Source organism: Nocardia sp. NPDC050413 (assembly GCF_040655475.1).
Taxonomy (GTDB): Bacteria; Actinomycetota; Actinomycetes; order Mycobacteriales; family Mycobacteriaceae; genus Nocardia; species Nocardia coubleae.
On sequence record NZ_JBFAJZ010000021.1, the window covers coordinates 1 to 41,306 of the forward strand.

At 67.6% G+C, this 41,306-nt stretch carries 44 protein-coding genes and 1 pseudogene; 29 read left to right on the forward strand and 16 right to left on the reverse strand.

The window, feature by feature from the left end:
• Window positions 1-118: 118 nt before the first annotated feature.
• Together AB0I19_RS28175 and AB0I19_RS28180 are read right to left on the reverse strand one after the other, a co-directional pair.
• Window positions 119-1,408, reverse strand: a complete 1,290-nt coding sequence (locus AB0I19_RS28175; RefSeq protein ID WP_357152883.1) for an acetyl-CoA C-acyltransferase — start codon at window positions 1,406-1,408, stop codon at window positions 119-121.
• A 62-nt stretch (window positions 1,409-1,470) separates the two neighbouring features.
• Window positions 1,471-1,851: a PPOX class F420-dependent oxidoreductase gene (locus AB0I19_RS28180; RefSeq protein ID WP_067492176.1), complete on the reverse strand. Its 381-nt coding sequence runs from the start codon at window positions 1,849-1,851 to the stop codon at window positions 1,471-1,473.
• Window positions 1,852-1,918: 67 nt separating this feature from the next.
• Between AB0I19_RS28180 and AB0I19_RS28185 the strand changes: the two genes are divergently transcribed.
• The 3 genes from AB0I19_RS28185 to AB0I19_RS28195 all read left to right on the forward strand — a co-directional run bounded on the left by AB0I19_RS28185 (window position 1,919) and on the right by AB0I19_RS28195 (window position 4,762).
• Window positions 1,919-2,638 (forward strand): VOC family protein, encoded by a 720-nt coding sequence (locus tag AB0I19_RS28185; protein WP_357152886.1) that lies wholly within the window; start codon window positions 1,919-1,921, stop codon window positions 2,636-2,638.
• Between the two features lie 316 nt (window positions 2,639-2,954).
• Window positions 2,955-3,854: a hypothetical protein gene (locus tag AB0I19_RS28190; RefSeq protein WP_357152889.1), complete on the forward strand. Its 900-nt coding sequence runs from the start codon at window positions 2,955-2,957 to the stop codon at window positions 3,852-3,854.
• Window positions 3,855-3,997: 143 nt separating this feature from the next.
• Entirely contained in the window at window positions 3,998-4,762 is a 765-nt protein-coding gene (locus AB0I19_RS28195) for a 2-phosphosulfolactate phosphatase (protein WP_357152891.1), read from the forward strand.
• Window positions 4,763-4,822: 60 nt separating this feature from the next.
• Here AB0I19_RS28195 and AB0I19_RS28200 read toward each other — a convergent pair whose 3' ends face one another.
• The 4 genes from AB0I19_RS28200 to AB0I19_RS28215 all read right to left on the reverse strand — a co-directional run bounded on the left by AB0I19_RS28200 (window position 4,823) and on the right by AB0I19_RS28215 (window position 7,791).
• Window positions 4,823-5,347: a hypothetical protein gene (locus AB0I19_RS28200; protein WP_357152893.1), complete on the reverse strand. Its 525-nt coding sequence runs from the start codon at window positions 5,345-5,347 to the stop codon at window positions 4,823-4,825.
• A gap of 106 nt (window positions 5,348-5,453) precedes the next feature.
• On the reverse strand, window positions 5,454-6,221 hold the full coding sequence (gene map, locus AB0I19_RS28205; protein WP_357152896.1) for a type I methionyl aminopeptidase: 768 nt from the start codon (window positions 6,219-6,221) through the stop codon (window positions 5,454-5,456).
• Between the two features lie 60 nt (window positions 6,222-6,281).
• Entirely contained in the window at window positions 6,282-7,091 is an 810-nt protein-coding gene (locus AB0I19_RS28210) for a mycofactocin-coupled SDR family oxidoreductase (protein WP_357152898.1), read from the reverse strand.
• 94 nt (window positions 7,092-7,185) lie between these two features.
• Entirely contained in the window at window positions 7,186-7,791 is a 606-nt protein-coding gene (locus AB0I19_RS28215) for a hypothetical protein (protein WP_357152901.1), read from the reverse strand.
• A gap of 187 nt (window positions 7,792-7,978) precedes the next feature.
• Here AB0I19_RS28215 and AB0I19_RS28220 point away from each other — a divergent pair, with 187 nt between their 5' ends.
• From AB0I19_RS28220 to AB0I19_RS28235, 4 genes are all read left to right on the forward strand, one after another.
• Window positions 7,979-9,166, forward strand: coding sequence for a Rieske 2Fe-2S domain-containing protein (locus tag AB0I19_RS28220; RefSeq protein ID WP_067492168.1), 1,188 nt, complete (start codon window positions 7,979-7,981; stop codon window positions 9,164-9,166).
• Window positions 9,167-9,198: 32 nt separating this feature from the next.
• Window positions 9,199-10,377, forward strand: coding sequence for an acyl-CoA dehydrogenase family protein (locus AB0I19_RS28225; RefSeq protein WP_181696352.1), 1,179 nt, complete (start codon window positions 9,199-9,201; stop codon window positions 10,375-10,377).
• Between the two features lie 26 nt (window positions 10,378-10,403).
• Window positions 10,404-11,309, forward strand: a complete 906-nt coding sequence (gene bphC / locus AB0I19_RS28230; RefSeq protein ID WP_357152903.1) for a biphenyl-2,3-diol 1,2-dioxygenase — start codon at window positions 10,404-10,406, stop codon at window positions 11,307-11,309.
• 177 nt (window positions 11,310-11,486) lie between these two features.
• Entirely contained in the window at window positions 11,487-12,341 is an 855-nt protein-coding gene (locus tag AB0I19_RS28235; protein WP_357152906.1) for an IclR family transcriptional regulator, read from the forward strand.
• 165 nt (window positions 12,342-12,506) lie between these two features.
• On the opposite strand, the gene AB0I19_RS28240 is transcribed toward AB0I19_RS28235, so the two are convergent.
• Both AB0I19_RS28240 and AB0I19_RS28245 read right to left on the reverse strand, forming a co-directional pair.
• Window positions 12,507-13,130 (reverse strand): Dabb family protein, encoded by a 624-nt coding sequence (locus AB0I19_RS28240; RefSeq protein ID WP_357152908.1) that lies wholly within the window; start codon window positions 13,128-13,130, stop codon window positions 12,507-12,509.
• Complete coding sequence (locus tag AB0I19_RS28245) at window positions 13,123-13,470, reverse strand: hypothetical protein (protein ID WP_357152911.1); 348 nt, start codon at window positions 13,468-13,470, stop codon at window positions 13,123-13,125. Before AB0I19_RS28245 ends, AB0I19_RS28240 begins: the two co-directional genes overlap by 8 nt.
• Before the next feature lie 145 nt (window positions 13,471-13,615).
• Between AB0I19_RS28245 and AB0I19_RS28250 the strand changes: the two genes are divergently transcribed.
• Window positions 13,616-14,578, forward strand: coding sequence for an alpha/beta hydrolase (locus AB0I19_RS28250; protein ID WP_357152914.1), 963 nt, complete (start codon window positions 13,616-13,618; stop codon window positions 14,576-14,578).
• 26 nt (window positions 14,579-14,604) lie between these two features.
• Here the strand turns inward: AB0I19_RS28250 and AB0I19_RS28255 are convergent, their stop codons facing one another.
• Entirely contained in the window at window positions 14,605-15,231 is a 627-nt protein-coding gene (locus tag AB0I19_RS28255) for a PadR family transcriptional regulator (protein ID WP_357152981.1), read from the reverse strand.
• A gap of 168 nt (window positions 15,232-15,399) precedes the next feature.
• Here AB0I19_RS28255 and AB0I19_RS28260 point away from each other — a divergent pair, with 168 nt between their 5' ends.
• Window positions 15,400-15,906 carry a flavin reductase family protein gene (locus AB0I19_RS28260; protein WP_067492161.1) on the forward strand — a complete coding sequence of 169 codons (507 nt, stop codon included), beginning with the start codon at window positions 15,400-15,402 and terminating at the stop codon, window positions 15,904-15,906.
• A 51-nt stretch (window positions 15,907-15,957) separates the two neighbouring features.
• Here AB0I19_RS28260 and AB0I19_RS28265 read toward each other — a convergent pair whose 3' ends face one another.
• Entirely contained in the window at window positions 15,958-17,583 is a 1,626-nt protein-coding gene (locus tag AB0I19_RS28265; RefSeq protein WP_357152917.1) for an NAD(P)/FAD-dependent oxidoreductase, read from the reverse strand.
• Window positions 17,584-17,778: 195 nt separating this feature from the next.
• Between AB0I19_RS28265 and AB0I19_RS28270 the strand changes: the two genes are divergently transcribed.
• Complete coding sequence (locus AB0I19_RS28270; protein WP_357152919.1) at window positions 17,779-19,314, forward strand: FAD-binding protein; 1,536 nt, start codon at window positions 17,779-17,781, stop codon at window positions 19,312-19,314.
• On the opposite strand, the gene AB0I19_RS28275 is transcribed toward AB0I19_RS28270, so the two are convergent.
• Window positions 19,311-20,321 (reverse strand): saccharopine dehydrogenase, encoded by a 1,011-nt coding sequence (locus AB0I19_RS28275; RefSeq protein WP_357152922.1) that lies wholly within the window; start codon window positions 20,319-20,321, stop codon window positions 19,311-19,313. The genes AB0I19_RS28270 and AB0I19_RS28275 overlap by 4 nt on opposite strands.
• Before the next feature lie 81 nt (window positions 20,322-20,402).
• Here AB0I19_RS28275 and AB0I19_RS28280 point away from each other — a divergent pair, with 81 nt between their 5' ends.
• The 7 genes from AB0I19_RS28280 to helR all read left to right on the forward strand — a co-directional run bounded on the left by AB0I19_RS28280 (window position 20,403) and on the right by helR (window position 27,375).
• The gene (locus tag AB0I19_RS28280; RefSeq protein WP_357152925.1) at window positions 20,403-20,993 is read left to right on the forward strand and encodes a TetR/AcrR family transcriptional regulator; all 591 of its coding nucleotides are present in this window, start codon (window positions 20,403-20,405) and stop codon (window positions 20,991-20,993) included.
• Between the two features lie 93 nt (window positions 20,994-21,086).
• Window positions 21,087-21,458: a nuclear transport factor 2 family protein gene (locus AB0I19_RS28285; protein WP_067492156.1), complete on the forward strand. Its 372-nt coding sequence runs from the start codon at window positions 21,087-21,089 to the stop codon at window positions 21,456-21,458.
• Between the two features lie 11 nt (window positions 21,459-21,469).
• Window positions 21,470-23,131, forward strand: coding sequence for an FAD-binding protein (locus tag AB0I19_RS28290; RefSeq protein WP_357152928.1), 1,662 nt, complete (start codon window positions 21,470-21,472; stop codon window positions 23,129-23,131).
• Between the two features lie 14 nt (window positions 23,132-23,145).
• A complete protein-coding gene (locus AB0I19_RS28295) occupies window positions 23,146-23,403 on the forward strand; it encodes a hypothetical protein (RefSeq protein ID WP_067492154.1) in 258 nt (85 codons plus the stop codon).
• Window positions 23,404-23,425: 22 nt separating this feature from the next.
• A complete protein-coding gene (locus AB0I19_RS28300; protein ID WP_357152931.1) occupies window positions 23,426-24,217 on the forward strand; it encodes an SDR family NAD(P)-dependent oxidoreductase in 792 nt (263 codons plus the stop codon).
• The gene (locus AB0I19_RS28305) at window positions 24,217-25,068 is read left to right on the forward strand and encodes an alpha/beta fold hydrolase (RefSeq protein WP_357152934.1); all 852 of its coding nucleotides are present in this window, start codon (window positions 24,217-24,219) and stop codon (window positions 25,066-25,068) included. Before AB0I19_RS28300 ends, AB0I19_RS28305 begins: the two co-directional genes overlap by 1 nt.
• 120 nt (window positions 25,069-25,188) lie before the next feature.
• Window positions 25,189-27,375, forward strand: a complete 2,187-nt coding sequence (helR, locus tag AB0I19_RS28310) for an RNA polymerase recycling motor ATPase HelR (RefSeq protein WP_357152937.1) — start codon at window positions 25,189-25,191, stop codon at window positions 27,373-27,375.
• Between the two features lie 19 nt (window positions 27,376-27,394).
• On the opposite strand, the gene AB0I19_RS28315 is transcribed toward helR, so the two are convergent.
• Together AB0I19_RS28315 and AB0I19_RS28320 are read right to left on the reverse strand one after the other, a co-directional pair.
• Entirely contained in the window at window positions 27,395-28,222 is an 828-nt protein-coding gene (locus AB0I19_RS28315; protein WP_357152939.1) for a mycofactocin-coupled SDR family oxidoreductase, read from the reverse strand.
• Between the two features lies 1 nt (window position 28,223).
• Window positions 28,224-29,021 carry a mycofactocin-coupled SDR family oxidoreductase gene (locus tag AB0I19_RS28320; protein ID WP_357152941.1) on the reverse strand — a complete coding sequence of 266 codons (798 nt, stop codon included), beginning with the start codon at window positions 29,019-29,021 and terminating at the stop codon, window positions 28,224-28,226.
• A 1,115-nt stretch (window positions 29,022-30,136) separates the two neighbouring features.
• Here AB0I19_RS28320 and AB0I19_RS28325 point away from each other — a divergent pair.
• The 4 genes from AB0I19_RS28325 to AB0I19_RS28340 all read left to right on the forward strand — a co-directional run bounded on the left by AB0I19_RS28325 (window position 30,137) and on the right by AB0I19_RS28340 (window position 33,260).
• Window positions 30,137-30,709 carry a GNAT family N-acetyltransferase gene (locus tag AB0I19_RS28325; RefSeq protein ID WP_357152943.1) on the forward strand — a complete coding sequence of 191 codons (573 nt, stop codon included), beginning with the start codon at window positions 30,137-30,139 and terminating at the stop codon, window positions 30,707-30,709.
• A gap of 365 nt (window positions 30,710-31,074) precedes the next feature.
• The gene (locus AB0I19_RS28330) at window positions 31,075-31,368 is read left to right on the forward strand and encodes a hypothetical protein (protein WP_357152945.1); all 294 of its coding nucleotides are present in this window, start codon (window positions 31,075-31,077) and stop codon (window positions 31,366-31,368) included.
• 417 nt (window positions 31,369-31,785) lie between these two features.
• Window positions 31,786-32,679 carry an ADP-ribosylglycohydrolase family protein gene (locus AB0I19_RS28335; protein ID WP_357152948.1) on the forward strand — a complete coding sequence of 298 codons (894 nt, stop codon included), beginning with the start codon at window positions 31,786-31,788 and terminating at the stop codon, window positions 32,677-32,679.
• A gap of 113 nt (window positions 32,680-32,792) precedes the next feature.
• Window positions 32,793-33,260, forward strand: coding sequence for an NUDIX domain-containing protein (locus AB0I19_RS28340; protein ID WP_357152951.1), 468 nt, complete (start codon window positions 32,793-32,795; stop codon window positions 33,258-33,260).
• Window positions 33,261-33,403: 143 nt separating this feature from the next.
• Here AB0I19_RS28340 and AB0I19_RS28345 read toward each other — a convergent pair whose 3' ends face one another.
• Window positions 33,404-33,970, reverse strand: coding sequence for a TetR family transcriptional regulator (locus tag AB0I19_RS28345; RefSeq protein WP_357152953.1), 567 nt, complete (start codon window positions 33,968-33,970; stop codon window positions 33,404-33,406).
• A gap of 97 nt (window positions 33,971-34,067) precedes the next feature.
• Between AB0I19_RS28345 and AB0I19_RS28350 the strand changes: the two genes are divergently transcribed.
• Together AB0I19_RS28350 and AB0I19_RS28355 are read left to right on the forward strand one after the other, a co-directional pair.
• Window positions 34,068-34,976, forward strand: coding sequence for an oxidoreductase (locus AB0I19_RS28350; RefSeq protein ID WP_357152956.1), 909 nt, complete (start codon window positions 34,068-34,070; stop codon window positions 34,974-34,976).
• Window positions 34,977-35,220: 244 nt separating this feature from the next.
• On the forward strand, window positions 35,221-35,556 hold the full coding sequence (locus AB0I19_RS28355) for a nuclear transport factor 2 family protein (RefSeq protein ID WP_357152958.1): 336 nt from the start codon (window positions 35,221-35,223) through the stop codon (window positions 35,554-35,556).
• A gap of 11 nt (window positions 35,557-35,567) precedes the next feature.
• Here AB0I19_RS28355 and AB0I19_RS28360 read toward each other — a convergent pair whose 3' ends face one another.
• Entirely contained in the window at window positions 35,568-36,083 is a 516-nt protein-coding gene (locus AB0I19_RS28360) for a hypothetical protein (protein ID WP_357152961.1), read from the reverse strand.
• 171 nt (window positions 36,084-36,254) lie between these two features.
• The gene (locus AB0I19_RS28365) at window positions 36,255-36,800 is read right to left on the reverse strand and encodes an AAA family ATPase (protein WP_357152964.1); all 546 of its coding nucleotides are present in this window, start codon (window positions 36,798-36,800) and stop codon (window positions 36,255-36,257) included.
• Between the two features lie 158 nt (window positions 36,801-36,958).
• Between AB0I19_RS28365 and AB0I19_RS28370 the strand changes: the two genes are divergently transcribed.
• From AB0I19_RS28370 to AB0I19_RS28395, 6 genes and pseudogenes are all read left to right on the forward strand, one after another.
• Complete coding sequence (locus AB0I19_RS28370; RefSeq protein ID WP_357152967.1) at window positions 36,959-37,441, forward strand: macro domain-containing protein; 483 nt, start codon at window positions 36,959-36,961, stop codon at window positions 37,439-37,441.
• Between the two features lie 321 nt (window positions 37,442-37,762).
• On the forward strand, window positions 37,763-37,939 hold the full coding sequence (locus AB0I19_RS28375; protein WP_357152969.1) for a hypothetical protein: 177 nt from the start codon (window positions 37,763-37,765) through the stop codon (window positions 37,937-37,939).
• Window positions 37,924-38,364 carry an SMI1/KNR4 family protein gene (locus AB0I19_RS28380; protein ID WP_357152972.1) on the forward strand — a complete coding sequence of 147 codons (441 nt, stop codon included), beginning with the start codon at window positions 37,924-37,926 and terminating at the stop codon, window positions 38,362-38,364. Before AB0I19_RS28375 ends, AB0I19_RS28380 begins: the two co-directional genes overlap by 16 nt.
• A 149-nt stretch (window positions 38,365-38,513) precedes the next feature.
• A complete protein-coding gene (locus AB0I19_RS28385; protein ID WP_357152975.1) occupies window positions 38,514-39,551 on the forward strand; it encodes a ferredoxin--NADP reductase in 1,038 nt (345 codons plus the stop codon).
• Window positions 39,552-39,566: 15 nt separating this feature from the next.
• A complete protein-coding gene (locus AB0I19_RS28390; RefSeq protein ID WP_357152978.1) occupies window positions 39,567-40,976 on the forward strand; it encodes an MDR family MFS transporter in 1,410 nt (469 codons plus the stop codon).
• Window positions 40,977-41,103: 127 nt separating this feature from the next.
• Window positions 41,104-41,306: pseudogene (locus AB0I19_RS28395) on the forward strand (2-keto-4-pentenoate hydratase); the annotation flags it as partial.

Here is a 41,306-nt window from a genome sequence, read left to right on the forward strand (position 1 = left end):
CGCTTCGAGCGCTGTTCGCGCGGCCGGGCCGCTGCGCCGCTTCGCGGCGGACCCTCCTCGAGGTCGGGTCGTGCGGGGCTGGGAGGGCGGTCATGACGGACTTAAGTGGCTCCCCGCCTCACACCCTCTCGAGCACTGCCGAGGCCCCGATACCGCCCGCCGCGCAAATGCCCAACAGCGCGGTCTCTTTCCCGCTCCGAGCCAGCTCATTGGCCATGGTCGTCACCATTCGGGCGCCGGTGGCGCCGAACGGGTGGCCGAGCGAGATGGAGCCGCCGTGCACGTTCAAGGTGTCGATATCGACGGACCCCACCGCTTCATCGCGGTCGAGCCGGTTTTTGGCCCACTCCGTACTCTCCAACATACGAAGCACCGAAAGGGTCTGCGCTGCGAAGGCTTCATGGATGTCGACGAGGTCGATATCGCCCAGGGACATCCCTGCCTTCTCGAGCGCGCGCGGCATCGAGATCGCCGGTCCGATGAGTACCTGGTCCGCTGGGTCGACGCTCACATAGCTCCACGAACGGAAGGCGGCCAGCGGCGTGAGCCCCAGTGCCCGAGCCTTCTCCTCGCTCATCAACAACACCGCCGACGCACCATCGGTGAGCGGGCTCGCGTTACCTGCGGTGACCGTGCCGTTCTCGGCGAAGACCGGCTTCAGCGCGGCCAGCTTCTCCACGCTCGTATTCGGCCGGACCAAACCGTCGGTCGCGATCCGCTTGCCGGACAGCGTCTCGATCGGCACGACCTCGTCATCGAATCGGCCCGAGGCGATAGCGGCGGCCGCGCGCTGGTGGGAGCGGGCGGCGAAAGCGTCCTGGTCGGCGCGGGAGATACCGTTGATCCTTGCCATCTTCTCGGCGGACTCACCCATCACCTCACCGGTGGTCCGCTCGGAGATCTTGGGCTGACGCGGCAGGATGTCGGTGAACGGCGCGAGCTGACGCACGACGTCGAGATAGTCCTTGGCCGACGGTTTCCCGAGCGCGACGGGTGCGACCGCGTGCACCACTTTCTGCGGCAGTTTGATCTCGGCATTGCTGGTGGAGTCGCTGCCACCGGCGATCATGATGTCGTATTCGCCGCGTTCGATCGCTGCGGCCGCCGAGGTGACGGCCTGCAGTCCCGACGCACACGCCCGGGTGACCGTGTACCCCTCGCACCCGAAATCCAGATTCAGATCCAGGGCCACTTCGCGCGCGATGTTCGGCGCATGACTGGGCAGGATCACCCCGCCCCACACAATGGACTGGATCTCGGCGGGCGCGATGCCGGTGCGCGCGAGCAGACCACGCACCGCCGCACCGGCCAGGGCGATACTGTCGAGCCGGGTCAGGTCGGTGAACGCGCGGACGAACGGGGTGCGGGCACCCGCGATCACGACGGCGCGGCGGCGGTTCTCGGCCATGGGAGTCCTTTCGTCTGAACCCCCACAGTATCCGATACCAGCGGTACTGGGTACCGTTTCGGTCAGGCGGGCGTGATCTCGAGACCGATGGTGCCGTCCTTGCCCCGGCGCAGGTTGCTGAAGAAGATCACCAGCGGGCCGGTGAGCCGGTACTTGCGCCGCAGCAACGAGCGGACCTGCTCGGTTTCGGCCCCGTCGAGTACGCGCGCGGTACCCGACACCACCGCACCGTGCGTCTTACCGCGCGCATCGCACGGCTGCACGGTCACCTCGGGGTTGCGGCGGATGCGCTTGACCTTCCAGCTGTCGGTCACCGTCCACACATACAGCTTGTCCTCGCGCGACACAGCCCACACCGGGGTGCCGACGGGCGTGCCGTCCTTACGAAAAGTGGTGAGCAGAACATAGTTCGCGGTCGCAACCTCGCCCAGGCGGTTCGTCATTCTCTGAGCCTAGCGGTGCGAAAACTGGTACGGGCGGGGCGGCGGAAAGGTTCGTAGGCTCGGATTCATGAGCGATGCCGCAGTGCCGATTTTGTGGAGTGGTGATCTCGCGGCCACGTTGGCGTTCTACCGGACGCTGGGGTGGACGGTGACCCACGAGCAGACGCGGCCGTACGCGTACGGGGTGGTCGAGGGTCATGGGACCGCGTTGCATTTCTCGCCTGCCCCCGGCGGGGTCGAGCTTCCCCTCGAACATGTCGCGGCGCTGCTGCTGGTCGACGACGTCGCCGACCGGCACGCGAAGTTCACGGCCGCGCTGCGCGCCGAATACGGCAGGATCCCCGTGAAGGGTTGCCCGCGGATCACCCGTTTCCGGCCAGGGCAGTCGCGATTCACGCTGGTCGATCCGGTCGGCAATACGGTGCTGGTGATCCAGCGCGACGAACCGGAGTCCCTCGAATACGGCGGTTCCCGCGATCTCGACGGCCTGCCGAAAGTTCTCGACAATGCCCGCATCTTCCGCGATTTCAAGAACGACGACCGCGCCGCCACCCGCGCCCTGGAAACCGGTCTACGCCGTTTCGGCGCCACCGCAGCCGCGGCCGACTTGGCCCGCGCCTACGCCGCCCTGGCCGAACTCGCCGTCGCCGCAGGTGATTCCGAGCGCCTCGCGCACTGGAAATCCGCAATGAACGCCCTCTCCCTCACCGCCGAGGAGCGCGCCGCCCTGTCTGCCGACGCCGCGGCATCGGACCAGCTGGCCACATGGCTCGCGACCACCGACTGATCGACCTGCTCCCAGCCGCTCGCCGAACGGTGGGTCGCCATCGGGTTGATCGCGAAACCGGAGGATTCGGCTACCGGTCGGATCGGTCGGCAACAGATCGGCAGGCCCATCAGCATCTGACCGGCCCCGACCTGGAATTCGTAGTCGACATCGACCCCCCGGCATCGATCGTCAGCACGCGCATCGTAGGTTTCGACCGGCGCCGTACCTGGCGGAACAGTAAGCTGCCACCGTGCAGGGGCGGAGCAGTAAGCAATTCATCAGGCGTTGCGTAGCAACAACATTCGCGGCCGTCGCCGTGGTCGGTGCGATTCCGGTGACCGTCGCCCAGGGACAGTCGCACTCCTGTGCCGACGGTTGGCAGGCCGACGTGCTCGCCGCCGATCTGGGCGCTCTGGAAAACCTCGAGTACGACGGAGCGGGCGGCTTCTACGTCAGCGGCCTCCTGCGCGGTGAAATCCTGCACGTCGACGCGGCAGGCACCGTCACACTCGTCCTGTCCGGCCTCGACCATCCGGCGGGCCTTCGATTGTCCGGTGACACACTGTATTTCGTCACCGGCGACGGCAGCACCCCGAACGGTGGCGGCACCCTGCGCGCACTGGATCTGCCGACCGGCACTGTCACCATCCTGCTCCCCGATCTGGTCCAACCCAACGGCCTGCTCCTGCTGCCCGACGGCGACCTGTTGATCTCCCAGCTGTCGGTCCCGTGGCCGCCGGTCGGCATCAGCCGCTACCGCCCGTCGACCGGCGAGTTCACCCTCGCCTGGTCCCCCGTGCACCGCCCGAACGGCCTGGCCGCCTCCCCCGACGGCCGCTCGATCTACACCGACGACATCGCCCTGTCCCAGGTCCTGCGCATCCCGCTGGACGCACCGGACGAACCCGAGGTCGTCGCCACCGTCACCGACGGATTCCTCCCCGTCCTCGACGACCTCGACGTGTCCGCCGACGGAACCGCCTACGTCATCGGCGACTACTCGGGCAATGTCTACCGCGTCGACACCACCACCGGCTCCTGGTGCACCATAGCCACCGGCTGGACCACCCCACCCACTCCGCTGCCGTCCCCACCGCCGATCGGCCCCACCTCGGCTCGTCTCGCCCCGGACGGCCCGTCTTGGTCCCTCTACGTCACCAGCATCGACGGCACCCTCCGCCGCCTCCGCCCACCCCCGACCCTCGACCTCAGCCCACCGACCCACCAACTTTGACCTCTAGCCGGACACCACTGCAGGCCTTCAGCTCCCGGTGAACAGAAGGCTGCCCGACCCACGTTCCGGCTGGTTTCCTCTCACTGAACAAACGAAAGCACTGACCGGACTATCCGTTTCGATGCGGAGATCGGAGCGGAACCATGAGCCCCAGGTGGGCCCGGCAGGAAGGGTTCGGGATTCGCCTCGACTGGGGGCCGACGGGAGCTGCAGTGATCGGCGCGGGTGCGGCGTGTGTCGTGGTGGTCGATGTGTTGTCGTTCAGTACCGCGGTGTCTGTTGCCGTCTCGGCGGGCATAGCGGTCTACCCCTATCGGTGGCGTGACGATTCCGCGCAGGTGTTCGCCGCGCGGCACGGTGCCGAGCTCGCCGTCGGGCGACGTGCTGTCGATGCCGCCCATCCGTGGTCACTGTCCCCGGCGGCGCTCCGCCGAGCACCGTTCACCGATCGCCTCGTCCTGCCCTCCCCCAACGGCTCCACCATCGCCTCGGCTGTCGTGGGGGCGCCCGTCGTCGCGGCCTGTCTTCGCAATGCCGAAGCGGTCGCCACGTGGATCGCCGAGCGGCGGTGGGGCACGCCCGAGCAGCCGATCGCGATCGTTCCCGCCGGTGAGCGCTGGGCGGACGACGCGACACTTCGGCCCGCTGTCGAGGACCTGCTCGGCGCGGGAGCCCTCGTGGCCGCGCTGATCGAGCGAGGTTGCGGTCGCCCCTCGCCCGAAGCTCGTTCCGCCGCACACGCTTTCCTGTCGGTGACGGACATCGGCACGGAGCTGGACGAGTGTGCGTCGGGCCGAGAACTTCGATCGGGTGGGTTCGGGGACGATGTCGACATCGCGGCGCAGATCGATGGGGACACCGTCGTTCCGGTCCTCGCCGACGGCGCGTTCACCGATCACAGCCTCTGAGCCGCCCTCCTCGCCGGCCGGTGGGCGGTGAGTCGCGTCCGCTGACCCACCGCCCCGGTTCTACTGATTCGCGCCGATCACCCCGCCGATCACCGCACCGATGATGCACCCCGGAATGGCGCTGACCAGCAGGAAGATCAGGCCGATGAGTGCGCCGACGACGCAGCCGATGGCGACGCCCGCGACGATATTGCCGGTCTGATCGATGTGCTGCAGAGCCGCCGGGTTCGGGGCGGGTGCGTTGACGGGCGTGAGGGTGAGCGACGTTGCGGTAGCGTCGATTTCGGGAATCACCTGCACGGCGGGACCAGCGACCATGGCCACCGTGGTTGGGATGAACCCGACCCGCGCGCCGTCCGGGGAGAGCACGGCCACACCCGCGTCAGGGGTGAGTTCGAAAGTGCCCGAGGTCAATTCGACCGTCGCCTCCGACCCGTCCGAGGCGAGGGCAGCGGTGTAGGCGACGGCGCCGTCGACACCGGCGAGCGACGGACCGGCCACGGGAGCGCCGTGGGCGGTGGCGGCGGTGATACCGGTCGCGGCGACGGTGAACAGACCGGCGGCCAGCAACTGCGTGAATTTCATGGGATGTCCCTCCGATGCGCTGATCCGACTACCCCGGGACCAGCTCGACACCACCATGATGCGCTATTGCTATGGGCTATAAGTCCGATTCGACAGAGGATACCGATCAGTTTCGCGAGGTCAGCACGCTCGGCCCGTCGGCGGTGACGGCGATCGTGTGCTCACTGTGGGCGCAGCGCGATCCATCGGCCGAGCGGATGGTCCACCCGTCGGCGTCGGTGTAGACCTTGTCGGTGCCCGCCGCGAACCAGGGCTCGATGGCGATGGTGAGCCCCGGCCGCAGCAGGAAACCGCGTCCGGCCCGGCCGTTGTTGGCCACGTGCGGATCTTCGTGCATGGTCCGCCCGATGCCGTGCCCGCCGTATTCGGTGTTGATCGGATACCCGTATCCGCGTGCGACATCGGCGATCGCGGCCGAGATGTCGCCCAGCCGGTTGCCGGGCTGCGCGGCCGCGATCCCGGCGGCCAGCGCCTCCTCGGTGGCCCGCACCAGCCGCTGATCGTCGGCCGAGCCGGTGCCGACGGTGAACGAGATCGCCGAGTCCGCGCTCCAGCCGTCGATGGTGACGGCCAGGTCGGCGGTGAGCAGATCACCGTCGCGCAGCACGTAATCGTGCGGAAGCCCGTGCAGGACAGCGTCGTTGACGGCCAAGCACACCGTATTGCGGAACGGTCCACGCCCGAACGAGGGCGAGTAGTCCCAGTAGCACGACACCGCACCACGTTCGCGAATCCGTTCGCGCACATAGGCTTCCAGCTCCAGCAGGTTCACCCCCACCAGCGCCCGTTCGCGCACGCCGGCCAGTACGTCCGCGACGAACCGGCCGGTCACCCGCATCCGTTCGATCTCCTCGGGAGTCTTCAACTCCACCATCACGCCTCCACTCGGTATTTTCATACCGACACTAGCCGTGCCGGTATAAAAATACCAAGCTCAGCGGTTGAGATTGCCCATGTCGACCGGGATCTGCGCGCCCGTCACCTGACCCGCCTCGTCCGAACACAACCACGCCACCGCCGCCGCGATCTCCTCCGGCTGACAGATGTAGCTGGGCAGCGCGTTCATGAACATGGGCCCGAGCGTGCTCGCGTGCTCCTCGAGCAGCGGGCCCATCTCGCCCATCTGCATCCCGGTCGCCACGCCCGCCGGATGCACGGTGTTCACCCGGATGCCGTACCCGCCGAGCTCGTTGGCCATGGTCTTGGCCAGGCCGGTGATGGCGTGTTTGCTGGCGACGTAGTGGCCGACGAACGGCATGCCCTTGAGCCCGGCCACCGAACTGGTGAACACCATCGCGCCGCCGCTGCCCTGCGCGATCAGGTGCGGCACAGCGGCTTTCGCGGTATGCCACACGCCGGTCAGGTTCACATCGATGGTCTCGCGCCACTGTTCGGGCGTGATTTCCCACGACAGTGCCGCCGAGCAGATGCCCGCGTTGGCGACCACCACGTCGAGCCTGCCGAGCTGCTCGATACCCGCTGCCAGCGCGGTCGAGAGCGCGTCGAAATCGCGCACGTCGACCTTGCTGGCGACGATCCGGCGACCGGCGGCTTCGACGAGCTTCACCGTCTCGGCCAGGTCGTCTTCCGTCGCCCCCGCGTACCCGGTGCTACCGAATTCCGCGCAGGCGTCGACGGCGATCACGTCGGCGCCTTCCTCGGCGAAGCGCACCGCCTCGGCCCTGCCCTGTCCGCGCGCCGCGCCCGTCACGAAGACCACCTTGTCCTCGAACCGTCGTGCCACGTTCCTACCTCCGAACCTCGTCGTCCTTCATGAACACTTCACCACCACGGAACGGGCCGTGCGGTACGAAACCGGATTTCGGCGGCTTCGGGTCCTACGCGGCGGCAGGATCGTGGGCGAAGCTCGCCCACGCCCGGACGACGATCTCCCCCGAGGCGTCGACACCGGTGAGGGTGACATCGACGCGCGGCTCGCCGTCCTGGATGTAGTGCTGGGTGATGTGGCCGGAGCAGGTCACGGTGCCGCCCGGCGGCAGGGCGCGCAGCACGCGGGTGCGGAAGCGGCGGATGTTCTCGGCGCCGAGCCAGTCGGTGGCGTAGGTGGCGAGCAGTTCGGCCGAATGCGGTGTGCTGTCCTCGGAGACAACGGATTCGGTGACCGACGCCCACGACTCGGCGACGAGCCCGCCGGTGCGGTCGAAGTACTGGACGAGAGATTCGGAGCCGTCCGGATCGTGCCGGTCGATCGCGCGGACGGCGGTCAGCCGATCACCGGCGCGCGGCGGCGGCCCGAAGAACCGGTGGTCGGTCTCGGTCCGGCCACCGGTGACGCGCCCACCCGCGGGCAGGAACATCGGCGGGACCACGGGCCGCTCGGCGAGCCGGTAGGCCGGATCCCGCGACAACGCCCGGGCCGCGAACAACCGGATGTCCTCGGTGTCCAGATCGACGGCCACCGCCCTACCTGCGTGCACGCTCACGATCACTCCTCTCGTCCTGCTCGGCCGCCACGCTAGGCGGCCGCCGGTGTTGTGACCGGTTCCTCTCCCGCTGATCGGGACATCGCGACGCGGGCGGGAAAACATGTCCACTGACCGGGACGACCCCATCACCGCCGACCCCCGACGGGCACACCATCGGCGCAGCTCATCCCCACTCCGCCCGAACATGGAGGTTTCGATGCCGGAGAACCCGCCGAACGGCCGAACCCAGTCCGCCACACCCGAATTCCGGGAGATCGAGGCCGCTGCCGCACCCACCCGCTTCGCCCGCGGCTGGCACTGCCTCGGCCTGCTCTCGTCGTTCCGCGACGGTGTGCCCCACGAGGTCAAGGCTTTCGGCACCACCCTGGTGGTGTTCCAGTCCGAGACCGACGGCGCACTGCACGTGCTCGACGGTTTCTGCAGGCACATGGGCGGCAACCTCGCCCACGGCACCATCAAGGGCGACTCGATCGCCTGCCCCTTCCACGACTGGCGCTGGGGCGGCAACGGCAAGTGCACGGCGATCCCGTACGCGCGCCGGGTCCCCCCGCTGGCCAAGACCCGCTCCTGGCCGACGCTGGAACGCAACGGCCAGCTCTACATCTGGCACGACCCGCAGGGCAGCAAGCCCACCGACGCGGTGACCATTCCGGAGATCGAGGGCTACGGCAGCCCGGAATGGACCGACTGGACGTGGAACTCGATGCTCATCGAAGGCTCACACTGTCGTGAGATCGTCGACAACGTCGTCGACATGGCGCACTTCTTCTACGTGCACTACGCGTTCCCGCGCTATTTCAAGAACGTCTTCGAGGGCCACGTCGCCACCCAGTACATGCGCTCGACGCCGCGCCACGACATCGAAGTCGGCACCAGTTACGACGATCCGAACTCGACGTTGCGTTCGGACGCTTCGTATTTCGGCCCCTCCTACATGATCGATTGGCTGTGGAGCGAGGCCAACGGCATGACGATCGAGACGGTCCTCATCAACTGCCACTACCCGGTCAGCGAGAACTCCTTCGTGCTGCAGTACGGCGCGATGGTGAAGAAACCGCAGGGCATGTCCGATGCCGACGCCGAGGCGATGGCCGCGCAGTTCGCGCGCGGTGTGGAGGTCGGCTTCGAGCAGGACGTCGAGATCTGGAAGAACAAGGCGCCGATCGACAACCCGCTGCTCTCGGAGGAGGACGGGCCGGTCTACCAGCTGCGCCGCTGGTACAAGCAGTTCTACGTCGATGTCGACGAGGTCACCGAGGACATGACCAAGCGCTTCGAATTCGAGATCGACACCGAGCGGGCCGTCACCAGCTGGGAGGCCGAGGTGGCCGACAACATCGCCCGCGGCCGGGTCGTCGACACCACCGCCTGATCCGCACCCCCACCCGAGAGAAAGCACCACCCATGACCAACGTGCTCGACAACATCATGGCGATCGCCGACCGCCTGCGCGAGCAGAGCCCCGAGGCCGAACGCCTCGGTCAGCTGCCCGACGCGACCGCGAAGATGCTGAAGGCGGCCGGCCCGATCCGGTTGCTGCAGCCCAAGAAGTACGGCGGGTTCGAGGCCCATCCGCGCGAGTTCGCCGAGACGGTGATGGCCGCCGCCTCGCTCGACCCGGCCACCGGCTGGATCTGCGGCATCGTCGGCGTGCACCCGTGGCAGCTGGCCTTCGCCGATCCGAAGGTGCAGGAGGAGGTGTGGGGCTCCGACAGTGACACCTGGATGGCCTCGCCCTACGCACCGACCGGCATCGCGCGCCCGGTGGAGGGCGGTTACATCTTCAACGGCCGCTGGCAGTTCAGCTCCGGCACCGATCACTGCGACTGGATCTTCCTCGGCGCCATGCTCGGTGACGCCGAGGGCAAGATGGCGATGCCGCCGACGATGCTGCACATGATCCTGCCGCGCGCCGACTACACCATCGTCGAGGACTCGTGGAATGTGGTGGGGCTCAAGGGCACCGGGTCCAAGGACATCATCGTGAAGGACGCCTTCGTGCCGTCCTACCGGGTGATGAACGGCGATCACGTGATCGACGGGACCGCGCAGCGCGAGTACGGCGTCACCGACACGCTCTACAAGATGCCGTGGTCGACGATGTTCCCGCTCGGCATCAGCGCCGCCGTGGTCGGCATCGCCGAAGGCGCGCTCGCCGCGCACCTGGACTACCAGCGGGAACGGGTCGGCGCCCAGGGCACCGCCGTCAAGGACGACCCGTACGTGCTGTTCGCGATCGGCGAGGCGGCGGCCGATATCAATGCCGCGCGCCAGGAGCTGCTGGCCAACGTGGATCGCGTGTGGGACCTGGTCGACGCCGGGAAGGAGGTCGGCTTCGCCGATCGCGCGGCGGGCAGGCGCACCCAGGTGCGTGCCGCGTGGCGGGCGGTGATGGCGGTGGACCAGATCTTCGCCCGGTCCGGCGGCAACGCGCTGCGCATGGACAAGCCCCTGCAGCGCTTCTGGCGCGACGCGCACGCCGGCCTCAACCACGCCATCCACGTGCCGAGCACGGTCTACCACGCCTCGGCGCTGAGTTCGCTCGGCATCGACCCCGCCCCGAACCTGCGCTCGATGATCTGAGCGAATACCGAAGAAGGACAACGCACATGACAGATATCAAGAGCCTCGGCTATGTGAAGATCCAGACCGCCGACATGGACCGCTGGCGCAAGTTCGCCTTCGAGGTCCTCGGTTTCGCGCAGGGCAGCGGCCCCGACGAAGACGCGCTGTACCTGCGAATGGACGAGCGCGCGGCCCGGATCGTGGTGGTGCCGGGCGAGTCCGACGCGGTGGTGACCATCGGCTGGGAGGTGCGCGACCACGCCGCCCTCGTGCGGGTGCAGGAGGCCGTGACGGCGGCCGGTATCGCGGTGAAGCCGCTGTCGGTCGAGGAGGCCGACGCGCGACGGGTCGAGGAGGCCATCACCTTCCAGGACCCCACCGGCGCCACCCTCGAGGTGTTCCACGGCGCGCTGCTCGACCACAGCCCCGTGGTCACCCCGTTCGGCGCGAAGTTCGTCACGGGCGCACAGGGTCTGGGCCACGTGGTGCTGCCGACGATAGACCTGGGCGGTGCGTTCGAGTTCTACACCGAGGTGCTCGGCTTCCTGCCGCGCGGCGCCTTCCGTATTCCCGCGCCGCCGGAATACGGGCCGGTGCGGATCCGGTTCCTCGGTGTCAACGAACGCCATCACAGCCTGGCGCTGTGCCCCGCGCCGCACGGCGGGGCGCCGGGCCTGATCCACATCATGGTCGAGGTCGACAGCCTCGACGCGGTCGGCCAGGCCCTCGACCGGGTGAGCAAGGACGGCTTCTCGGTGTCCTCCACGCTCGGCAGGCACACCAACGACAAGATGGTGTCGTTCTACGTCCGCGCGCCCGGCGGCTGGGACATCGAGTTCGGCACCGAAGGCATGCGGGTCGACGAGCAGTACTACACCGCCGAGGAGATCACCGCCGACAGCTACTGGGGCCACGACTGGTCCGGCAGCGAGCCGCTCGCGGCGATGTAACCGGCACACGCGCCGACCGGCCCCCGTTCCGAGCCCTCGCTCGGAACGGGGGCTTCGTGTTTTCGCCATGCGATGCCCGCTTTTCTGTGACAGCTACCACAGGAGGTGGTATAAATAGGCATATGCCTAATCGAAATATGCGCTAGGCATCAGCTCGTTGATCCGAATGGAGAGCTCATGGTCATCCAGGCCGAGGCCACCACCCCGAGCGCGATTCTCGATCGCGCGTCCCTGCTGCTCGACGCCTTCGACGGGCCGGGCAGGCTCACCCTCGCCCAGATCGTGCGCCGTACCGGCCTACCCCGGTCCTCGGCGCACCGCATGCTGGAGCGGTTGGTGCAGTTGCGTTGGCTACGCCGCGAAGGCCGTGACTACGAGCTCGGCATCCGGCTGATGGAACTGGGATCGCTGGCGGTGCACCAGGATCGGCTGCATCGCGCCGCCATGCCCTTCCTGCACGAATTGCACCGTGCCACCGGATTCGTCGTGCACTTGGCGGTGCTCGACGGCGCCGACGTGGTGTATCTGGACAAGATCGGTGGCGACTTGGCCGCGGCCGTGCCCACCCGCGTCGGCGGCCGGCGGCCCGCGCACTGTACGGCGGTCGGCAAGGCGATCCTCGCCTCGGCCGACGAGCGCCGCCTCGCGGAAATCCTCACCGCCCAGGGCTCGCGGACCCGCTACTCGATCAACTCCAGGGCCCGACTCGATGCGGAACTGGCTAAAGTGCGGGCGCACGGCGTCGCCGTGGAACGCGAGGAATCACTGCCCGGTTTCGGCTGTATCGCCGCACCGATCGGCGACCTCGGCCAGGCCGCCGTGGCGGCGGTCTCGGTGTGCGGCCCCGTGGATCGGATGCTGTTCGACCACCGTCTGAGCGCCCCGGTTCGCACCACAGCGCTCAATATCTGGCGCCATGTCGACGACGGCCAGGTACGAGTGCGCCCGACGCTGCAACAGCACCCCCGCCCGTTGAATATCGGCCCACGCCCCCTTGCGCCGACCGGTCAGCGAGCACGCGACTACGCCTGATCGAGGTACTCCGCCGTCATCGAGGCACTCCGGCCGTCACTCCCCCACGATGCGTCCGGTTCGCGAGCGCGCATGTGCCGCCACTCCGCTTCCGGTACGGGTGGCGGTCGCGTCGGCTGGGGTGTGGTCGATCAGCACAACGCCCCGGCCGACGTCGACGGTGCGTTACCCGCGCACCGGCTCGTTGACGCAGAAGCTGTGGCAGATGCGGTCGCGCACAATGACTTCCGGGTGTTCGGGATCGAACCAGCGGTCCACATGGGCCCAGTGGACGGGGTGCATGAGATACGCGCCGTCCAGCCCGTCGAGGTCGGTGAATTCCTGTTCCCAGACATGCGTCCACGACGCGGATCCGGTCGCGCGGGTGGTCCGGCTCAGCTGCCAGGACCGGATGGTGGAGATGTAGCGGGGCATGCGCAGCAGATCGGCCTCGAACCGGTCGACCGTCTCCGGCGCGGTAGCGGGTGAGACACGCAGCAGCAGAACGCGATGCACCGATCCGGTGGGCGGTTCGGCGGCGCCGCCGATGCCTGCCCGGTACTCGGCGCCGTCCACGTGGGCGATCCCGTCGACCACCGAGTCCCACTGTGCTGCAACGCTTTCCCAGGAGGACGCATCGTCGAAGCGCAGGTGCACCAGGATGTCCCCGCCGTTGCGCACGCCGTGCAGGGTCGGTTGGACAAGGACCCGGCGGGCCGGTGACGCGAGCGCGCGGGCCCGCAGATCCGCGAGTACCCGGTCGGCATCGGCCGTAGGGGCCAGGTGAACGAGCCGGACGACGTCAAACATTGCCGAGCCTTTCGATGTCGGCGGGTGCGGCGCCGGTGGTCCTGGTGCGTTCGAGGACGAGATCGTCGACGTCGTCCCACCAGCGCCGCACCGATTCGTCGAGGCGGCCCTGCCAGGTCATCGCCCACCAGCCGGCGGCACCGTCGAGGACCCAGGTGGCGGTCACCGTGTTGCACTCGTCCGGGAACCAGACGGGCGGGCTCACGACCAGCCGTTCCAGTGTCATACCGCGGGCCCGTGCACCCGGCGCGTACCCGCTCAGATACGTGTCGACGAACTCCTCGGCCCGGCCGGGTCTGGTGACGACGGTGTCGATGACATAGACGTTCGTGGTGTCCATCCGCCGACGATAGGCAGCCGTCGCGGCAGGTCGGCGGGTTGTTTCCGCCCAGCGGGAGAACCCGGTCCGGCGCACCGGGCTCCCGCCCTACGGTGAGGCGCACGACGCGCCGACCGACCGCGTCGGCACATTCACAGGAGGATCAGTGACAATCCGTGACTACCCGACGACGGGGCCCGGTGCCGTGCCGGATCCCGAGGTGGCGGCGATGCTGGCCGTCCTCGACGCGGGATTTCCCGATGTGGCCGCGATGTCGGCCGCCGACGCGCGGGCCGCGATCTTCGCGAGACGTGCTGCGCCACAGCGACTTCCCGATCTTCCGTCGGTCAGCGACGTGATCGTCGACGGACCAGGTGGTGCGTTGACGGTGCGGGTGTACCGACCTCACGCCGACGGGCCGCCCCGGCCGGTGATCGTGTTCGCACACGGCGGCGGATTCGTCTTCTGCGATCTCGACAGTCACGACGAGTTCTGCCGCTCCATGGCAGTGGGTGTCGGGGCGGTGGTCGTCGCGGTCGACTACCGCCTCGCCCCGGAACATCCCGGTCCCGCCGCCCACGACGACATGCTCGCAGCATTCCGGTGGGCAGCCGAACACATCACCACCTACGGCGGCGACCCGGCGCGCATCGCGCTGGCGGGTGACAGCGCGGGCGGCAACCTCGCCGCCACGGTCGCGCTCGCGGTGCGTGACGGAAACGGCCCGCCGCCTGCCGCGCAGATCCTGCTCTACCCGGTGATCGACGATGATTTCGACACCGAGTCCTACCGCCGCTTCGGCACCGGCCACTACAACACCACCCGGGCGATGCGCTGGTACTGGCAGCAGTACGCCCCGCACGGCACCGACGACGTGCGCCTGGTCCCCACCCGCGCCGAAACCCTCGCGGGCGTGGCACCGGCCGTCGTGGTGACCGCCGAACTCGACCCGCCGTGCTCGGCGGGCGATGCCTACGCCGCGCGCCTGGAAGCCGATGGCGTGCCGGTGCGCCACCGCCGCTACGACGGTCTGTTCCACGGCTTCCTGACCGTCCCGTCCCTGGCCGCGACCCAGTCGGCCCGCACCGAGATCTGGGCGATGATCCGCGAAACCCTCGGCCTCGACTAGACCCGATCCGGGCCAACCTGCGATGCCTACTCGGGCGCGTCCGGGTGCCCGCCGGCCGCCTGTACACGCTGCTCGATCTCACGCCAGCGTCCGGGCGTGGGGTGCGGGTACTCGGCGCGGTCGTCGTGTTCGGCGCCTGCCAGGATCGTCGCGGCCTGGTCGATCTCGTCGATCAGCTGCTGGGCGAGTTCGCGTTCGGCGGCGTAGTGGCGCTGGGCCCACTGCAGCACGATCTGCGAATAGGCCCAGCCCGGTTCCGATTTGGCGGCTTCGGCGTCGACGGCGGCGCGCTGCTCGAGCTGGTCGACGTCGGCGATGTGGTCGCGCAGAATCTGCTTGAGCCGCTCGGGTGAGCCGAGGTGGCCGAACATGACGCGCAGCAGCACATGGTGTTTGAGCACCGAGGGATCGACGGGCGCCTCATTCCACCAGGTGGTGACGGCGGTACGGCCCGCGTCGGTGATCTGGTACAGCCTGCGCCCGCGCATGGCGTTGTCGCTGTCGAGCCGGGAGGAGGCGAAACCGTGCTGTTCAAGCTTCTTCAGTTCCGCGTAGATCTGGCTGTAGGACGGGGTCCAGTAGAAGTAGCGCAGGCTCCAGTCGGCCCACTTCTTCAGGTCGTAGCCGGAGATCTCCTCTTCGAAGGAGAGCATCGCCAGGACCGCCCAACTGGTCGGCGGCAGGTTGGGCACGCCGGGGTCGGGGTCGGTGTTCGGCACCGGTGCATGGTAGCAACCGGCCCGGTCACCTCGGCTGTGTCGGCAACCGCTCACCGGGAGGACATCTTGAGAGCCGCACCGCCCGCCACCGATTCTGGGGGTATGAATGCAGACAATGTCGTCGTCGACGCAGGTGTTCCCAGCCCGGCCGAGCTGCGCGCGGTGCTCGGGCATTTCGCGACCGGGGTGGCGGTGATCGCCGCGCACGACGGCACCCGGCCGATCGGTTTCACCTGCCAGTCGGTGGTGTCGGTGTCGCTCGACCCGCCGTATGTGTCGTTCTGCCCGGCCAAGAGCTCGACGAGCTGGCCGTTGCTGCGCCGCACGGGGACGCTGTGCATCAACATCCTGGCCGAGGATCAGCGGGCGGTGTGCGGCCGGTTCGCGGTGAGCGGCGGCGACAAGTTCGCCGGTGTCGAGTGGAGTCCCGCGGGCAACGGCGCACCTGCCCTGCACGGTGCGCTCGCCCATATCGAGGCGTCGGTGGAACTCGAGCACGACGCGGGCGACCACACCGTCGTGCTTGCCCGGATCAGCGGTCTGCGTGCCACCGAGGGCGCGCGACCGCTGCTGTACTACCGGGGCGGTTTCGGCGGGTTCGCCGGCTGACACGGCAAACGGGGTGGTCGTCCGACGACGAACCACCCCGTCACCGGCGCTTCACGCCTCGAGAACGTCGAAACCCTTGTAGCCCGCGGCCGCCACCTCGGCGAGGATCTGCCCGTAGACGCCGAACCCGCCGACGAACGGCATGAACACCCTCGGCTTACCCTCGATATTGGCGCCCAGATACCACGAATTCGCTTCGAGCATCAGCGTTCCCGCTGCCCGGTCGGCGCATTCCCGCACCCAGGCCGCGACCGCGTCGGGACGGGCTTCCAGCGCCACCGCGCCCCGGTCGTCGAGGAACCCGATCGCCTCGGCCACCCAGTCGACGTGCAGTTCCGAGTGCAGCACCATGTTCGCCAGCACCGAGGGACTGCCAGGGCCGGTGAGGTTGAACAGGTTCGGAAACCCCGAGATGCCCAGTCCGAGATAGGTTTTCGGGCCTTCGGCCCAGGTCTCGTTGAGGGTGACGCCGCCCCGTCCGACGATGTTCATCCGCGAGACCGACCCGGTCATCGCGTCGAATCCGGTGGCGAGCACGAGGGTGTCGAGACGGTAGTGCGTCTCGGTGGTGTGCACACCGTCGGCATCGATGGCGGTGATCGGAGTGGCACGCAGGTCGATGAGCTCGACATTGTCGCGGTTGAAGGTCTGGTAATAGTTCGTGTCGGTGCAGATCCGTTTGGTGCCGATCGGATGATCGCGTGGGATCAGGATGTCGGCCACGCGCGGGTCGTCGATCACCGCGCGCACCTTCTCCTCCCAGAACAGCCGCGCGGTGTCATTGGCCTCGCGGGTGAGGAGCTGATCGGGGAAGGTCTTGGAGAACAGCACCCCACCCAGCTCCCACCGGCGCTGATACGCCTCGCGGCGCTCCTCGTCGGTCGCCTCGACCGCGAGCTTCGGGTGCGGCTGGTGCGGTGAGCCGCCGCCACTGGCCATCGACAGCCGCCTGCGCTCGGCGTAGTTCGCCTTCTGCGCCTGCCGCTGTTCCTCGGTGAGCGGCGTATTGCCTGCGGGGACACTGTAATTGGGCGTGCGCTGGAAGACGTGCAGACGCGCGACCTCCTCGGCCAGGCACGGAATCGTCTGGATCCCGGACGAACCCGTGCCGATCACACCCACCCGCTGCCCGGCCAGATCGACCCCGTCGTGCGGCCAGTGCGAGGTGTGCAGTACCCGACCCGCGAAGGTGTCGAGGCCCGGGATGGCCGGGGTGTTGGCGTTCGACAGCGGGCCGGTGGCCAGCACCACGAACCGGGCCGACACCGCGCGCCCGGTGTCGGTGCCGACCTGCCAGCGCAGCGTCGGCTCGTCGAGCACGATATCGGTGACGCGCGTACCGAATTCGATGTCGCGGCGCAGGTCGAAGCGGTCGGCGACGTGTTCGAGATAGGCCAGGATCTCGGGCTGGGTGGCGTACTTCTCGCTCCAGTTCCATTCCTGCTGCAGGTCCTCGTCGAAGGAGTACGAGTAGTCGACGCTCTCGACATCGCAGCGGGCACCCGGATAGCGGTTCCAGTACCACACGCCGCCCACGCCGTCGGCGACCTCGAACACGCGCACGGTGAGTCCTTGCTCGCGGAACTTGTGCAGGGCGTAGAGCCCGGCGATGCCCGCGCCGACGACGACCACGTCGACCTCGGCCGGACCCTTCCCTGGTGACGATGGGGTCTTCACTGTGCCTGCCTTTCGATGGAGACCGGTTCTCCGCCGCGACGCTAGGGATCCGGTCGGCATCCGAGCAGGTGGCCTTCCCGCTGACCGGCACGTTCGCCGGATCGTTGTCGCCTCCCGGTGATCGGGATGACCGGCATCACACCGGCGGACACCGGCTTACCGTCGAGACAAGTTCAGGCGGTATCAGGAGGAACAGTGGTGGACTGGAACGACGAGGTGGACGTGCTGGTCGCGGGCTCCGGCGGCGGCCTCGCGGGTGCGTACACCGCGGCCCGCGAGGGGCTCACCGTCGCGGTGGTCGAGGCGACCGACAAGTTCGGCGGCACGACAGCGTATTCCGGTGGCGGCGGCGTCTGGTATCCCTGCAACCCCGTCCTCGAGCGGGCGGGCACCGACGACACCCTCGACGACGCGCTCACCTACTACCGTGCCGTCGTCGGTGACCGCACCCCCGAGGACCTGCAGCAGACCTATGTGCGGCGCGGTCGCGACCTCATCGAATACCTGGAAGCCGGCGAGCATTTCGCGTTCCAGATGCTGCCCTGGCCCGACTATTTCGGCAAGGCGCCCAAGGCGCGGCTCGACGGTCAGCGCCACATCATGCCCACCCCGTTGCCCGCCGCCGAGCTGGGCGATCTGCGGGAATCCCTGCGCGGTCCGCTCGACACCGACCGGCTCGGGGCACCGCTGCCCGACCTGCTGATCGGCGGGCAGGCGCTGATCGGGCGGTTCCTGCGGGCGCTGTCGGGTTATCCGAACGTCACGTTGCACCTGTCCTCGCCGCTGGTCGAGCTGGTGGTCGAGGAGGGGGTGGTGACCGGTGCGATCGTCGAACGCGACGGGCAGCGCCACGCGATCCGCGCCCGCCGGGGCGTGGTGCTCGCCGCGGGCGGTTTCGAGCAGAACCAGCAGTTGCGCGAGCAGTACGGTGTGCCCGGACAGGCCCGGGACACCATGGGGCCCTGGGGAAATCAGGGGCTGGCGCACCAGGCGGGGATCGCCGCGGGCGCCGACACCGATCTGATGGATCAGGCCTGGTGGTCGCCCGGTCTGACCCATCCCGACGGGCGTTCGGCGTTCGCGCTGTGGTTCACCGGCGGCATCTTCGTCGATCGGAACGGCGAACGATTCGTCAACGAGTCCGCCCCCTACGACCGGCTCGGCCGCGAGGTGATCCGGCGGCTCGAGGCAGGCGAGATGACCTTGCCGTTCTGGATGATCTACGACGACACCGAAGACGAGGTGCCACCGATCAAGGCCACCAACGTGTCCATGGTCGAGACCGAGAAATACGTCGCCGCCGGCCTGTGGCACACCGCCGACACACTGGCCGAACTGGCCGCGAAGATCGGAGTGCCCGCCGACAAGCTCGAGGCCACCGTCGAACGGTTCAACAGCATGGTCGCCACCGGCGTCGACCCGGACTTCGGCCGCGGCGACGAGGCCTACGACCGCGCCTTCTCCAACGGCGAACCACCGCTGGTTCGCATCGACAAGGGCCCGTTCCACGCGGCAGCCTTCGGCATCTCCGATCTCGGCACCAAGGGCGGCCTGCGCACCGACAGCGCCGCGCGTGTCCTCGACCGCGACGGACAACCGATCCCCGGCCTGTATGCCGCCGGCAACACCATGGCCGCGGTGAGCGGCGAGGTGTACCCCGGCGGCGGCAACCCGATCGGGGCGTCGATGCTGTTCAGCCACCTCGCCGTCCTGGACATGCTGAGCAGTTAAGCCCCGGTCTCCTCGAAGGTGGCGCCACTGTGCGCTATCCGTTCGAGGGCGTAGGCCGGGTCGATCAGCGCCTCGGGCATGTGGATGCCCGGTGGCACGGCCGCACCGCGGAGCCCGAGCAACCGTTCGACCCCGAGTGCGATCCCGAGCGCGGTCAGCGGACGCTGCCCGTCCGGATGCGCGAGTGTGCGACGCACTCGCGCAGCGGCGCCCGAGAAGTCGGTTCCCTCGACGTCGACGATGACCTCGAGGGACGCTCCCGCGCCGCGCCGTCGGCCCGCGGACTCGCCGACCGCCAGGTCGAACCGGACGTTCGGCGCGCCCGTGGCCAGCGCGAGGCTCGGCACGTCCAGAATCGGAATGCTCTGCCCGGCGAGCACCACCCCGTCACCGACCCGTACGTCGGCGCGGGCGTCGTCGCCGCTGACCCAGGTGAACACGCCGTCGCGGCGGATCAGCCCCGCGGTGGTGACTGCCGACCAGCGCTCCAGATCCGCGATGCCCGCCGGTCCCCCGATATCGGAATCATCCAGTGCCGCAGCGATTCCGATGCGTTCGACCCGCTCGAACTCCGCCGCGACAGCGAGGGTGGCGAGCACGACGATCCCGGCGAGATAGTGACTGGCCACCAGGATCGGCGCCGCACTCGCCCGCCCACTGCCCGCGACGACCTCGGGAGCGATGTCGAGCAGGCCGCTGGACAGGCTCAGATACGGCACGCCGTGGCGCGCGGCGAAGCCGAGCCCGTGCAGATGGTCGTCCCACAGTGCCGCGACAACCGCGGAATACGCGGCGTCGGCGGGCAGACCGAGGTCGGCGCGAGCGATGTCGATGGTGACCGCGTTCGCGCCACCGAGGCTCTCGGCGACCCGGCGCGCGCGTTCGATGTCACGGCCCGCGATCGTGAGTTCGAGTTCCGGATACCACCGGCGCAGCAGCGTCGCCGTCCCCGCGCCCGCCTGCCCCGAGCCGCCCATGATCAGTACCGATGTCGCCTGTCGCGTCACGTCTTCTCCTTCGTCCCATCAAGCTACATTTTGCAACTTACACTTTGTAGCTAAACTGGGGCGACAACGCAAGGGAGGAAGATGCCGACCACGCCGACGCGCCTGTCCAGACCCGCCAGGCACGAACAACTGATCGAGACCGCGCTGGCGATCGTGCGCGCCGAGGGCGCCGACGCACTGACCCTGCTCAGCCTCGCCGAGGCCGCGGGGGTGAGCCGGCCGATCGTGTACGACCACTTCGGCACCCGTCCCGGACTGCTGCTCGAGCTGTATCGACGGCTCGACGAACGCCATCGGACCGCGACCGCCACCGCGCTGGCGAGCGCCGCCCCCACCCCGGCGGAGATCGCGCGCGTACTGAGCGGCGCGTACTTCGCGTGCGCCACCGACATGCCCGAATTCAGCGCGGTCTCCGCCGCGCTCAAGGGGAATCGGGACATGGAGACGATCCAGCGAGACCTGCTCGATGCCTATCTCACGGTGATGACGGACGCGCTGATCCCGCACAGCGACCTCGCGGCCGACGCTCTTCGACTGCGGTGTGTCGGCATTCTCGGTGCGGCCGAAACGATCGCCGAGGAGCTGAACGCGCGGCGCTGCTCCCTCGATGCCGCGATCGGAGCCCTCACCGATCTGATCGTCGGCAGCATCGCGACGGGCGTCGCGACCTAGATCTCCCGCTGGCTGGGAATCAGCCGCCCACCCACCCACCTGCCGTGATTGCGTTCATCGACCACTCCATCACCCATCTCCAGGAGCGACACGATGACATCAGCGGACCACATTCGAGACACGGTGCGGCGGTATGTGGAGACCGTTGGTACCGGGACGGCCGCCGACGTCGTCGCGCTCTACCGCGAGGACGCCACCGTGGAGGACCCGGTCGGCAGCGAGGTGCGAGTCGGTCACGCCGCGATCACCGAGTTCTACGCCGCCATCGAGTCCCTCGACACGTCGACGGAACTGCTGAGCATCCGGGTCGCGGGCAACAGCGCCGCGTTCAACTTCCGGGTGGTCACCCGCTTCGGCGAGCAGACCTTCACGCTCGAACCGATCGATGTGATGACCTTCGACGAGGACGGGCGCATCACCAGCATGCGGGCCTTCTGGTCGCAGGACGACATGGTAGTGAGCTGAGGAGCCCGAGAATGACTGCGAACCAGCAACAGTGGGACCACGAAGTCGGCTTCCTCGTCGTCGGCAGCGGTGCGGGTGGGCTCACGGGCGCGCTCGCCGCGGCCGACCGCGGCCTCGACACGCTCGTCATCGAGAAGGCCGCCTACTACGGCGGCAGCACGGCTCTCTCGGGTGGCGGTATCTGGGTGCCGAACAATCCGACCCTGCTGCGGGAGGGTCTGCGTGACGATCGCGCCGACGTGCGCGCCTATCTCGACGCGGTGGTCGGTGACCGCGTGCCGACCGCCAATCTCGACCGTTTCATCGACGAGGGCCCGCGCATGCTGCAGTTCCTCGAGACCAGCCCGCACCTGCGATTCCAGTGGTGCACAGGCTATTCCGACTACCACCCCGAGGCGCCGGGTGGTCGCCCGGCCGGCCGGTCGATCGAACCGCTGCCCGTCGACCTCAAACAGCTCGGCCCCGACGAGGATCTGCTGCGCCCGGCGGCCCTCGCCACCCCGCCGGGTCTGTTCATCACCTCCAAGGACTTCGTCCAGCTCAATATGGTGACCCGCACCTGGAAGGCGCGCTGGACCGCGCTGCTCACCGGGTTGCGCGCGATCAAGGCCATCGTGCTGCGCAGGCACATGGACACACTCGGCCGCGCACTGATCGCCCGGCTGCGCCTTGCCCTGCGAGACGCCGGGGTGCCGCTGTGGCTGAACACCCCGCTGCGGTCGCTGATCACCGACGACACCGGCGCGGTGATCGGGGTGCTCGCCGAGCGCGGCGGCCGCGAGATCCGCATCCGCGCCCGCGACGGCGTCCTGCTGGCCACCGGCGGGTTCGAGTACAACCAGGCCATGCGCAAGCAGTACCTGCCCGACGGTGGCCGCGACAATTTCAGCGCGGCCTCGGCAGACAACACCGGCGACGGCATCGTGGCCGGCGAGAAGGTCGGCGCCGCAGTGGATCTGATGGACGACGCCTGGTGGATGCCGTCGTTCCAGCGCCCGGAGGGTGTCAACCAGGTGCTGGTGTCGGAGCGGTCGATCCCGTGCTCGATCATCGTCGACAGCTCGGGCACCCGCTTCACCAACGAGGCCGCGCCCTATGTCACCTTCGTGCACGCCCAGCTGGCCGGCTCGCACGACCCGGCCTGGCTGATCTTCGATGCGAAAGCCAAGAGCCGCTACCCGATCGGCGGCATCGTGCCGGGCCAGAAGTTCCCGGCGTCCTGGCTCGAGAGCGGTCTTCTGCGCACCGGCGCGACGGTCGACGAGCTGGCGACGGCCATCAGTGTGCCCGCCCTCGGCTTGCGCGAGACCGTCGAGCGGTTCAACGGGTTCGCCCGCGACGGCCACGACGACGACTTCGGGCGCGGTGACAGCGCGTACGACAACTACTACGGCGACCCGACCCTGCCCCAGCCGACCCTCGACCCGCTCGACCGTGGCCCGTACTACGCGCTGCGGATTCGTATCGGTGATCTCGGCACCAAAGGCGGGCTGGTCTACAACGAGAACGCCCAGGTGCTGCGCGCCGACGGTTCCGTCATCGACGGGCTCTACGCGGCGGGCAACACGTCGGCCGCGGTGATGGGCAACGACTACGCGGGCGCGGGCGCGACCATCGGTCCGGCCATGGTGTTCGGGTACGTCGCCGCCGACCACGCCGCGGCCGCACGCTGACCCGGGGAAAGATCATGCAACCCATCCAGTGCGCCACCTGCGGAAACCGGGTGCTCGCCGAGAAGTTCAGTCCGAGTCACACCAGCGTGCAGTGGCTCGACGACGCCGAGTCCGCCTGCCCGGAGTTCGCCCGCCGGGCGGCCCTCGGCGAGCCGAGCAGCTGGATCCCGACCTGCCCGGCGCTGCGCGATTCCATCGAACGAGCTGTCGCCGCAGGCGAATTGGCGACCGATCAGCTCCGCAACGAACCGGTCCCCGGCCGCCTCGGCTGACCCACAGAACCAGGAGAACATCATGCACAGACTCGACGGTCATCGGGCGCTGGTCACCGGCGCCGGATCCGGTATCGGCCGCGCGACGGCGCTGCGCCTGCTCGACGAGGGCGCCACGGTGGTCGGCGCCGACGTGTCGGCCGACGGCCTCGCGGCCACCGCCACGCAGGCGAAGGACCGCGGCACGGGTGAACGTTTCAGCGTCGTCACCCTCGACATCGGCAGCGAGGAATCGGTGGTCGAGGGTGTCCGATCGGCCACCACCACCCTGGGTGGTCTGGATTCGGTGGTGAACGCGGCGGGCATCCTGCGGGCTTCGCACACCGAGCAGACCTCCCTCGAGTTGTGGAACCAGATCATCGGGGTGAATCTCACCGGCACGTTCCTGGTGGTCCGTGAGGCACTGCCCGCGCTGCTGGCCAATCCGCGCTCGACCATCGTGAACTTCAGCTCCACCTCGGCGGCCTTCGCGCACCCGTACATGGCGGCGTACGCGGCGAGCAAGGGCGGCATCCAGTCCTTCACCCATGCCATCGCCCTCGAGTACGGCGGCAAGGGTGTGCGTGCGGTGTCGGTGGCGCCGGGCAGCATCAAGTCCGGGATCACCGATGCCACCGGTGGTTACGTGCCCGCCGATGCCGACTGGTCGCTGTTCGCCAAGCTGTCTCCCGTGTTGCCGACCGAGCTCGAGTCCGGTGGCGCGGGCATGGGCGACCCGGACGCGGTGGCGGGAGTGATCGCCATGCTGGTGTCCGAGGACGGCGCGTTCATCACCGGCACCGAGATCCGCATCGACGGGGGAACCCACGCCTGATGAGCATCACCTATGACGGCACGTTGCGCGAATTGCCCACCGACGCAGGGGTTCTGCGTTACCACGAGGCCGGTGACGGCCCGCCCCTGCTGTTGCTGCACGGCTCCGGTCCCGGGGTGACCGGGTGGCGCAACTTCCGCGGCAATCTGGCCACCTTCGCCGAGCGGTTCCGCTGCCTGGTTCTCGAGTTCCCCGGTTTCGGGGTGAGCGACGACTTCGGCGGACACCCGATGGTGACCGCGCTGGACGCGGTGGCGCGCTTCGTCGACGGGCTCGGTCTGGAGCGGGTCGATATCATCGGCAACTCGATGGGTGGTGGCGTGGCGCTGAATTACGCCATCGCGCAACCGGATCGGGTGGGCAGGCTGGTGACCATCGGCGGGATCGGGCGCAACCTGTTCAGCCCCGGCCCCGGCGAGGGCATCAAGCTGCTGCAGGAGTTCACCGAGGAACCCACGCGGGAACGCCTGGTGCAGTGGTTGCATTCGATGGTGTTCGATCCGGCGATGGTGACCGAGGAACTCGTCGAGGAGCGCTGGACCCAGGCCACCGATCCCGCGACCCTGGACAGCGCCCGGCGCATGTACAGCAAGGCGGCGTTCACGGCGATGGTGCGGGCGATGGAAGCCTCGGACGCTCCCCCGCCCTGGGCCATGCTGCACAAGGTGCAGGCGCCGACGCTGGTCACCTGGGGCCGCGACGACCGGGTGAGCCCGCTCGACATGGCCCTGATCCCGATGCGCACGATTCCGCGCGCCGAACTGCACGTGTTCCCGAACTGCGGGCACTGGGCGATGATCGAGCGGAAGGAAGAATTCGAATCGACGGTGCTGGCGTTCCTCACGCGCTGACAGCGTCTCTTTCCACCTTCACTGTATACCGTAAAGGGGGCCTTGCCACAAGGCCCCCTTTGTGGCGCATAATCGTCGGCCGCAGCATTTCACCTGCGGAAACACCGAAAGTGAGGGCTTGTGCCGGAACACGGTCACGACGAGGAATTGCGGTCGGAGCGCGAGTACGTGGCGGGCCTGTACGCGCGGCTCGACGCCGAGCGCGCACAGGTGAAGGGCCGCTACAGCGCCGCCCTGCGCGGCACCGGTAACTCCCCGATGGAACGCGACAACGAGGTGCGCGCGCTCGGGAAGGAGATCCAGCGTCTCAACGTCGCCGACAACGGTCTGTGTTTCGGCAGGCTGGACGCGGTCTCGGGCGAACGGTCCTACATCGGCCGCATCGGCCTGTTCGATGTCGGCGACGATTTCGAACCACTGCTGCTCGACTGGCGCGCACCGGCCGCGCGCGCCTTCTATGTGGCCACGGCCGCCAACCCGGAGGGCATGCGCAGGCGGCGGCAGTTCCACACCCGCGATCGCCGGGTGCTCGATTTCACCGACGAGGTCCTCGGCAGGCCCGACGCGGGCGAAGGCGGCGACGCGGCGTTGCTGGCGGCGGTGAACGCACCGCGCGGGGACGGGATGCGCGACATCGTGGCGACCATCCAGGCCGAGCAGGACGAGATCATCCGCCTCGAACACCCGGGCGTCACCGTGATCGAGGGCGGCCCCGGTACCGGCAAGACCGTCGTGGCGCTGCATCGGGTGGCCTATCTGCTCTACACCCAGCGCAAGCGGATGGAACGCCAAGGTGTGCTGGTGGTCGGCCCGAATCCGGCGTTCCTGAACCACATCGCGCACGTGCTGCCCGCGCTCGGTGAGACGAACGTCGTCTTCGCCACCACCGCCGATCTGATGCCCGGTCTGCATGCCACCGCCGAGGACACACCGGAAGCGGCGCGCGTCAAAGGCTCGCTGCGCATTCTCGAGGTGCTCGGCGCCGCGATCGCGGACCGGCAACGACTGCCCGCGGCGCCGCGGGACATCGAGCTGGCCGATGCGACGGTGCGCGTCGACGCGGCCGTCGCGGAGTGGGCGCGCGAGGAGGCGCGGGCGAGCGGGCGCCCGCACAACGAGGCACGGGCGGTGTTCGCCGAGATCGTCACCTATGTGCTCACCGAACGGGCGATCGCCCGCATCGGGAAGGGCTGGTTGACGCGCGAGGACAGCGAGGCGTGGGAGCAGCTGCGCGCGGACCTGACCGCCGAACTCGCCGAGAACGCCGACTTCGTCGCTGTGCTCGACGAATGCTGGCCTGCTCTCACCCCGGAAGGCCTTCTCGGCGAACTGTATTCGTCCCCCGAGCGTCTTCGCGCCGCGAACGCGGACGAGTCGCTGTGGCGGGCCGACGGTACCGCGTGGACAGTCTCGGATGTGCCGCTGCTCGACGAACTGGTCGACCTGCTCGGTCGCGACACTCCCGCCGACGACAGCGCCGAACGCGCCCGCAAGGCCGAGGCCGCCTACGCCGAGGGCGTGCTCGACACCCTGATCAGCCGCGAAGACCTGATGGACGACGAGGATCACCTGCTCGCCCAGGACATGCTCTACGGCGAGGACCTCGCCGACCGGTTCCTCGAGCGCGACACCCGCGAGCTCGCCGAACGTGCTGCGGCCGACCGTGATTGGACCTACGGTCACGTGGTGGTCGACGAGGCCCAGGAGCTCTCGGAGATGGACTGGCGGGTGCTGATGCGCCGCTGCCCGAGCCGGTCGTTCACCATCGTCGGCGACCTGGCCCAGCGCCGGTCACCGGCAGGCGCCACCGCGTGGGCGACGGTGCTCGACCCGTATGTTCCCGGCCGCTGGGTGTACCGCTCACTCACGGTGAACTACCGCACGCCCGCCGAGATCATGACGGTCGCCGCCGCCGTGCTCGCCGAGTTCGCGCCGGAGGTTCGGCCACCCGATTCGGTGCGCGCGTGTGGTGTACAGCCGTGGTCGCAGCAGGTCGATGCCTCCGAATTCCCTTCGGCTGTCGAGGCATTCGTACGTACCGAGGCGGACCGGGAGGGCACGAGTGTGGTGATCGGCCCGGTCGGCATGCCGGGCACGGTGCCCGCGTCGGAGACCAAGGGCCTGGAGTTCGACTCCGTCCTCGTCGTCGAACCGGGAAGGATCCTCGCGGAGGGACCGCGTGGCGCCGCGGAGCTGTATGTCGCACTCACCCGCGCCACCCAGCGCCTCGGCGTCGTCCACCACGACCCCCTCCCGAACGCACTCACCGGCCTGGCCGAGGCGCCGGAACCCCTCCTGGTCCGGTGACGTTCCGCAGGCAACCGCCCTAGCGTTGGGTGCTGCCCGCGTCCACCGGCAGGGTGACGGCGGTGATGTAGCGGGCTTCGTCGGAGGCCAGGAACAGGGTGGCGTTGGCGATGTCGACGGGGTCGACCCACGGGATGGGCAGCATGTTCATCGACGTGGCGGCCTCGGCGAATTCCTCGCGGGTCGGATTCTCCCGGTCCGGCCGAAAGACCTTGCGCACCATGTCATTCTGGATCATCGGCGTGTCCACGTTGGTCGGATGCACGGTGTTCACCCGGACATGGTGCGGCGCGAGTTCCTTCGCCAGCGAACGCATCAACCCGACGACACCGTGTTTGGCCGCGACATAGTGGGAGACGCCGACCAGCCCGCGCAAGCCGGCGATGGAACTGGTCAGGATCATCGCTCCCCCGTCACCGGCGATGAGGTGGGGTGTGGCCGCCTTGCAGGTCTGCCACACCCCGGTGAGGTTGACGTCGATCATGGTCTGCCACTGCTGCTCGGTCAGCTCGAGGGCGAACGCACTCGAACTGATTCCGGCTGTGGCGCAGACGATGTCGAGCCCGCCCAGCTCACCGACCCCGGCGTCGACGGCGGCCCGCAACGCCGACCCGTCGCGCACGTCCACGACCGTGGCGACGATCCGCGCACCCGTCGCCTCGACGGCACGAACGGTCTCGTCGAGATCGTCTCGGCTCGCCGGTGGCGTCACCACGGTGTCGACCGGTCCGCAGAGGTCGACCGCGATGATGTCGGCACCCTCCTCGGCCAGCCGGATCGCCTGCGCGCGCCCGATACCGCGCGCGGCGCCGGTCACGACCGCTACTTTGCCCGAAACCCGTCCCATGTCACACCTTCTGAGTCAGTCCGGCATCCACCACGAGCTGGGTTCCCGTCACATAACGGGACTCGTCGGATGCGAGGAAGAGCACGGCATTGCTGACGTCGACCGGTTCCACCCACGGAACCGGCAGCAGGGTGCGGCGGGCCAGCGCCTCGGCCGCGTCCTGCCGCGTCGGATTCGCCAGGTCCGGGCGCAGTTTCGCGTAGACCTCGTCGTTGAGAATCATCGGCGTCGCCACCGACCCCGGATGCACGGTGTTCACCCGGATGCCACGCGGGCCGAGCTCGTTGGCGAGCGTGCGCGCCAACCCGACCACGGCATGCTTGCTGGCCGAATAATGCGCCGCCATGGCGCCGCCGACGATGCCGTTGACGGAACTGACGATCACGATCGACCCACCGTCGGCCAGGGCCTGTGCACCCGCACGCACTGTGTGCCAAGCGCCGGTCAGGTTGATATCGATGGTCCGCTGCCAGGCCTGGTCGGTGAGCTCCCACGACGGCGCGAGGTCGGTGTAGATGCCCGCGTTGGCGACGATCACGTCGAGCCTGCCGAGCTCACGCACCCCACCCGCAACGGCCGTATCGAGCGCGTCCGCCTCACGCACATCGGCAGTAGCGGTGACGCACCGCCGCCCCAACGCCTCGACCGCCCGTTTCGTCGTCGCCAATTCCGCTGCGGCGCCGTCGATGTCGAGGGCTATCAGGTCCGCGCCCTCCTCGGCGAGCCGCACACAGTGCGCGCGCCCCATCCCTCTGGCCGCACCGGTGACCAGCGCCACCCTGTCCTGCATGCGATTCATCGGTCGCCCCTACCAGATCGAGTGTCCACCCGACCGACGCTAAAGTCGCAACTCCCCCACATCCCCCGACCCTCCCGGTGAGCGGACGACACGGCGAGACTTCCCACCCACCGGGAGCGTCCCTGGTCGAGCCCGATCCCGCCACCGACCCGCCGGTTACGAACTTCTGCCGATGCGAGTAGAAGTTGCCGGGCTCTCGCGGAATCGCGCGATTTCGCTGAGTTGGTACCTTCCCTGCGTGATCTATCCAAGCGGGAACTCGGCGACTCGAGTAGCGCGACTGGCGAACATCCCGCACGAAAGCTGGATGCAGGACTGGCCTGTCGAGGTGTCCGATCCGGAGCGACTCGATGACTTCACCCGTCTGCTACTCGCGCACAAATCAGACTGGGAACTGAGTTACTGGCTGCTGGATCTGGTCCTCGATTCGGCCGAGAGTCATCTGGCCACCACAGCGGCGCCGGAACGAACCGAGCAGTTGATCGACACTCTGCTGCGGTGTACGAGGCTACGCAAGCACCAGCAATCGCCGAAAGGCTCGAGTACTGGGCGCCCCTGGAGACCTCTGATCCCGGTGAGATGTTCCGCGTGAGCCCGCTGGTTCGGGAAGCTCGTCGCCGGGTGGTCACGCGATGACCGAACCCGACCCGAACGGACCGACCTCGACGAGGCTCGCAGACTGTAGCCCGGCGGCGATCATGTGGCCGGGGTCGTCACGCTGATCCCGCGCCACGCCATCCTCTGGGTTCGGAAGTGACCGCCGACATCACTCATGTCATTTCATCGAACCGGGAATACATAGTCGTATTCGACGGTGCGTGGTCCGCACCGCCGTGGACAAGCAGGCCTCCCTTAGTTGGAACCAGTGCCCGCTTCATTGTCGACCGACATCTCGATAAGTCCCACCGGGGCCTGCTTCGCACCGCCCGGCCAGCCGGGTGACGGCGTTGACCACGGGTGCGCCTTGTCGGAGCGCCGATGACACCTGCGTCCCGTCGCGCGTCCAGACGGTCCGCTCATGTCGAGTATCGGGTGAGCGATCCGGCGCGGCGGTCGACGCGCGACAGCGGATATCGGGTTGCGGTGCAGCAGAGTGGACCGGCAATATCTCCCCTGTGGCAGTTGCAGCTTCTCGCGCTCTCGCACCGGGTGTCGGCCCTCCGCAACGAGTCGCTCTGGAAGGCCTCCTGATACGCCGCTGGCAGCCGGACGATCTGATGGCCCGCTTCCAGGCGATCACCGCGTCCTACGACCACCTCCGTCCTTGGATGGATTGGCTCACCGCACCACCGACATTGGAGAAGCAACGCGCACGCAGTCGAATGTGCGCCGAGAGTTGGCCCACCGCCGACCACAGCTTCGATTACGGAATTTTCGACGCGGACGGCACGCTCCTCGGCGCGATCAGCCTGCACGACAGTCTCGGCCCCTCGAGCTTGGAAGTCGGCTATTGGTGCCACGTCGCACACATCGGTCGCGGTGTCGTGACTCGCAGCGTTGCCGAGCTGACTCGAATCGCCTTGGAACTGCCAGGCATCGACAGTGTGGAAATCCACTGTGATGAAGCCAATCTCCGCAGTGCCGCCGTCGCCCGACGACTCGGCTATCACCTCGATCGTGTAGAGCCCCGAGCGAAACGCGCACCTGCGGAGTCTGGACGCGGAATGTACTGGGTCACGCACCGATAACCCGCCCGGCTCGAGCACAATCCATCTCGTCACTCGACACGGACGCCGAACCATCGCCGATCTCGAACACACGCTTCTGCCGGTTTCGTGTACTCGCCAGGTTCGCGTCGAGCGGTGGATTGCACCACACCGACGCGAGTGCGTCAGCGGCAGGCAAGACCATGAGGGGACGTCGAGCGAGAAGCGGCGCAACCCCCTCCCTATCCGTTACCGGCTGCCGTTGTTGCCGTCCGTGACCGTGTCCTCGAGGAACTCGTCCGCCGTCTGCTGAAGCGACGTCGAGGGCTTCTTCGCGGACTGGAAGCGATTCGCGGCCGGCCAGGAGCATGCGGGTATGGCCGTACTCAAAAGGCATCTGATCGCTGGTGTTGCTCGACATCGTGGTTGGAAGGCGGCGGTGGCAGTCGCAGCGGACAAGCGGATTCCTCGATGCGGCTGACGTCATCGGGCTGTGGGAGGTCCTGAACGGTGCTGCCGAAGGCCTCCTGCGGGAGCTCGATGAGCCTGCTCTTTTGGCAGCCACCATTCGCGAAGCCACCCCGCACAATCCCGAACGCAACCACCCTCTGCTGGACACAGTCGTAGATCGCCTCATCGCGATCGACCCCACTGCCAAGACCATCATGCGTGGCCGCGACAGCGAGCTCTTCGGTCTGTGATCGGCCATCGGTGAACACAGCACGCTCGACCGGGTCCGAAAGGCAATCCGAACCCCTGGATACAGGCGGGAGCTCACCAGCCTGTCGCGGGATGTCGCACCGTAGGTGACGACCGAGCTGGCAACCTTCCCCGCTACTCGGCAAGCCTGAGACCTTGTGAAACGACCACAAAAGCGGGTGGCACGAGCACTCGGGTGAGCCGACGTCAGCTCGGTAGGCCGCGATTCTGCCTCGACCCCGTGCAGCGGCGCACCACCGGTCAGGGTGGCGACGGCAGCGAACCCACCCAGCAGTCGTCAGTATCGGCGAGACCGCAGTTGGCGGGTAGACCCGCTGCGGCTCAGGACATCCTGATCATGGTCTGCTTCGCGCGAGATCGGAGTCGAGCCGGTGGTCGGCGACTGACAGACTGGCCGGATGAACCCTGACAGACGGGCGCGGGCACTGTCGTCGTTGCGTGGATCGGCGGTCGGAGACGCGTTCGGGGCATGTTTCGACGACGCGATCAATCACGGCGCGTTGCGGTCGCGAACCCTCTTACCAGGACCGTGGTTATGGACCGACGACACACAGATGGCGTGCTCGATTTTCGCTGTGCTCAATGCGCACGGCCGCATCGACCAGGAGGCGCTGGCGCGTTCCTTCGCCGAGCACTACGACATCTATCGCCGGTACGGGCCCGGGACGAGCCGGATACTTCGGCTCATGCGCCAAAAGGGCTATCACTGGGGCGAACTCGCTCGACAGGCACGTGGTGGGCGGGGGTCCTGGGGCAACGGCGCCGCTATGCGCGTGGCACCCCTGGGTGCGTGGTTCGCTGACGATATGGACCGAGTTGTCGATGAGGCGGCAGCCTCGGCGCAAGTCACTCACACCCACCCCGATACCGTGGCCGGTGCGGTCGCGGTGGCTGTCGCTGCCGCCTTGTCCTCGGCGCAACCACAGGTACGCGGAGTTGAGCTTCTCGACGCGGTCGCGGCCCGGACGCCCCGCGGTTCGGTCCGAAGCAAGATCAGCGAGGCCCGGTTCGTCAGCGATTCCAGCACGGCCGCTGTGGAATTGGGTGTCGGACACGAAACCTCCGCCCTCGACACCGTCCCGTTCTGCCTCTGGGTCGTGGCCCACCACGGCCACGATTTCGCAGACTCGTGCTGGACAGCCGCCTCAGCAGGGGGTGACAGTGACACCACCTGCGCGATCATCGGCGGGATCGTCGGTGCAGGCGCCGGCATCGACGTCTTACCACCAGACTGGCTCGCGCGCTGTGAACCACTACCTGAATGGGCCACCGCCACCATTCCGCTTCTGTGAAGCGCGCGGGAGGGCGCCGCATGAACGCTGACGTCCGCATAGGCCGGATCGAAATTGCCACTCATCGAACACTTTCCGAACATCGATACGAGCGCCGTAGATAGAGTTCAGCGGTGACTTCGAGAATCGCGGCATACGGGGTCTGCCTCGAACACGATCGGGTACTGCTTGTTCGCCATGTAGGGCACAATGGCGAATCCAATTGGACGCTGCCGGGCGGCGGGGTCGAGCACGGCGAGGACCCCTTCGATACGGTGACCCGCGAGCTCGCGGAGGAGACTGGACTCGAAGGCGTCGTCGAACGCCTGCTCGGGGTGGATTCGAGGATGATTCCGGCACATGTCGCCCACGCGGGCGTAGTGCACCAGAACATCGGGATCTACTATCTCATCCGCGTCACCGGTGGCGGTCTCAGAGCTGAACCGAACGGGGCGACCGTCGAGCCGACCTGGACTTCGACCTCCGAAGTGGCACATCTACGACGATCATCGCTCGTCGATTCGGGTCTGGCTCTGGCACAGACCCTTCCGCCGACCGGCCATGTCACGTCCACGCCGGTCGGTGGCCTGATCCAGCATTGAATCCGACAGTCGACTTGGCCAGAGCCCTGCTCAGCAGCATGGCCGATCCAGCGGTGGGTGAAGAGTCGATGCAGTCCCTCGTCCGCAACCGGGAACACCGCCTCTCAGAGTCCGATACCGGGCGAGCGGCGGCCGCAGACACATCAGGTATCGGCGGGTGAGATCAGGGTTGCGACCGCGTCCAGCACGAGACGACGGCGGTCGGTTCGTGGCACCAGGCGCACAATGTCTTCGGCGGGTTGATGCCACATGTTCGCGACAGTCAGTACCAAGGCCAGTATGTGCGTGGCCGGCTGCGTAGTGGCCACCGTCCCGCGTCGCTGCGCCTGTTCGATCGCCTCGACCTTCGCGCGCATCGACTCGGCCACCGAAGCACGCTGGGCGGACTCGCCACGCAGCAGGTGGTACCACATCAGAAACCGCATCACCTCGGGGTTGGCCAGGCCGGCGTCGTAGAGCTGCACAGCGTATTCCGGCAGCCGGTCGGCGTCGAACGGCACCGTCGCCACGGTGGTGTCCACGATCATGTCGAAGACCGCGTCGAACAGCTCGTCTTTGCCCTTGTAGAAGGAATACACCAGGCCCGCACTGACTCCTGCGCGTTTGGCCAGCCGATCGATACGGGCTCCGGCCAAACCGAACTCGGCGAACTCGGCCAGCGCCGCATCGAACAGCAACTGCCGCTTCGCTTCGGGGTCCCTGGTGCGCACCTCCCCAACATAGTTATTGAACGTTCATTTGACAACGAGACCGCCTCACCCCACAGTTGCTAATGAACATTCATTCAACAATGAAGGCGTGATACGCATGGCGCACTGGACTCCAGCAGACATCCCCGACCAGACCGGTCGCACCGCCCTGATCACGGGTGCCAACAGCGGAATCGGACTGGAGACTGCTCGTGAACTGGCCGCGCGCGGCGCACGAGTCATCCTGGCCGGACGCGATCAGACCAAGCTCGACGAAGCGGTCGCGACCGTGCACGCCGCGACACCCCGGGCCGAGGCCACCACCCTGGTCTTGGATCTGTCCGACCTCACCTCGGTGCGCCGCGCAGCCCAGCGGATCGCGGCGACCGAAACCATCGACATGTTGTTCAACAACGCCGGGGTGATGAATCTGCCCACTCGCCTGACCACCCGCGACGGATTCGAGATGACAATGGGTACAAACCATCTCGGCCACTTCGCCCTCGACGCCCTGCTCTGGCCCGCCGTCCGCCGCTCGATCGCGGCTCGCGTCGTCACCGTCAGCGCGATCGCCGCACGCTGGCCCTTCGGCAAGCTCGACGACCTGATGAGCGACTACAACTACAGCGGGATGGCCGCGTACGCGAAGTCCAAGCGCGCCAACATCGTCTACACCCTCGAACTCGCCCGCCGCACCGTCCACACACCGATCGAAGCCATCGTCGTCCACCCCGGTTCGGCGATGACCAGCCTTCAACGACACGGCACAGGAGCGTTGACCCGCATTCTCACTCCTCTCGCAGCCCGCATGCTGATGGGTTCGCCCGCCGGCGCCGCGTGGCCGTCGCTGTACGCCGCCACCACTCCCGACATCACCAGCGGCGAATTCATCGGCCCGGCTGGACGCGATCAGACCTCCGGCACGCCGAGACCCGCGAAACTCCCGAAAGGCGCCGCCGACAGCGAACTTGGCGCGCGATTGTGGGCCGACAGTGAACGACTCACCGGAGTCACCTTCCAACTCTGACATCACTCAGACGAGCCGGGCGACAAGAACACTCATCCGATCCACCAACTGCGCCCAGCGTGTCTCGCTCAATTCCTTCTCGCTGATCCTGTCCTGCGACGCTACCGATCAGCTCGGAAACCCCTATGAAAGCCGACGCACTTGAACGCATTCGACCGGCGAATAAGAGGCACATCCCAGGTCGACGTCCGGACCGCACACGAAATCTGTTGCCGCTCCGTGCTCGGGTGCCCAAACTGTCCGAGTGGCCCTCATAAACGACGATTCCGAGATCGAGTACGTGGTTTCAGCTGAGCTGCGGTTGGCCGACCGCCAGATTCGAAACACCAGAGCCGATTCCGCTGCGCTACTGGACGCGGACTTTCGCGAGTTCGGCGCATCCGGCAGGGTGTGGGACAGAGAGTCGATTCTCGACATGATGAGCGACGACATTTCCTCGGCGCCCACGATCGACCACGTCACAGCCGCACGTCTGGCGCCGACCGTGATTCACGTGACCTACCGGACACGTAGCCAGGAACGCACCGCTGTTCGCAGCTCGATTTGGCTGCTTCGCGACGGCAGCTGGAACCTCTACTAGAAGTAGCCTCGTCACAGTTCGGACCAAGCGACCCCAGACCATGGTGAGGTTCGGCCGGCTATCAACTGGAGGTGGAAGTCGGGACCTTCGTGTGTCCGATCCTCCTCGGGATCGGTGAGTTGGCTGACGGTGCAGATGTAGTCGCCGTTGGGGAGTTCGATGCCGGACCCGTATATGTCCTTGTCGTCGTCCACGGCGGATTCCGCGTACTGGGCAGCCATGGTGACCGTCTCCAGATTGACCACGATCAGCTCACCACGCGTCACGGTGATGGGGCCGGTGATCTGCCTGATGACCGGCAGCCGCGGATCCACCGGAGAATTCGAAATGTCGATCCGCCACTGCTCCTCGCCGCCGGTTCCCCACAACAGCATCGTCTGCTGCCGTATCTCGGATTCGAAGCGCTCGAACAGCATTTCCAAAGTCCAGTCTTCACCCACGAACGACGTGTATGCATGGGGGTCGACAAGGCCGAGAAATCCCGAGTCATCGGTCATCTCGTCGATCCGATGCTGAAGCTGTGCCACGCGGTTGTCCTCCCCGGATTGATCACCGAACCCTACCGACGCGATGTTCGGTCGAAACACCGAACCCGCTCCCCACGGCAGAAACCTGGTTCCATGGGAATATTCGGGCGTTCCCCGCTGACCCCGCACATCCGTTGGAGGCCAGGAACATCCGCTCATGCCGATGAGCGTTCATTCCTGTGGATGCCAGCCGTCGACTATCACGTCCGCGTGGTCTGGCGTCCGGTCGGCAGCGAAGTGGGCATCCTCGGCAGCCATCCAGCGCTGCCACAGCGGCAGCGCTTCGACCCCGTCGCGGTCCAGCCCGCGCCTGAGCCGCGTATCGCGCGGGGTTTCCACCCAGATCGACAGCGACAGGCGGTCACGGACCGCTGCGCGCGCGGACGAGACCCCTTCCAGGATCAGCACATCTGGGCTCGCCATCTCGTGCCATTCCGAGAAGGCGCGCGAAGTCCAGTCATACCGCTGGTACCGTGCGGGACGGCCTTGGCCGAGCGGTTCCAGTACCTGGGCTTCCAACCTCGGCCACCAGTCGAGTTGGTTGTCCCAGGATGCGAAGTCGTCAGTGCGGAGCAGCTCGGCACGGCACGCGACGGCGAGGCGGTCCGCCAGAGTGGATTTCCCTGCACCGCCGGGCCCGTCTACAGCGACCAGTCGGGTCGAGCCCAACCGGGGAACGCTCTGCGCTACCTTGACAGCAATTTCGTCGACCAGCACAAGCTCCAGTCTGGCCTGGCGTCCACTTCTGTCGAAACGCGCACGTTGGGCGGTCGCCCGAACACCTTGGCGACACGGTGTCTCGACGTCCTGATGCCGAATGCAGGACAGTTCGCATCGACCGATTCATGTCGGTACCGGTGCCTAGGGTCGAGATCATGACCATGGCTGCGATCGAGTACCGAACTGGGGATGCCACCGCACCCAGCACCACGGGACCAGCGATCATCGCCCACATCTGCAACGATCTCGGTCGCTGGGGCAAAGGTTTCGTCGTCGCAGTGTCTGCGCGCTGGCGGCAACCCGAACGGTCGTTCCGCGATTGGTACAAGCAACGCGGTGCCAACGACTTCGCGTTGGGTGCCGTGCAATTCGTCCCCGTCGCGCCTCATCTCCACGTAGCCAACATGATCGGACAACACGGCATCCGCACCAGCGCGGGCAACCCACCTATCCGCTACGACGCCGTCGGTCAGTGCCTGAGCCAACTGGCCGATTTCGCATCCTCGTCGGATGCATCGGTGCATATGCCGCGGATCGGGTGCGGGCTGGCCGGCGGTACCTGGGACCGGATCGAACCGCTCATCAGGGGTCACCTGTCCAGCCGAGGTATCACGGTGGTCGTGTATGACCTGGAATGACCACAGTGCCTTCGAACTGCTGGCAGCAGGTCCCGCCTAACGGATTCGCGAGGCAGGCCACGTGGATCCGGGTTGAAGTGGGCACGTGATAAAAGAGAACTCCCCACATTCTCACGGTCCGGAACGGTCGGTCCGGCCTTTGGCCGACTACCGCGATGTGTACGAACTCCTCGACGAGAGCGTTCGATTGCGGCCGCTGATGTGGGTTCGCGGCGGGTCATTGCAGGAGCTCATGACGCTCCTTTGCGGCTACGGTGTCGCGCTCGAAGTGCATTCCGTGCCAGAAGCGTTCAATCTCAGCCCGGGAGGACCCTTCTGCATGTGCTGTTCGAGGAGTTCGGGTGGGGTACCGCGTTCGGTTGGGCGGCGGCCATCGAGAATAACCTGAGCGAGGGCGAGACCGCGATGGATGCTTTCTTCCGCCTGCTCGACCAGTACCGAGCCGTCGTCGCCGCGCAGCGCATCGTGGCAGGATCTGGCAAATGTGGAAGGACCTGATCGAAAAACTTTATGCGGATGCCGAACTCGCACCACCGGTTTCCGACACCGAGATCGATCAGATCGAACGGCGACTCGGGCAGCAGGTGCCGAACGACTTGCGGGATCTGCTGAGGTGCACGAACGGTGTGCAGGCCGAGTGGGGAGCCGGGCTGGTGTGGTCGGTACAGGAGATGATCGACCAGAACATCGAGTTCCGGTGCGACGCCGAATTCGCCGAGCTGTACATGTCGTTCGACCAGCTGATGTTCTTCGGTGACAACGGTGGCGGTGACCAATTCTGCTACGTTCGCCTGCCGTCTGGACACAACACCGGGGTGTATGTGTGGGAGCACGAGACCGATGACCGCAAGTGGGCGGCCGGTTCGCTGACCGACTACCTCCAACGGCGGGCAGGCGCTGAAGGCGACGACTGGTACAAGTGACCGCTTCGGCACTGCCGCTGCCGCACCCTGAATCTCCCGGTGAGCGGGCACCGCGACGCGGTCTCCCGACCACCGGGAGCCGGGGCTGCCAGGGCGACACAGGGCTGGGACCGTCGTGGCGACGTGTTCGCGAGCGTAGGAGGACATCGGTGACGAGGGCGAGTGTCGGCGTGGCGCTTGGTGCGCGGGTGGTGACGCTGCGGGTCGCGGCGGTGGTCGAGGAGACTGCCGATGCGCGTTCGTTCGTGTTCGAGGTTCCCGAGGATGTGAAGGAGAGGTTCGGGTATCGGCCCGGTCAGTTCCTCACGCTGCGGATACCCGGGGAGCAGCCGGTGGCGCGGTGTTATTCGCTGGCGAGTTCGCCGTTCACGGGGGAACCACTCAAGGTGACGGTCAAGCGCACCGCGGGTGGGTACGGCTCGAACTGGTTGTGCGACAACGTATCCCCGGGCGACAGCATCGATGTGTTGCCGCCGGCCGGCACCTTCACGCCTGCCTCGCTCGACGAGGATCTGCTGTTGTGGGCCGGGGGCAGTGGGATCACACCGGTGTTGTCGATCCTGGTCTCGGCGCTGGTCGGTGGGCGGGGCAAGGTGGTGTTGTTCTACGCCAACCGTGATCGGGAGTCGGTGATCTTCGATCGGGCGCTCATCGAACTGGCGCGGCGATACCCGGAGCGGCTCGCGGTGACGCATTGGCTGCAGTCCGAACGCGGTCTGCCGGATGCCGGTTCGCTGGCCGATTTCGCCGCGCCATATGCCGATTACCACTCGTACCTGTGCGGCCCGGCCCCGTTCATGGCCGCAGTGACCGAGGCGCTGGCCGATCGTCCACGAGAGCGGGTGACCAGCGAGGTGTTCGTCTCCCTGTCGGGTGATCCGTTTGCCGAGCCGGTAGCCGTCGCCTCCGACGACACAGCCGCCGACGTGGACGTGGCGCTCGACGGCACCGTCCACGCGCTGCGCTGGCCCCGCGACCGGACGCTCGTCGACGTGATGCTCGCCCGCGGACTCGATGTGCCGTACTCGTGCCGGGAAGGTGAATGCGGTTCGTGCGCCTGCACGGTGCTCGACGGCGAGGTCGAGATGGGTAGGACCGGTGTGCTGAACGACGACGACATCGCCGCCGGCTACATCCTCGCTTGTCAGGCGCGCCCGCGCACCGGCACCGTCCGCATCCGCTTCTGATCCGGGAGGTGCGCTGTGGCTGTTGATACCGCGCGGGAATCGGTCGGGTTCGGGTCCGAGCGTGGGCCGGTGCTCGTCTCGCTGATGCTCGCGACCGGGCTCGTCGCCCTCGATTCGACGATCCTGGCCACCGCGGTGCTCGCGATCACCGACAGTCTCGGCGACTTCGCGCTGTTCCCCTGGTTGTTCTCCAGCTACTTGCTCGCCCAAGCCGTCACCGTTCCCGTCTACGGCGCGCTGGCCGACACGTTCGGCCGAAAACCGGTGATGCTGTTCGGGATCGCGGTCTTCGCGCTCGGCTCGCTGCTGTGCGGGCTGGCGAGCAGCATGCTCGCGCTGATCGTGTTCCGCGCGGTGCAAGGGCTCGGTGCGGGCGCGATCCAGCCGACGACCATGGTGATCGCGAGCGATCTCTACACCCTGGCCGAACGCGCCACGATCCAGGGTTATCTCGCCGGGGTGTGGGCGGTTGCGTCGGTGACCGGTCCGCTGCTCGGCGGCGTCTTCGCCGACTACCTCGGCTGGCGCTGGATCTTCCTGATCAACCTGCCGCTGGCTGTGCTCGCCGCGTGGATGCTGGTGCGCGGCTTCACCGAAACGGTGCCTCGGCGGCAGTCCCGCGTCGACTATGCCGGGGCGTTCCTGCTCACCGCCGGTGCGAGCGCTCTGGTCCTCGGTCTGCTCGAAGGTGGTCGCGCCTGGGCGTGGGATTCGCCGACGGGGATCGGTGTGTTCACCGGAGCCGCACTGCTGCTGACAGTCTTCGTCGTGGTCGAAACCCGTGCGGCACAGCCGATTCTGCCGTTGTGGATCTTCACCCGGCCGGTGGTGCTGGCGAGCACGGTGGCGGCGATGCTCGGTGGTGCGCTGCTGTTCGGGTTCACCACCTATGTGCCGATGTTCAACCAAGGGGTCTTGGGGACCGGCGCGCTGGTTGCCGGGCTCGTCACCGGTGCGCTCACGCTGGGTTGGCCGCTGTCGGCCGCGCAGGCCGGAAAGGTGTACCTGCGCTTCGGTTTCCGGGCCTGCGCGGTGTCGGGAGCTTGTGTCGCGACGATCGGGGCCGCCTCGACCTTGCTCATCGATGAGAACTCGGCGCTGTGGCAGGTGGCCGCATCGTGTTTCGTCGTCGGTGCGGGAATGGGGCTGGTCGCCACGCCCACGCTCATCGCGGCGCAGACCGGCGCCGCCTGGTCGGAGCGGGGTGTGGTCACCTCGGCCGCGCTGTTCGCCCGCTCGCTCGGGAGCGCTGTGGGTGTGGCCGTGTTCGGTGCGATCGTCAACGCTCGGATCGCAGGGTCCCCGGCTCCGGAAAAGCTCGCCGGGGCAATACATCTCGTGTTCGTGGCCATCGCCGCGATGACGGTGGTGATGGTCGTGGCCTGCCTGTTCATGCCTCGCCGAGCCGATACCGCGCAGTTGTAGACGTGACTTTCCCAGGATCCGGGAAGACCAGCGAATTTCTTTCCGGCCAGCGGGAAGCGGACCGTTCGGGTGCTCCCCCACCGAGGAGCATGGGGCGCATGATCACGACGACAAGGACGGAGGCAGCATGCTGAGCCCCACCGTGCGCAGCGAGGTCGCGGACGAATTGGCGCGCGCCGAACAGAATCGGGTGGCCGTGGCGCCGCTGGTCGACCGGTACCCCGGCATCGACGTGGTCGACGCCTACGAGATCCAGTTGCTCAACATCCAACGCCGACTGCGCGACGGCGCCCAGGTCGTCGGGCACAAGGTCGGGCTGTCGTCCAAGGC

Coding starts and splice junctions, on each gene's coding strand:
- AB0I19_RS28180 (WP_067492176.1), bottom strand. CDS start 1,851: ATGACGAACCGCCTGGGCGAGGTTGCGACCGCGAACTATGTTCTGCTC.
- AB0I19_RS28305 (WP_357152934.1), top strand. CDS start 24,217: ATGAGCATCACCTATGACGGCACGTTGCGCGAATTGCCCACCGACGCA.
- AB0I19_RS28300 (WP_357152931.1), top strand. CDS start 23,426: ATGCACAGACTCGACGGTCATCGGGCGCTGGTCACCGGCGCCGGATCC.
- AB0I19_RS28240 (WP_357152908.1), bottom strand. CDS start 13,130: ATGTTTGACGTCGTCCGGCTCGTTCACCTGGCCCCTACGGCCGATGCC.
- AB0I19_RS28290 (WP_357152928.1), top strand. CDS start 21,470: ATGACTGCGAACCAGCAACAGTGGGACCACGAAGTCGGCTTCCTCGTC.
- AB0I19_RS28370 (WP_357152967.1), top strand. CDS start 36,959: ATGACCATGGCTGCGATCGAGTACCGAACTGGGGATGCCACCGCACCC.
- AB0I19_RS28335 (WP_357152948.1), top strand. CDS start 31,786: ATGAACCCTGACAGACGGGCGCGGGCACTGTCGTCGTTGCGTGGATCG.
- AB0I19_RS28200 (WP_357152893.1), bottom strand. CDS start 5,347: ATGAAATTCACGCAGTTGCTGGCCGCCGGTCTGTTCACCGTCGCCGCG.
- AB0I19_RS28350 (WP_357152956.1), top strand. CDS start 34,068: ATGGCGCACTGGACTCCAGCAGACATCCCCGACCAGACCGGTCGCACC.
- AB0I19_RS28235 (WP_357152906.1), top strand. CDS start 11,487: ATGGTCATCCAGGCCGAGGCCACCACCCCGAGCGCGATTCTCGATCGC.
- AB0I19_RS28280 (WP_357152925.1), top strand. CDS start 20,403: ATGCCGACCACGCCGACGCGCCTGTCCAGACCCGCCAGGCACGAACAA.
- AB0I19_RS28380 (WP_357152972.1), top strand. CDS start 37,924: ATGTGGAAGGACCTGATCGAAAAACTTTATGCGGATGCCGAACTCGCA.
- AB0I19_RS28315 (WP_357152939.1), bottom strand. CDS start 28,222: ATGGGACGGGTTTCGGGCAAAGTAGCGGTCGTGACCGGCGCCGCGCGC.
- AB0I19_RS28195 (WP_357152891.1), top strand. CDS start 3,998: ATGAGCCCCAGGTGGGCCCGGCAGGAAGGGTTCGGGATTCGCCTCGAC.
- map (WP_357152896.1), bottom strand. CDS start 6,221: ATGGTGGAGTTGAAGACTCCCGAGGAGATCGAACGGATGCGGGTGACC.
- AB0I19_RS28175 (WP_357152883.1), bottom strand. CDS start 1,408: ATGGCCGAGAACCGCCGCCGCGCCGTCGTGATCGCGGGTGCCCGCACC.
- AB0I19_RS28245 (WP_357152911.1), bottom strand. CDS start 13,470: ATGGACACCACGAACGTCTATGTCATCGACACCGTCGTCACCAGACCC.
- AB0I19_RS28255 (WP_357152981.1), bottom strand. CDS start 15,231: ATGCTCTCCTTCGAAGAGGAGATCTCCGGCTACGACCTGAAGAAGTGG.
- AB0I19_RS28225 (WP_181696352.1), top strand. CDS start 9,199: ATGACCAACGTGCTCGACAACATCATGGCGATCGCCGACCGCCTGCGC.
- AB0I19_RS28260 (WP_067492161.1), top strand. CDS start 15,400: ATGAATGCAGACAATGTCGTCGTCGACGCAGGTGTTCCCAGCCCGGCC.
- AB0I19_RS28295 (WP_067492154.1), top strand. CDS start 23,146: ATGCAACCCATCCAGTGCGCCACCTGCGGAAACCGGGTGCTCGCCGAG.
- AB0I19_RS28320 (WP_357152941.1), bottom strand. CDS start 29,021: ATGAATCGCATGCAGGACAGGGTGGCGCTGGTCACCGGTGCGGCCAGA.
- bphC (WP_357152903.1), top strand. CDS start 10,404: ATGACAGATATCAAGAGCCTCGGCTATGTGAAGATCCAGACCGCCGAC.
- AB0I19_RS28220 (WP_067492168.1), top strand. CDS start 7,979: ATGGAGGTTTCGATGCCGGAGAACCCGCCGAACGGCCGAACCCAGTCC.
- AB0I19_RS28285 (WP_067492156.1), top strand. CDS start 21,087: ATGACATCAGCGGACCACATTCGAGACACGGTGCGGCGGTATGTGGAG.
- AB0I19_RS28185 (WP_357152886.1), top strand. CDS start 1,919: ATGAGCGATGCCGCAGTGCCGATTTTGTGGAGTGGTGATCTCGCGGCC.